The sequence below is a fragment of the Martelella radicis genome (assembly GCF_014196625.1).
In the GTDB taxonomy this organism is placed as follows: domain Bacteria; phylum Pseudomonadota; class Alphaproteobacteria; order Rhizobiales; family Rhizobiaceae; genus Martelella; species Martelella radicis.
The window spans coordinates 115,344-171,573 of sequence record NZ_JACIDZ010000010.1 but is presented as its reverse complement, the minus strand read 5'-3'; the positions used below and the strand labels follow the sequence as shown (position 1 = coordinate 171,573).

Annotated in this window: 53 protein-coding genes and 1 tRNA gene (2 of these 54 only partly in view); 24 read left to right on the top strand and 30 right to left on the bottom strand. The window is 62.2% G+C overall.

Annotated elements, in window-relative coordinates; translation table 11 throughout:
- Positions 1-38 carry the beginning of a FadR/GntR family transcriptional regulator gene (locus GGR30_RS15380; protein ID WP_183487841.1) on the bottom strand. Its footprint begins 676 nt before the window's first position, so only the first 38 of its 714 coding nucleotides appear in the window; it begins with the start codon at positions 36-38; the stop codon falls past the left edge of the window.
- A 457-nt stretch (positions 39-495) separates the two neighbouring features.
- Here GGR30_RS15380 and GGR30_RS15375 point away from each other — a divergent pair, with 457 nt between their 5' ends.
- From GGR30_RS15375 to GGR30_RS15365, 3 genes are all read left to right on the top strand, one after another.
- Positions 496-2,034 carry a winged helix-turn-helix domain-containing protein gene (locus GGR30_RS15375; protein WP_183487839.1) on the top strand — a complete coding sequence of 513 codons (1,539 nt, stop codon included), beginning with the start codon at positions 496-498 and terminating at the stop codon, positions 2,032-2,034.
- Between the two features lie 247 nt (positions 2,035-2,281).
- The gene (locus GGR30_RS15370; RefSeq protein WP_246413918.1) at positions 2,282-5,839 is read left to right on the top strand and encodes a S8 family serine peptidase; all 3,558 of its coding nucleotides are present in this window, start codon (positions 2,282-2,284) and stop codon (positions 5,837-5,839) included.
- A gap of 189 nt (positions 5,840-6,028) precedes the next feature.
- Positions 6,029-6,352 (top strand): hypothetical protein, encoded by a 324-nt coding sequence (locus GGR30_RS15365; RefSeq protein ID WP_183487837.1) that lies wholly within the window; start codon positions 6,029-6,031, stop codon positions 6,350-6,352.
- Between the two features lie 42 nt (positions 6,353-6,394).
- Here GGR30_RS15365 and GGR30_RS15360 read toward each other — a convergent pair whose 3' ends face one another.
- The 4 genes from GGR30_RS15360 to GGR30_RS15345 all read right to left on the bottom strand — a co-directional run bounded on the left by GGR30_RS15360 (position 6,395) and on the right by GGR30_RS15345 (position 10,362).
- Positions 6,395-8,290, bottom strand: coding sequence for a glycosyltransferase family 2 protein (locus GGR30_RS15360; RefSeq protein ID WP_183487835.1), 1,896 nt, complete (start codon positions 8,288-8,290; stop codon positions 6,395-6,397).
- A gap of 187 nt (positions 8,291-8,477) precedes the next feature.
- Positions 8,478-8,894, bottom strand: a complete 417-nt coding sequence (locus GGR30_RS15355) for a tellurite resistance TerB family protein (protein ID WP_183487833.1) — start codon at positions 8,892-8,894, stop codon at positions 8,478-8,480.
- A gap of 29 nt (positions 8,895-8,923) precedes the next feature.
- Positions 8,924-9,595, bottom strand: coding sequence for a LexA family transcriptional regulator (locus GGR30_RS15350; RefSeq protein WP_183487831.1), 672 nt, complete (start codon positions 9,593-9,595; stop codon positions 8,924-8,926).
- Between the two features lie 119 nt (positions 9,596-9,714).
- The gene (locus GGR30_RS15345; RefSeq protein WP_183487829.1) at positions 9,715-10,362 is read right to left on the bottom strand and encodes a response regulator; all 648 of its coding nucleotides are present in this window, start codon (positions 10,360-10,362) and stop codon (positions 9,715-9,717) included.
- A gap of 67 nt (positions 10,363-10,429) precedes the next feature.
- Here GGR30_RS15345 and GGR30_RS15340 point away from each other — a divergent pair, with 67 nt between their 5' ends.
- Genes GGR30_RS15340 through GGR30_RS15330 form a run of 3 tightly spaced genes read left to right on the top strand, consistent with a single transcriptional unit; the run spans position 10,430 to position 12,049 of the window.
- The gene (locus tag GGR30_RS15340) at positions 10,430-10,570 is read left to right on the top strand and encodes a hypothetical protein (RefSeq protein WP_183487827.1); all 141 of its coding nucleotides are present in this window, start codon (positions 10,430-10,432) and stop codon (positions 10,568-10,570) included.
- Positions 10,571-10,622: 52 nt separating this feature from the next.
- The gene (locus GGR30_RS15335; RefSeq protein WP_183487825.1) at positions 10,623-10,970 is read left to right on the top strand and encodes a DUF952 domain-containing protein; all 348 of its coding nucleotides are present in this window, start codon (positions 10,623-10,625) and stop codon (positions 10,968-10,970) included.
- Complete coding sequence (locus GGR30_RS15330) at positions 10,967-12,049, top strand: quinone-dependent dihydroorotate dehydrogenase (protein WP_183487823.1); 1,083 nt, start codon at positions 10,967-10,969, stop codon at positions 12,047-12,049. The genes GGR30_RS15335 and GGR30_RS15330 overlap by 4 nt, the downstream gene beginning before the upstream one ends.
- On the opposite strand, the gene GGR30_RS15325 is transcribed toward GGR30_RS15330, so the two are convergent.
- Positions 12,046-12,537, bottom strand: coding sequence for a CAP domain-containing protein (locus tag GGR30_RS15325; protein WP_183487821.1), 492 nt, complete (start codon positions 12,535-12,537; stop codon positions 12,046-12,048). The genes GGR30_RS15330 and GGR30_RS15325 overlap by 4 nt on opposite strands.
- Positions 12,534-12,800 (bottom strand): DUF6460 domain-containing protein, encoded by a 267-nt coding sequence (locus GGR30_RS15320; protein ID WP_183487819.1) that lies wholly within the window; start codon positions 12,798-12,800, stop codon positions 12,534-12,536. The genes GGR30_RS15325 and GGR30_RS15320 overlap by 4 nt, the downstream gene beginning before the upstream one ends.
- 160 nt (positions 12,801-12,960) lie before the next feature.
- On the opposite strand from GGR30_RS15320, the gene GGR30_RS15315 reads away from it, so the two are divergent.
- The 5 genes from GGR30_RS15315 (at position 12,961) to pdeM (ending at position 18,321) form a co-directional block, all read left to right on the top strand.
- Complete coding sequence (locus GGR30_RS15315; protein WP_246413915.1) at positions 12,961-13,914, top strand: class I SAM-dependent DNA methyltransferase; 954 nt, start codon at positions 12,961-12,963, stop codon at positions 13,912-13,914.
- Positions 13,915-13,962: 48 nt separating this feature from the next.
- The gene (locus GGR30_RS15310) at positions 13,963-14,268 is read left to right on the top strand and encodes an XRE family transcriptional regulator (RefSeq protein WP_246413912.1); all 306 of its coding nucleotides are present in this window, start codon (positions 13,963-13,965) and stop codon (positions 14,266-14,268) included.
- Between the two features lie 118 nt (positions 14,269-14,386).
- Complete coding sequence (locus GGR30_RS15305) at positions 14,387-15,022, top strand: YitT family protein (protein WP_183487817.1); 636 nt, start codon at positions 14,387-14,389, stop codon at positions 15,020-15,022.
- Between the two features lie 42 nt (positions 15,023-15,064).
- Entirely contained in the window at positions 15,065-17,611 is a 2,547-nt protein-coding gene (locus GGR30_RS15300; RefSeq protein ID WP_183487815.1) for a ligase-associated DNA damage response DEXH box helicase, read from the top strand.
- Positions 17,608-18,321, top strand: a complete 714-nt coding sequence (gene pdeM / locus GGR30_RS15295; RefSeq protein WP_183487813.1) for a ligase-associated DNA damage response endonuclease PdeM — start codon at positions 17,608-17,610, stop codon at positions 18,319-18,321. Before GGR30_RS15300 ends, pdeM begins: the two co-directional genes overlap by 4 nt.
- Positions 18,322-18,332: 11 nt before the next feature.
- Here the strand turns inward: pdeM and GGR30_RS15290 are convergent, their stop codons facing one another.
- From GGR30_RS15290 to acnA, 7 genes are all read right to left on the bottom strand, one after another.
- On the bottom strand, positions 18,333-19,124 hold the full coding sequence (locus GGR30_RS15290; RefSeq protein ID WP_183487811.1) for a TIGR02186 family protein: 792 nt from the start codon (positions 19,122-19,124) through the stop codon (positions 18,333-18,335).
- The gene (locus GGR30_RS15285) at positions 19,121-20,047 is read right to left on the bottom strand and encodes a TSUP family transporter (RefSeq protein ID WP_183487809.1); all 927 of its coding nucleotides are present in this window, start codon (positions 20,045-20,047) and stop codon (positions 19,121-19,123) included. Before GGR30_RS15285 ends, GGR30_RS15290 begins: the two co-directional genes overlap by 4 nt.
- Positions 20,048-20,168: 121 nt before the next feature.
- Positions 20,169-24,347 (bottom strand): peptidoglycan-binding protein, encoded by a 4,179-nt coding sequence (locus tag GGR30_RS15280; protein WP_183487806.1) that lies wholly within the window; start codon positions 24,345-24,347, stop codon positions 20,169-20,171.
- A gap of 195 nt (positions 24,348-24,542) precedes the next feature.
- Positions 24,543-25,277 carry a DUF1223 domain-containing protein gene (locus tag GGR30_RS15275; protein WP_210288069.1) on the bottom strand — a complete coding sequence of 245 codons (735 nt, stop codon included), beginning with the start codon at positions 25,275-25,277 and terminating at the stop codon, positions 24,543-24,545.
- 132 nt (positions 25,278-25,409) lie between these two features.
- Positions 25,410-26,003, bottom strand: a complete 594-nt coding sequence (locus GGR30_RS15270; protein ID WP_183487802.1) for an exopolysaccharide biosynthesis protein — start codon at positions 26,001-26,003, stop codon at positions 25,410-25,412.
- Positions 26,004-26,131: 128 nt separating this feature from the next.
- Positions 26,132-27,217, bottom strand: a complete 1,086-nt coding sequence (locus GGR30_RS15265) for a Gfo/Idh/MocA family protein (RefSeq protein ID WP_183487800.1) — start codon at positions 27,215-27,217, stop codon at positions 26,132-26,134.
- A 194-nt stretch (positions 27,218-27,411) separates the two neighbouring features.
- Positions 27,412-30,105 (bottom strand): aconitate hydratase AcnA, encoded by a 2,694-nt coding sequence (gene acnA, locus GGR30_RS15260; protein WP_183487798.1) that lies wholly within the window; start codon positions 30,103-30,105, stop codon positions 27,412-27,414.
- A 284-nt stretch (positions 30,106-30,389) separates the two neighbouring features.
- Between acnA and ccmA the strand changes: the two genes are divergently transcribed.
- From ccmA to GGR30_RS15235, 5 genes are read left to right on the top strand one after another with little or no spacing between them, the layout of a single operon-like run.
- Entirely contained in the window at positions 30,390-31,046 is a 657-nt protein-coding gene (ccmA, locus tag GGR30_RS15255; protein WP_183487920.1) for a heme ABC exporter ATP-binding protein CcmA, read from the top strand.
- Positions 31,047-31,049: 3 nt separating this feature from the next.
- The gene (ccmB, locus tag GGR30_RS15250; protein ID WP_183487796.1) at positions 31,050-31,709 is read left to right on the top strand and encodes a heme exporter protein CcmB; all 660 of its coding nucleotides are present in this window, start codon (positions 31,050-31,052) and stop codon (positions 31,707-31,709) included.
- Between the two features lie 40 nt (positions 31,710-31,749).
- Positions 31,750-32,520, top strand: coding sequence for a heme ABC transporter permease (locus GGR30_RS15245; RefSeq protein WP_183487918.1), 771 nt, complete (start codon positions 31,750-31,752; stop codon positions 32,518-32,520).
- Complete coding sequence (gene ccmD / locus GGR30_RS15240) at positions 32,520-32,681, top strand: heme exporter protein CcmD (RefSeq protein WP_183487794.1); 162 nt, start codon at positions 32,520-32,522, stop codon at positions 32,679-32,681. The genes GGR30_RS15245 and ccmD overlap by 1 nt, the downstream gene beginning before the upstream one ends.
- Positions 32,678-33,277, top strand: coding sequence for a DsbE family thiol:disulfide interchange protein (locus GGR30_RS15235; protein ID WP_183487792.1), 600 nt, complete (start codon positions 32,678-32,680; stop codon positions 33,275-33,277). The genes ccmD and GGR30_RS15235 overlap by 4 nt, the downstream gene beginning before the upstream one ends.
- A 95-nt stretch (positions 33,278-33,372) precedes the next feature.
- Here GGR30_RS15235 and GGR30_RS15230 read toward each other — a convergent pair whose 3' ends face one another.
- From GGR30_RS15230 to GGR30_RS15205, 6 genes are all read right to left on the bottom strand, one after another.
- Positions 33,373-33,609: a hypothetical protein gene (locus tag GGR30_RS15230; RefSeq protein ID WP_183487790.1), complete on the bottom strand. Its 237-nt coding sequence runs from the start codon at positions 33,607-33,609 to the stop codon at positions 33,373-33,375.
- 146 nt (positions 33,610-33,755) lie between these two features.
- Positions 33,756-33,986 (bottom strand): hypothetical protein, encoded by a 231-nt coding sequence (locus tag GGR30_RS15225; RefSeq protein WP_183487788.1) that lies wholly within the window; start codon positions 33,984-33,986, stop codon positions 33,756-33,758.
- A 152-nt stretch (positions 33,987-34,138) separates the two neighbouring features.
- The gene (locus GGR30_RS15220) at positions 34,139-34,369 is read right to left on the bottom strand and encodes a hypothetical protein (protein ID WP_183487786.1); all 231 of its coding nucleotides are present in this window, start codon (positions 34,367-34,369) and stop codon (positions 34,139-34,141) included.
- 308 nt (positions 34,370-34,677) lie between these two features.
- Positions 34,678-35,634, bottom strand: a complete 957-nt coding sequence (gene tal, locus GGR30_RS15215) for a transaldolase (protein WP_183487784.1) — start codon at positions 35,632-35,634, stop codon at positions 34,678-34,680.
- A gap of 319 nt (positions 35,635-35,953) precedes the next feature.
- Positions 35,954-36,838: a methylated-DNA--[protein]-cysteine S-methyltransferase gene (locus GGR30_RS15210; protein ID WP_183487782.1), complete on the bottom strand. Its 885-nt coding sequence runs from the start codon at positions 36,836-36,838 to the stop codon at positions 35,954-35,956.
- A gap of 75 nt (positions 36,839-36,913) precedes the next feature.
- Entirely contained in the window at positions 36,914-37,405 is a 492-nt protein-coding gene (locus GGR30_RS15205; protein WP_183487780.1) for a DUF2244 domain-containing protein, read from the bottom strand.
- A gap of 21 nt (positions 37,406-37,426) precedes the next feature.
- Between GGR30_RS15205 and nth the strand changes: the two genes are divergently transcribed.
- Entirely contained in the window at positions 37,427-38,179 is a 753-nt protein-coding gene (gene nth / locus GGR30_RS15200; RefSeq protein WP_183487778.1) for an endonuclease III, read from the top strand.
- Between the two features lie 48 nt (positions 38,180-38,227).
- Positions 38,228-39,019, top strand: coding sequence for an NYN domain-containing protein (locus tag GGR30_RS15195; RefSeq protein ID WP_183487776.1), 792 nt, complete (start codon positions 38,228-38,230; stop codon positions 39,017-39,019).
- A 34-nt stretch (positions 39,020-39,053) separates the two neighbouring features.
- On the opposite strand, the gene GGR30_RS15190 is transcribed toward GGR30_RS15195, so the two are convergent.
- From GGR30_RS15190 to GGR30_RS15165, 6 genes are all read right to left on the bottom strand, one after another.
- Entirely contained in the window at positions 39,054-39,911 is an 858-nt protein-coding gene (locus GGR30_RS15190) for a D-amino-acid transaminase (protein WP_183487773.1), read from the bottom strand.
- 111 nt (positions 39,912-40,022) lie between these two features.
- A complete protein-coding gene (locus tag GGR30_RS15185; protein WP_183487771.1) occupies positions 40,023-40,727 on the bottom strand; it encodes a sulfate transporter family protein in 705 nt (234 codons plus the stop codon).
- Between the two features lie 126 nt (positions 40,728-40,853).
- Positions 40,854-41,291, bottom strand: a complete 438-nt coding sequence (locus GGR30_RS15180; RefSeq protein WP_183487769.1) for a hypothetical protein — start codon at positions 41,289-41,291, stop codon at positions 40,854-40,856.
- 129 nt (positions 41,292-41,420) lie between these two features.
- Positions 41,421-41,963: a hypothetical protein gene (locus tag GGR30_RS15175; RefSeq protein ID WP_183487768.1), complete on the bottom strand. Its 543-nt coding sequence runs from the start codon at positions 41,961-41,963 to the stop codon at positions 41,421-41,423.
- A gap of 250 nt (positions 41,964-42,213) precedes the next feature.
- Positions 42,214-44,382: a malate synthase G gene (locus tag GGR30_RS15170; RefSeq protein WP_183487766.1), complete on the bottom strand. Its 2,169-nt coding sequence runs from the start codon at positions 44,380-44,382 to the stop codon at positions 42,214-42,216.
- 112 nt (positions 44,383-44,494) lie between these two features.
- Complete coding sequence (locus GGR30_RS15165) at positions 44,495-45,400, bottom strand: LysR family transcriptional regulator (RefSeq protein ID WP_183487764.1); 906 nt, start codon at positions 45,398-45,400, stop codon at positions 44,495-44,497.
- 134 nt (positions 45,401-45,534) lie between these two features.
- On the opposite strand from GGR30_RS15165, the gene GGR30_RS15160 reads away from it, so the two are divergent.
- Positions 45,535-46,161: a class I SAM-dependent methyltransferase gene (locus GGR30_RS15160; RefSeq protein WP_183487762.1), complete on the top strand. Its 627-nt coding sequence runs from the start codon at positions 45,535-45,537 to the stop codon at positions 46,159-46,161.
- 65 nt (positions 46,162-46,226) lie between these two features.
- Positions 46,227-46,988, top strand: coding sequence for a molybdopterin-synthase adenylyltransferase MoeB (locus GGR30_RS15155; RefSeq protein ID WP_183487760.1), 762 nt, complete (start codon positions 46,227-46,229; stop codon positions 46,986-46,988).
- Positions 46,989-46,993: 5 nt separating this feature from the next.
- Here GGR30_RS15155 and GGR30_RS15150 read toward each other — a convergent pair whose 3' ends face one another.
- From GGR30_RS15150 to GGR30_RS15140, 3 genes are all read right to left on the bottom strand, one after another.
- Positions 46,994-47,329 (bottom strand): protein tyrosine phosphatase family protein, encoded by a 336-nt coding sequence (locus GGR30_RS15150; protein WP_183487758.1) that lies wholly within the window; start codon positions 47,327-47,329, stop codon positions 46,994-46,996.
- Between the two features lie 37 nt (positions 47,330-47,366).
- On the bottom strand, positions 47,367-48,254 hold the full coding sequence (locus GGR30_RS15145) for an MBL fold metallo-hydrolase (RefSeq protein ID WP_183487756.1): 888 nt from the start codon (positions 48,252-48,254) through the stop codon (positions 47,367-47,369).
- A 234-nt stretch (positions 48,255-48,488) separates the two neighbouring features.
- Positions 48,489-50,258 (bottom strand): sugar phosphorylase, encoded by a 1,770-nt coding sequence (locus GGR30_RS15140; RefSeq protein WP_210288064.1) that lies wholly within the window; start codon positions 50,256-50,258, stop codon positions 48,489-48,491.
- A 565-nt stretch (positions 50,259-50,823) separates the two neighbouring features.
- On the opposite strand from GGR30_RS15140, the gene GGR30_RS15135 reads away from it, so the two are divergent.
- The 4 genes from GGR30_RS15135 (at position 50,824) to GGR30_RS15120 (ending at position 54,213) form a co-directional block, all read left to right on the top strand.
- Complete coding sequence (locus GGR30_RS15135) at positions 50,824-51,003, top strand: hypothetical protein (protein WP_183487754.1); 180 nt, start codon at positions 50,824-50,826, stop codon at positions 51,001-51,003.
- A 274-nt stretch (positions 51,004-51,277) separates the two neighbouring features.
- Positions 51,278-51,353, top strand: a tRNA-Phe gene (locus tag GGR30_RS15130).
- Between the two features lie 174 nt (positions 51,354-51,527).
- The gene (locus GGR30_RS15125) at positions 51,528-52,088 is read left to right on the top strand and encodes a type 1 glutamine amidotransferase domain-containing protein (RefSeq protein WP_183487752.1); all 561 of its coding nucleotides are present in this window, start codon (positions 51,528-51,530) and stop codon (positions 52,086-52,088) included.
- A gap of 331 nt (positions 52,089-52,419) precedes the next feature.
- Positions 52,420-54,213 carry a DUF4422 domain-containing protein gene (locus tag GGR30_RS15120; protein WP_183487750.1) on the top strand — a complete coding sequence of 598 codons (1,794 nt, stop codon included), beginning with the start codon at positions 52,420-52,422 and terminating at the stop codon, positions 54,211-54,213.
- 6 nt (positions 54,214-54,219) lie between these two features.
- On the opposite strand, the gene GGR30_RS15115 is transcribed toward GGR30_RS15120, so the two are convergent.
- On the bottom strand, positions 54,220-56,230 hold the 3' portion of the coding sequence (locus GGR30_RS15115; RefSeq protein ID WP_183487914.1) for a transglycosylase domain-containing protein. Its footprint extends 110 nt past the window's final position; only the last 2,011 of its 2,121 coding nucleotides appear in the window; its start codon lies off the right edge, out of view — the gene reads right to left on this strand; the stop codon is at positions 54,220-54,222.

Sequence of the window (56,230 nt, the reverse complement as noted above, 5' to 3'; positions counted from 1 at the left end):
GGCGCAAGCGGCATGATAGCGGGCTTTTCGTTGCTCATTCGTCAGCCATGTTTGCCGAGTAGGCATGAGAAACCGTTCCCGCAGCAGCAAGGCCGTGCGTGGCGTCAGACGGGATCAGCGCCCGCTTCAGACCGGTTTTCTCAAGAAGCCTTCCGGCGTTCCCCTGATTGTCGTTCTTATAAATTGGTCTGACATCATAGCAAAACAAACAGCGCCTTCTGTCAAGAGGCCATTGCGGCACGAAGACTTTTCCGCCTCACCGTCAGCCTCCGGTTGTCCGATATGAAAGCGCCTTGATCCGCAAGCCGATGGTGCGGTTTCGGACCCTTCCGGCCACGGAGCAGTGCGTCACTCCAGTTTCCTTACCGTGCGGACCGGCGGAAATGCGGACGCACATCGATCTTGCTCCCTTCAGGGCGCCCTGCGGAACGACAGGTTCGTGTTAGCGTTACCCATGCTTTACCATGCGCTGGCAAGGCCTTAAGAACATGATGCATGCGGTATCTAGATATTGAATTCTCAAGTGATTTCCTCTTCGCGCAACGCGATGGAGAGAGGGAGGAGCTCTCCTTCACCCGGCAGGAGCGGACCGTGTTGCGGCACTTCGTGGCCAACAACGGACGCCTCGTAAGCCGCAGCGATCTTCTGACTGCGCTTGAAGGCCAAAGCTGGAGCATCGGCGATCGTCATGTCGACTTTCTGATCAACCAGCTTCGGCGCAAGCTGAAAGACAGCCCGCGCGCGCCGCGATTCATCCGCACGCAATATGGCGAGGGTTATGTTTGGGTCGCCCCGCGGGCGGAGGGCGGCTCCGCGCCTTCGGGAGCCTTTCTTCGAATCGGGCCCGTTCGCGGGCTTGAACGTGGCGGCGCGGCGGCAAGAACCTATATCGCCGAGCTCCGTGAGGAGCTGCAGGCGGGCCTCGGCGCGGAGAAGTCGGTGACAATCGACGAGAACCCGCAAGGTGCAGCGCAGGACTTCGCGATCGAAGTGATTGTCCATCGCCATCAGGATGTTCTGCATGCGGCACTTCTCTTGCGGCATGCGGGCGAATTGATTGGGGTCAAGCGCATCGACCGGCATATGGACAGCGATGATGCCGGGGCGGCGACCGTCCTGCAGGCCATCTGGTCTTATCTGGCGATGCCGCCGCCGAGCGGCAGTCTGCCCACGGACCCGCCGCCGTGGATCAGGCAGCATGATGCGGCCCTGCTGCTGAGTGGAAACCGCGACAAGATAAGCTGGCGTGACAATGCCGCGATGCTCGAAAGCGCGATACGGGAAAACCCCGAGGATCAACGTCTGAGGATCATGTGGGCTCTCAATCTTTACGCTCGGTTGCTGCAGAGCATGAGCGAGCCGGATCAGTGGCTGATCCAGAAGGAGTGGCGGGAGATCGAAAACGAGATCGAGCGGATATGCCTCTCGGTTCTTCCCACTCTGGACAAGACGCCGGAACACGGCCTTGCCGTCGCGAAACTTCTGCTCTTCGTCGACAATCGCCATACAGCGCTTGCGGAACGGCTGGTGAGCGACGCCCTGCAAGACGGTTCCGCCTTCGCCACGGCCGCCGCCTTGCGCGGCGAAATCGCAGCCGTCGATGGCAGGATCGCGGAGGCCTGCCGCCTCTATGACGAGGCGATCGACCTCTCGGAAGCCGGCAGCGAATTCTACGTCTATCTGATGCTGATGAAGGCAGCCGCCCTGCGTGCCGGCGAAAGGCACACAGATCTGACGGAGCTCGCGGAAGGCCTCAGGGAGACCGTGCCGCTCGCCCACAACCGTCTCGCGCTCCTGCTTTACCCTGACATTCCGGCTGATCCGTCGCGATGGACTTTCACGCAATCCGAAATGACATCGAGCGTCGCGGCCCACATCCTGCAGCTTCTTTTCAATGTTTTCGGCCGTCGCTTCAAGAACCGCGCCCATCGCAAAAACATCATGGATGGGCCGATTGCGGCATTCACCTTGGCCTTCGGCGATGGCGTCGTAAGTCGGGAAATCAGGGATGGTCTCGCCGATCCACCTCGATGAGGTTCGGCTTTAATCGCGCTCAGGTAGTGTTCCTTCCGGTTTAAAACGACATGCATCAAATAAAGATGGCGTGAAGAATCAGGATTTTCAAATATTGAGCAAATAGTTTTGTGTCACGATGACCTGGTTCGGGATCGGTGAACCGGAAATGCATGCCACAGTCCACTTCGTGATGGTTGGACAGGCGCGATGACGGCTTTTTCGATGTCCGGAACCTGTTTGTATTCGGTCATGATTGGACGTTCTTATGCTCGCGCGCCCCACCTCTCGCCCTTCCATTCCGGGTTTGCTTTCCCCGCGCCTGGCGCTGCCGGTTCTGCTGGCTTCCACGCTGCTTGCTTCCGGTGCGCAGGCCCTGGCGGAGACGGCGGACGGGGCTGCATCCGAGACGGCGCAGGTCGGCCGAACGGTTTCTTCCCAGGCGCTCCGTGCGGCGCTGAGCCAGGCAGCGGCATACGGCAGGGGATCGCTCCTCGCCAGCATCGTCGAGAATACTCGCCTGACGCCGGGCCGGGCTGCAGTGATCGATTCCGAGGCGCGCGCGCTTCGCCCTGATCTCGCAGCGTCGATCGCGCGCGCAGTCGCCTCCGGCCGCCATCTCGCCGGTCTTTTTCCCGAAGCCTCGATTGCCGCGACGCCGGGCATTGCGAAGGCGGCGGCGCAACGCACCTCGCCTTATCCCGGCGGCAACCCCGATATCCCGAAAGACACGCTCAACGAATACCAGCGGAACTATTCGCTGGATGCGATGCATGCCGATGCTGCAATCAGGAAAGGCATTACCGGCAAGGGCGTTGTCGTCGGCGTCATCGACACGGGCATCGACCGGCGGCCCGACGGATCCGTGCATCCGGAATTCGAAGGCCGTGTCGACCCGCGATCGGTCAATTATCTCCACTGGTTCGACACGAACCTCGCTTACGAAGACCTGACCGTGGCCGAGTTTGAAGCCGGCTTCGAACAGGGGCCGACGGACACGTACGATATTGACGGTCACGGCACGCATGTTTCCGGCATTGTCGGAGCCGGCCGCAACGGCTTCGGTATGGAAGGGGTGGCGCCGGAGGCGACGCTCCTCTCGGTCGGCGTGATCCCCGGCGCAGCCGGAAAGGTGACCGTGGACCTGGGAAACGGGGGCGAGCCCGAAGAATTCGATATCGATGATCTGCAGATATGCGGTCCGGGCCTGCTTTACGATAAGTGCGAGCCCGTTGATCGCGATGCGCTCGGAGGCGCGTTCAGTTTCAACTACCTTTCCCAGTTTGAGGATGTGAAAGTCATCAACGGCAGTTTCGGCCCGGACATCGATCCCGGCGAGAAAACGTGGGAGCTCCCGGTCGGAGAGCAGGCGGGTATTCTCAACAGCGCCAAGGCCATGCGCGCAAGCTTGGATGCCGGCCAGATCATCGTCATGGCTGCCGGGAACGAATACGAGCTCGCTCCCATCGTGGCGGAAAATCCGAGCGGGAATGGGTTGTTCCCGTTCATCCGCCCCGAAAACGAGAACGCGACCAATTCATCCGGCAGCCTGATCTACAATGACGAGGGAACGGGCCTCGACCTCAGCTTCACTTCTGCGCAAGCTCTGAGCGCGGCGGAAAAACGGGATGGCGTCGCGCGCGGCAGGATCGTCGTCGTCGTCGCCCTCGACGCCTATAATGAAATCGCGCCCTATTCCAACCGATGCGGCGTTGCCAGGGAATGGTGCGTGGCGGCCCCCGGGGGAAACCAGAAACCGCCCTTCGGCGCAAACCCGAACATCGACTACGACAGCGGCATCTATTCGACCCTTCCGGAGGCGGGAAGCCTCGTAGGGTCCGGATACGGCGTGGAAAGCGGCACCTCCATGGCGGCGCCGAATGTCTCGGGCGCGGTCGCCGTGCTTACCGAGGCCTATCCGACATTCTCCCCGGCTGAGATCGTCAGGATCCTGTTCATGACGGCCGAGGATCTGGGCGCGGCAGGCGTTGACGCGATCTATGGCTGGGGGCTCGTCCGGCTCGACCGCGCGCTCTCGGTCGCGCCTGTCGGCATGATCGGGGACGGAGTCTTCACCGTCGGAGCGGACGGCTCCGATACGACATGGATCGTTTCGTTCGAAAGCGACGGCGTTCTGGAGAAGGTGGGGACGGGAACACTTTCGATCGTCAGCGACGCGACCTTCAAGGCCGGAACCGGTGTTGAGGGCGGGTTTATGGCGGTCGATGGATCATTGACGACACCAATGCTCGATATCGGACCGGATGGCACGCTTGGCGGAACCGGCCTCGTCGTCTCTGACGTCAATGTCGGGGGCACGCTTGCGCCCGGGCATTCGCCCGGCACGCTGACCATCGTCGGCAATGTCGCGCTCGCCGAGACGGCGACCACGCAGATCGATGTCGACGGAACGGGAACGCAGAACGGCGCGGGCAATTACGACCGGATCATCGTGACCGGACCGGGAAACGGCTTTGCCGCCAATGGCATGATTGCTCCGCGCCTGCGCGGCATTTCGGGGGCGGCCACAAACACCTTCACGCCGGCGCCGGGGGAGGTCTTCACCTTTGTGCAGACGCAGTCGGGCGTGGTGAGCGGAAGCTTCACCAGCCTTGAACAGCCCGATGCGGGCCTCGCGCCGGGCACGCGTCTCGATGTTCTCTATTGGCCGGATGCGCTTTCGCTTGCAACAACGCCGGAAAACTATGCCGACCTCTCCGAATGGGGCATCACGCTTTCCGGCAATGAAGGGGCGCTTGCGGCGGCGATCGATGCCGGACGGCCGGAAGCGGGCGTGCGGCCCGACCCTGTGTTCAACGACGGCTTCAACCAGCTTTACCAGGCCAATGCCGCGGCGCTTTCAGCCGGGCTGCCCTCGATGACCGGCCAGCTTCATGCTGAAATGGGATCCAGCGCTGTCCGCGCAATCGGCCGGTTTGCCGACCGCATCGGCGAGCGGCAGATGGGCCTTGCCGAAGGCCGGCTTTCGGAAACCGGGACGCCATACGGCGCGGGCGAAATCTGGATCAGCGGCAATCACGCCGCCACCGACGTCGGCTCCGCCAACGGCCTTGCCGGTTACGAGGCGAGAGCCAATAACGGCGCGTTCGGCATCGACTGGGATCTCGGCCGAAACGCGGCAGGCATCGCCGGTTCCTATGAATATGCGGACATTTCGGCAGGCGCCAACGGCGCCGGAAACATCGGCACCTATCAGGGTGCGGTTTACGCCACCTTCGTGACGGACGGGCCCACCCTTGCCGTTCGCGGCGGCCTTTCCTACGGCGACCTTTCGACCAGCCGGTCCACTGCGCTCGGTGCCTATGCGGCGACGGCCAGCGCCAGCGGCGAGGGTATCGGCGGCTTTGCGGAGGTCTCCGCGTTTGAGGATTTCGAGCTGTCGCCGCTGACCCTGACGCCCTCGGCCACGCTTGGCTACCGCGGTTTTCACCGCAACGCCATGAACGAGACCGGAAGCCTGTTCGGTCTTGCCGTGCCCGAGGACACCTTCTCGCAAACGCAGACCACGCTGGCGCTCGACTTGTCACGCCGTTTCGCGCGGGACAACGGCATGGTTTTCGAGCCCGTGGCCAGCCTCGGATGGCGCTATGACATCGGCGAGCTGGACCGGTCTTCGCAGCTCGGCATTCTGGGCGGAGGCTTCGAGGCCGACGGCGCCGATATCGGCCGCAATGCCTTCGTCGGACGCCTTTCGCTCAACGCGGTCGCATCCGACCGCTTCACGCTCGGCGCTTCTTATGAAGCCGAGTTTCGCGACAACCTCACCAGCCAGGTTTTCTCATTCAACGCCAGCTTCGAATTCTAAGGCGGCTCGCGCAATCAAGACAAGGAACACCGTCTCATGAAACCCGACCTTTCAAGAACAAGCTTTTCCGTTTTCGCCAGCGCTGGCCTCTTTCTCCTGGTGGGATTGGCCGGCTGTACGGTTTCGGATGGCGCGATCCCATCTGCTCCAGCCATGCCGACCCCCCAGAAGCCAGCCGGTGAAAAGGAAATGCCCGATTCGATCATCGGCAAATGGAAGATGTACCCCGCCATTGGCCCGACCAGCAGAAGCTGCTCGGTTGAATTCCACAAAAGCGCTCTCAATGCGCAAAAGGGGCGCGTCAGCACCTTTGCCTGCAACCAGGTCGAAGGCCTGGGTAGCATCAACGGCGTCGCCCGCATCAACCAATGGGAACGCAGGGGCCGCACCATCATCCTCTCCGGTATCGCAAGCCCTAATATCGGAACGATCGACCTGCCCGTCGATTCTTTCAGCGACCGGGTCTATGGCAGCACCAAGGATGATATCCGCTTCGTCATCGTAAGGAACTGAGCGCCAGGCGTCGTTCCCTATTTGCCCGCTTTCCCGCCCTCTTCATCCGGGTCGTTGCGCGTTGGGCCTGTGGGCGGTCTTCCGCCATAGGAACGGCGCGTGATAGAGTTCGGCGAATGCCTTCCAGGCGGCGGCCGAAAGCATCAGCCAGTAGAACGGCAGGTAAAGGGCATCGGCGCGCATCTGTCGCGCCTCGTCCGGTTCCATCCTCGACAGGCCGAGCCTCAGAAATACCCAGTAGCTTGCCAGGATATTGGCGAGATCGAGGCCCGACAGCATCTGGTGCAGTGGGCCGGGATTGTAGTCCGGGTGAATGATCGCGGCAATCGTCATGGCCAGCGCCACAAACAGGAGCGGATGCAACAGCGAGGACAGGATGACGCCCGCCCCGTTGGCCAGGAAAACCAGCGCACCGAGCGTGCCAAGTTCGGAAAACAGCCGCGAGGGCTCGCGCAGCGCCACCAGCAATGTCTGAAGCCAGCCCTTGATCCAGCGCGAGCGCTGGGAAATCCAGGCTCTGACGGTCTCCGGCGCGTCCTCCAGGGTCGGCCGGCCGATCACGCCGCAATGATAGCCGAGACGGTGAAGCCTGAGGCCGAGATCGGCGTCCTCTGCCACATTGTAGGGGTCCCAGGCGCGGCACCGCCGCAGAACCTCTGTTCTGAAATGGTTCGAGGTGCCGCCCAGCGGCAAGGGAAATCGATGGCGCGCCAGAAACGGCAATATGCCGCGGAACAGGCCTGCATATTCGCAGGCGAACAGCGCCGATATCCAGTTCTGTCCGATATTGCCCACGACGAGCGGCGCCTGCAGGCAACCGAGTGTGGCTGGGCCCCGGCTGAATGTCTGCCAGGCCTCGCGCAGTTGATCGGGGTGCGGACGGTCTTCGGCGTCATAGATGGTGAGGTATGTGCCCCGGGCGCCGGAAAGCGCATAGTTCAGCGCCTTCGGCTTGGTCCGCGGCAGGGCCGGAGGAACGCGGACCAGTTCGAAATGCGCAGGCAGGGTTTCGGCCTCAATTGCAGCCATGGTGGCGCTGTCATCCGCCTCGCAGACAAGCTTGATATCAAGCCTCGAGGCGGGCCAGTTCAGCTTCTTCATGTGCTCGACGAGTTGAGGGATCATGTTGGCCTCACGGTAGAGCGCGACCAATACCGTATAAACCGGCACCGGACCTTCAACCGCTGCTTCTGTCGCTTCCGGTTCCGGCCTCGCTCCGGCCCTCACGGCCGCAAGGCGGATGAGGAGGGAAAGGGCGTAGAGAGCCGAGAACAGGATATGCGCCAGAAGCAATGTCTCGGCTGTGAAAAGCGCGAGGCCGGCGAGAAAGCTGGCAACGCCGCCGCCGAGGAGAAAGCCCTGCTTTCCCCAGAACACGATCCGGGCCGAAAAGCGCGGCTCCCAGATCATCAGCCGGTGGATTGTACCGGCAAGCCGCCGGGCGGCCCCTACCTCCCAGACGGTTTTGCGGATTGTCGACGGCATGGTCACGACCACGGCCCGGCGAATGGCAGGCCGACCCGAGAGGCGGCGGTGCAGGTCTGCCAGGTCCCTGGCGCGCGGAATGATGGCATAGGTCGCTCCGCCTTCGCCGCCTTCGATGCGCAGGCCCGAGGGAACGGCAAGCAGGCGATCGATCTTGGGCCGGTCGGCAACCGCTTCGGCATCGATCGCAACGGTGAAAGGCAGCCCCAGATAGGATGCGAGCCTGCGATAATAAGTCTCCTGCACAACAGAGCCTTCGGCGAGAAGCTCGTCTTCGATGGTTGTGCCGTTGCGGCGCGCCGCCGCCTCGCAGCTTTCGATAAGCGCATCGTTGAAACCCAGGCGGCGCAGCATGCGACGCTCGCCTGCAAGCGGATCGGTTGCCGCCCAGCGCTGCCGGGCGGAGAACTTCGGGCTTGTGCGCGTGTCCGCGGACAAGGGCGAAGCCTTCATCGAAACCTCCTTTCAACCCGCTATGCGCGTATTTAGAAGGCTTCTAGTAAAGCTCCCTTTCCGAAAAATCACAACATGTAAGTGTTATTTTTGACAATGCACGCAAAGATTCTTTGCGCTCATCAGCACCCGCGGCGGCGGCGACGTAGCGCTGCTTCGAACTAATATTCTGAAAATAAAGTCATATTCAAAGCGCGCGGTAGCGCGCGATCGCACCGCGCTCGATTGCCGCGCAGGTCAGCTTGTCGAGGTTGAGTCGATCGCGCAAAAGCTGCAGCAGCCGGATTTCCTCCGGGCGAATGGCCTGGTCAACCGACATGATTTCGACTGCGAGCGCATAGGCGGTATCATAAAGGCGCGAAGGGAGGGTGTCGCGGATGATTTCAAGGGCAATATCCATGCCCTCGCTGCCGGACAGAACATCGGCGCAGGCATGGGCCACGTCGGTCAGGCGGTCCTCATCGAACCCGTCGAAAACCGGAAGCGAGCGGGTGATATGGCCGATCCGCGCGAGTTCTCCATCGCTCATGGCGCTGTCGACGGCGGAAGCCATGACCATCACATAGATCAGGGCATCATAATGGTTAAGCGGTGTCCGGGTCATGAGGCATGTCTTTCAGGTGGATGCGGCCGCTACTGGCTCGCCCAGATGATACGGGCGATCCATTCCACGGCGGAAAGGTCGAAGGTAAGGTTTTCATGGGCGGGATTGATCGACATGAGTTCGATCTGACGGCTGGTGCGACGCACCAGAACCTTGGCCATGACTTCGCCGTCATGGGTCTTGACCACCACGCGGTCGCCCTTGCGGGTCTCGGCATTGGCCTCGACGATCAGCACGTCGCCGTCGCGGTAAAGCGGCAGCATGCTGTCGCCCTGCACCTCGAGCGCATAGACGCTGTGGCTGGTGCGGGCCGGTGCGGGGAAATCGACTTCGTCCCAGCCCTGGCCGACAGGGAAGCCGCCATCGTCGAAAAAACCGCCCGTTCCGGCGCGGGCAAGGCCCAGAAGCGGGATGGTGGAGGGTTGCGGCGGAAAAGCGCCGGAAGGCGGCGCGCCCTTGCGCTGGTCGGCCTCCCCGCCAAGAAAGGCCGAGAGGTCGCTGCCGGTCGCATCAAGCACCTTGGCGATTGATTCCATCGATGGCCAGCGTTCTCGTCCGTCCTTGCCAAGGCGCTTGGATTTGTTGAAGGCCGTCGGATCAAGCCCGGCCCGGCGCGCCAGGCCTGAAGGGGTCAGCTTGTGGCGCGCGGCGAGATCGTCGATCGCATCCCAGATGGCGCTATGGCGAAGCCTGCTGGACATTATGGTTCACGAAATGGCCCCGTTGATGACCGGCGGATTATATCGCATGGCCTATTGCCGCGTAAAGCCATGAAAGGAATAAAATCCTTTCCAGAAACCGGATTTGGCTCCCGGGGGACCTAGGCGACCATTGCCATATTGACCTTGCCGAGCTGGATCACCGCCTGGGTGCGGCTGTCGACATTGAGCTTCAAGAGGATGGCCGAGACATGCGCCTTCACGGTCGCCTCGGACACGCCGAGCTCATAGGCGATCTGCTTGTTGAGCAGGCCCTCGCACAGCATGCGCAGCACGCGGGACTGCTGGGGCGTCAGGGTCTGCAGCCTTTCCAGCATGTCGGCAATGTCGGGGTCGGTCTCCTCGCCGCCCTCGAAATTCTCCGGCGTGTAGATCTCGCCGGAGAGCACCGTGCGGATGCCGTTGCGCAATTCGTCGATGCCGGCGGATTTGGAGATGAAGCCGGAGGCGCCGAGCGCCAGCGTGCGGCGGATCGTGTCCTCGTCGTCGCTTGCCGAGATCACCACGATGGGCAGGCTGGAAAACTCCGCCTTCAGCGTGATCAGCCCGGAAAGCCCGCTCACACCCGGCATGGCGAGGTCGAGCAGAAGCAGGTCGGCATTCGGGTTTTCGCGCGCGGCCTGCTGCACGCCGTCGAAATCGCCGGCCTCAACGACAGCGTAATAGGTCGCCATTCCGCTGATTGCCTGTTTCAGGGCGCTGCGAAACAGCGGGTGATCGTCGGCGATCAAAATTGTCTGTCCGGTCATTCCTGCCTCCTCCCAAAGGCAATGTCACAACCCCAGCCATTTGTCACGTGATAGAACGATCGCGTCAATGCTGCAACAAAACGGCGAAAATCTTCTCCATGATCGCGTGTTTGAGCCGGATATCAATAGAAAAAAAGGGATCGGCATGGAAAAGCCGGCTTTTGCTGTTGCTTTCGCGCGGCATGTTTCAATTGTCATGGACTTTTGACGCCCGCTGGTTCAAACCCGGGCCGCAATGATGTCACCGGGAGCCGATCCACATGTCGCAACCGATTTTCAAGATTGTCGAGCGCAAAGAATGGCAGGCCGCGCGGCCAAGCGGCGTCTATCACGGGGCGGCGGTCGATCTTTCCGACGGGTTCATTCACTTTTCAACGGCGGAACAGGTTGCAGAGACTGCCCGCCGCCATTTTGCCGGCCAGCGCGATCTTCTGCTGGTGGCAGTCGACCCCGACGCGCTTGGCCCGAAGCTCAGATACGAGCTGTCGCGCGGCGGCGCTCTCTTTCCCCATCTTTATGCGGTCCTCCCCTTTTCGGCGGTTCTCTGGGAGAAACCGCTCCCAGAGATGCCGGATGGCGGCCATGATTTCAGCGGGCTTCTCACATGATCAACCTGTTCAAATGCGGCGCGCGCAACGCCGTCTTCCTGCTTGACCCGGAAGTGGCCCACGGGCTGACCGTCAAGGGTATCGCTTCCGGCCTGATGCCGCGCGCGCGTCATGCGGCGAACCCGCGCCTTGCGGTTTCGGCCGCCGGCCTGTCCTTTGCCAATCCGCTCGGCGTCGCCGCCGGTCTCGACAAGAACGGCGAGGCGATCGACGGTCTGGTGAAGCTCGGATTCGGCCATGTGGAGGTGGGCACGGTCACGCCGCGTCCGCAGCCGGGCAATCCGAAGCCCCGACTTTTCCGGCTGGTGAAGGACGAGGCGGTGATCAACCGCATGGGCTTCAACAATGAAGGCCATGCCGCGCTTGCCGCTCGGCTTGAAGGCCGCAGCAAAGGCGGGATCGTCGGTGTCAATATCGGCGCGAACAAGACGTCCGAAGACCGGATTGCCGACTATGTCGCCGGCATCGACCGTTTCTCCCCGCTTGCCGATTATCTCACCGTCAACATTTCCTCGCCCAACACGCCGGGCCTCAGAGACCTGCAGGCGCGTGAGCAATTGGCGCGGCTGCTCGATGCCGTGGGCGAAGCGCGCGAGAAAGCCGAGCGGCGCGTGCCAGTCTTCCTCAAGATCGCGCCGGACCTCACCGAGGCAGGGCTTGACGATATCATTGCCGAGGTCGCGGCAAGCACGCTCGACGGCGTGATCGCTTCCAACACCACGCTTGCGCGTGACGGCCTGACGGACGCAAGACTGGCGGGCGAGAGCGGCGGGCTTTCCGGCGCGCCGCTGTTTGAACGCTCGACGGCGCTTCTGGCGCGCGTCAGAAAGCGCCTTGGGCCGGAAAAGGTGATCATCGGCGTTGGCGGTGTCTCGACCGGCGCCCGCGCGCTTGAAAAGATCCGCGCCGGCGCGGATCTGGTGCAGATCTATTCGGGCATGGTCTATGAGGGGCCGCAGCTGATCGCCGACAGTCTTGCCGCGATGCTGGATGCGCTTGAGGCGGACGGCGCGTCATCGCTTCGCGAGTTGCGCGACACGTCCGTCGATGAATGGGCCGCCAAGCCCTTTCAAGTCTAGCTGCTGAGGCACATGGACCAGAAGGGCGTGTTGCCGGACTTCGGGCTTGTCGCCTTGGCTACGCCAAGATGGGAATAATTTCCCAGCATATTCTCCAGATGCTTCGGCGACGCCACCCAGGCCTGGAAGGCGCGCTCGGGCGTTGCCTGATGCATGGCGATGTTTTCGGCTGCCGGCAGCGGCAGGTCGTTGCGCTTGAAGCGCGCGGCAACGCTTTCCGGACCGGTGATGTGGTTCATCCTGTCGGCAAGGGCCATGCGGCTCGCCTGGTCGGAAGCAACCGCGTTGCAGGTTCTGGACGCGCTGACCGGGGCAAGGCCGCGGCTTTCCCTCAGCTCATTGACCCAGGGCAGGAATGTGGAGGTCATCGCTGTGGCGCTGACATCCCCGCGCGGCAGGCCGCTGCCGGAGAAGAGACCGCAGGCCGAAAGCCCGATTGCGAGGATTGAAAGCGCGAAGGCCCGGCGGCTGGTCGTGGATAGGGTCAACGGCGATAGCTCAGAATGCGGATGATGATGAAGACGGGCACGACGATGATGGCGCCGAGCACGAAATAATGGCCGATCTCGCCGAGCGCAGCAAAGCCGCGCCGCCAGAGATTGCCGAAGAAATCGATGACGCCATACCAGATGTCGAGCGGGTGGATATTGAGCGCGGAGAAGATGAAGCCGACGATCAGCGAGACCACCAGCAGCCTGACGATCGTGCCGACGACGGTACCGCCCAAAAATCGATTGACTTCATTGCTCATAGCGCGCGTCCTCTTTCCAGCCCGTCCTTAAGGCGACATTGGGGCGCAATCAAGATGGAAACCGCTCGCGGAGAAGGCAAGGCCTTGCGCGCAATTCCGCTTGCTTTTCGCCGGAAAAAACGACATTGGCGATCAGCCCAATTGTCCGGTCCCGAACCATTTGAACATCTTATTCTTCTCCTCCGGCGATCTGATCGCCGACCGCCGCGCCGATTATGCGCGCATGCTGGATGAGGCCGGCGAATTCGCCGCCGCCGCCGATCTGATGGAACAGGCGCTTGACCTTGCGCCCGACTGGCCGGCGGGCCTTGCCATGCTTGCTGCCTATCTCGAACATGCGGGCGAGACCGATCGCGCGATCGAAACGCTCGAAATCCTCGAGAAACTGGATGATGACGACATTTTCGCCGCGCGGATGAAGCTGGCCGTGCTCGGCGCTGCGCGTGCGCCCGCCCATCCACCCGGTCGCTATGTCGAGGCGCTGTTTGATTCCTATGCCGAACACTTCGACGAGGCACTGACGGAACGGCTCGATTACAGCGCGCCTCAGCACCTTGCCGCGCTTCTTGCCGAAATGGAGGGCGCTGACCGGCAGTTTGCGCTGGCTGTCGATCTCGGCTGCGGCACGGGGCTTTCGGGCGAGGCGTTCTCAGAGCGCGTCACCCGGCTTGAGGGTTTCGATCTGTCGCAGAACATGCTGCAGAAAGCGGAGGAAAAGGGGCTCTATGCCGTGCTGGCGCAGGCCGACCTGCTGCTGACGCCGGAAGAAAGCGGCCTCTTCGCCGAAGGCATGCCATGGCAGCGCGCCGATCTGGTGATCGCGGCAGACGTGCTGATGTATCTCGGCGGTCTTGAAAGCCTGATGGAAAACGTCAGGGCGCTGATTGCACCAAACGGGCTCTTCCTGTTTTCGGTGGAGGCCGGGGAGCCGGGAAGCGATTTCACCCTGCTTGCCTCGCTGCGCTACGCGCATTCCGCGGCCTATGTCAGGAAACTTCTTGCGCAGGCCGGCCTGTCCTTGAAGGCGGAGCGCAGCACGGTATTGCGCAAGGACGCCGGCGAGCCGGTGCCGGGCATCCTGTTTCTGGCGGAACGGAACATCCGGCCCGCATGACGCGTTCCAGACGAGGTATTTCTTGAAACCTCACCAAGGAGGCCCGTCATGACCCTGACACCGGAACTCTGTCACGCTGCCCGTATCCTCGCCCATATCGACCGCGAGGCGCTTGCCCAGGAAAGTGGTCTTGCCGAAGACAAGATCGTCGCATTCGAAAACGGCACGGCGGAATTCGGCGAAGCCAGCCGCGACAAGCTGAAGGCCACGCTCGAGGCGCTCGGCGTCGTCTTCCTGCCGGAAGAGAAAGAGGGCGGCGTCGGCATCCGCCTGAAGTTCACCGAGAGCGAAACCCGCCGCATCCTCAACTGGGAAGGCGAGGGCGGCCGCGTCAACCAGGACGACGTCGTCTGAGGATTTGACGAGTGCCCCGTTTTGGTTGAAGAAGAGGCCGGGATGCGTGTCCGCGTCCCGGTCATGTCATGTCGGGAGCGCCCTGTCGGGGCTCCTGTTCCAGCCGGACGATCGTCACGTGTCAGAAAACAGGTTTCTCAGAAGCATCCTCAATTCCACCTCCGAAAGCCATTCGGTGCTTGAGGATGTCCAGGGCATCGTCACCGGCGCGATGCTCGCCTCGCTCGGCGTTCTGGTGCTGAAGGCCGGCGGGCTTCTGACCGGCGGCACGGCGGGCCTTGCCTTTCTGCTGGTCTATTCGACCGGCATCGGCTTCGGGCTCGCCTTCTTTGCGGTCAACCTGCCGTTCTATTATTTCGCCTTCAAGCGGCTGGGCCTCGCTTTTACGCTGAAGACCTTCATTGCTGTCGGCCTTACCTCTGTGCTGACCGGCATCATCCCGCGCTTCCTGACGATCGGCGAGACCCATCCGCTGGCCGCCGGCCTCTTCGGCGGCGCGCTGGTCGGGACAGCGCTTCTGATCTTCTTTCGCCACAGCGCCAGTCTCGGCGGCTTCGGCATATTGGCGCTGTTCCTGCAAGACCGGTTCGGCTTCAAGGCCGGCTATGTCCAGCTTGGCCTCGACGGCATGGTGCTGGTGCTCTCCTTCTTCGTGGCAACGCCTTTCATCATCGCCTGCTCGATTGCCGGCGCGCTGGTCATCAACCTCATCCTCGCCTTCAACCATCGCCGCGACCGCTATATCGCGATGTAGAAAAGCCTTTCCCTTGGCACTGTTTCCTGTAATCGTGGCCTCATGAACGAAACGGAAACATTGCCGGAGCGCTTTCGCCGCTGGTTCGCCGCGAAGGGCTGGCAGCCCCGCGCGCACCAGCTGGACCTGCTCAGGCGCGCAGGCGGCGGCGAGGACATGCTGCTGATCGCGCCCACCGGCGCAGGCAAGACGCTGGCTGGCTTCCTGCCCGCGCTTGCCGATCTTGACGCCCGAGGCCCGGTGAAGCCCGGAACGCGGCCGCGCGGGGTCCATACGCTCTATATCTCGCCGCTGAAGGCGCTGGCCGTCGATATCGCCCGCAATCTGGAACAGCCGGTCACCGAAAGCGGACTTCCCATCACCATGGAGACCCGCACCGGCGACACGCCGCAGGCCAAGCGCCAGCGCCAGCGCCTGAAACCGCCGGATATCCTGCTGACGACGCCGGAACAGCTCGCGCTCTTGCTGGCCGGCAAGGACGCCGACCGCTTCTTCGAGGATCTGCGCTTCGTGATCTTCGACGAACTGCATTCGTTGGTCACCTCCAAGCGCGGCCATCTCCTGTCGCTCGGCCTTGCGCGGTTGAGGCGGCTGCGCCCGGAACTGACGGCGATCGGCCTCTCGGCCACGGTCTCCGATCCGAAGGAGTTGCAGCGCTGGCTGGTGGCCCAGACCGGCGAGGTGGACCCGCCCCATGCCGGGCTGATCACCGTTGCCGGCGGCGCGCGGCCCGAGATCACCATCCTGAAGGCATCGCAGCGCATCCCCTGGTCCGGTCACTCGGCGCGCTATGCCGCGCCAGACATCTACGCGGAACTGAAACGGCGCAAGATGACGCTGATCTTCGTCAACACCCGCTCGCAGGCGGAGATCGTGTTCCAGGAACTCTGGTCCATCAATGACGACAATCTGCCAATCGCCCTGCATCACGGCTCGCTCGATGTCGGCCAGCGCCGCAAGGTGGAGGCGGCGATGGCGGCCGGCAGGCTCTGCGCCGTTGTCGCCACATCGACGCTCGACCTCGGCATCGACTGGGGCGATATCGACCTTGTGATGCATATCGGCGCGCCGAAGGGCGCAAGCCGGCTGGCCCAGCGTATCGGTCGCGCCAATCACCGCATGGACGAGCCGAGCCGCGCCATTCTGGTGCCGGCCAACCGGTTCGAGGTGATGGAATGTCAGGCGGCGCTCGATGCCAATTATGTCGGCGCGCAGGATAGCCCGCCGATTGGCGACGGCGCGCTCGATGTTCTGGCCCAGCACGTGCTCGGCATGGCCTGCGCCGGCCCCTTCAATCCGGGCCTGCTGTTTGACGAGGTGCGCTCGGCGCTGCCCTATCACGGGCTCGCCCGTGAGACTTTTTTCCGCGTGGTCGATTTTGTCGCCACCGGTGGCTATGCGCTTCGCACCTATGAGCGCTATGCCAAGATCAGAAAGACCGCCGACGGGCTCTATCGTCTGACCCACCCGGATTTCGCCCGCCAGTACCGGCTGAACCTCGGCACCATCGTCGAGATGCCGATGCTGAAGATCAGGCTTGTGCGCCCGGGCAAACGCGGCGGTCCCTTGCGCGGCGGCGCGGTGCTGGGCGAGGTCGAGGAATATTTCGTCGAGATGCTCAGGCCCGGCGACACCTTCCTGTTCGCCGGCAAGGTGCTGCGCTTCGAAGGCTTGAGGGAAAACGAATGCATGGCATCCGCCGCCTTCGACAGCGATCCGAAGATTCCGGCCTATGCCGGCGGCAAGTTTCCGCTGTCGACCTTTCTGGCGGACGGCGTGCGCGCCATGCTGGATGACGAGGAGCGGCGCAAGGTGCTGCCCGCCTCCGTGCGCGAATGGCTTTCGCTGCAGGAAAAGCATTCGCATCTGCCGAAACGCGGCGAGCTGCTGGTCGAGACCTTTCCGCTGGAAAACCGCTTCTACATGGTCGCCTATCCCTTCGAGGGCAGGCTTGCACACCAGACGCTTGGCATGCTCCTGACCCGCCGGCTGGAGCGGGCGGGCGCACAGCCGACGGGGTTCGTGTCGACGGATTATTCGCTCGCCGTATGGGGGCTGAAGGATATCGGCGCGATGCTCGCCTCGGGCGCGCTCGACCTGAAGACGCTGTTCGACGAGGACATGCTGGGCGATGATCTCGAGGCCTGGCTCGATGAAAGCTACATGCTCAAACGCACCTTCCGGGCCTGCGCCACGATCGCCGGGCTGATCGAGCGGCGCTATCCCGGCAAGGAGAAGACCGGCCGGCAGATGACGGTGTCGGCCGACCTGATCTATGACGTCTTGAGAAGCCACGAGCCGGATCACATCCTGTTGCAGGCGACCCGCGCGGACGCGGCTTCCGGCTTGCTGGATATCGCCCGCCTTGGCACAATGCTTCAACGAATCAAGGGCCATCTGACGCATTATCGGCTCACGCGCGTCTCGCCGCTCGCCGTGCCGGTGCTTCTGGAAATCGGTCGCGAAAGCGTCAATGGCGGGGCCGGCGAGGCGGTGCTGCGCGAGGCTGTCGACGAACTGGCGGCAGCCCTCGAGGCGGCGGAGAACGAAGATGCCCGCCACGAAAGACAGGACGAAACCGGCGCATGAGCTTGAGCACAGCATCTCTGGAGAACGAGCGTTTCGACGACACCGGGCCGCGTTTTGCCGGCCATCCGGTCGTGTTCGATTGCTCCGGTGCGCTGTTTTTCCAGGCGCTCTCGCTGCTGGTCGTCTCCGATCTTCACCTCGAGCGCGGTGCGGCGCATGCCCGGCGCGGCTTTTTCGTGCCGCCCTATGATACCGCGCGTCAGCTTGCCAGCCTTTCAGCCGTTATCGCGCGCTACCGTCCGGCGCGCGTCGTCTCGCTCGGCGACAATTTTCACGACCGCGTCGGCGCGCGGGAGATGGCGGATGATCACCGCGCGGCGCTTTCGGCGCTTGCCGCAGGCCGTGATTGGGTGTGGATCAACGGCAATCACGATCCCGACGGCGTTTCCGGCCTGCCGGGCCGCGTCTTCGACGAATGGACATGCGATGGGCTGATCTTCCGCCACGAACCGTCGCGACGGGGAAAAGCGGAAATCTGCGGCCATCTTCACCCCTCGGCCACGCTCAGCCGGCCGGGAAAGTCCGTTCGGCGGCCCTGTTTCGCGGCGGACGAAAACCGGCTGATCCTGCCGGCCTTTGCCACCACGCGCGGCGGTCTCGATCTCCGTCACAGGGCCTTTGCCGGCCTGTTCGACCGCGCGGCGCTCACCGTCCACATGCTGGGGCCGGACAGGGTCTATGCCCTGCCTTTTGCGGCGCTCGCCGGGTAGAAACCGGAACCTCAGTTCTTCCTGAAGACGACGCTTGCGAACCAGCCGGAGAACAGCGCGATGAACACGGCGCCGAGGCCGTAGAACAGCGGGTATTCGTGGGCGGCGGTGGTCAGCTGGGCCTCAAGCCCGGTCTTGACCACATTCAGCGGCAGGTTCTGGGTCGAGATCTGCCGCCCTTCCTTGAACAGATAGGCCTGCACCGTGTGGGTGCCTTCGGGAATGTTCACCGGCAGTCTGAGGCTTGCGCGAAACAGGCTGTTGGAGACGAATTTCACGCCGTCATCTTCCGTATCGTAAAGCCCGTCGGCCGCGTTCAGCCGGAGCATCGCCTGGCGGAAAGTGGCGACATCGCTGGCATCGCCGAAATAGCCGACCGGCGAAATGCGCAGGTGCGATACGCCGATGCCGCCGGAATTCAGCGCTTGCGGCGAGGTAACGTCGTCAAGCGGGCGCGTGCTGGAGATCGAATAGGAGCGCGGCACATGCTCGAAGGAAATGGTCTGTCGGTTGATCCAGATGCCGAAGACCCGCTCCTTGCGGCGCACATCGGCCTCAGCCTTCGGGCCCTCAAGGATCACCACGATGTCATAACCGCCCTTCGACAGGAGGATCGGATCGGCGTCGTTGATCGCGCCGAAGACGGTCAGGTCGGCGCCGGAGAAATCCGAGGTAATGGCGATCTCGTTGGTCGAGGTGCCGATCTCCAGCGTTTCCTGCTGGATGGCCGGCGCCTGTTCCTGCGCCAGCGAAAGAGCGGGGACAACGAGGAGCGCGAGGAGCGACAGCAGCGTTCTCATCATTCCGGCGCTCCTTCGAAGACGACGGAGAACAGGTCGGTCGGGGTTGCGACAAGGCCGATGGCGAGGCGCACGCCGACGGCCAGGATGAGCAGAGCCAGGAGCGCGCGCAACTGTTCGCCCTTCAGCTTCTGGCCGACGCGCACGCCATATTGGGCGCCGATGACGCTCGACAGCATCAGGATCGTGGCGAGCACGATATCGACCGCATAGTTCGTCACCGCCTGTACCACGGTGGTGTAGGCGGAGACGAAGATGATCTGGAACAGCGACGTGCCGACGACGATATTGGTCGGTATGCGCAGAAGATAGATCATCGCCGGCACCATGATGAAGCCGCCGCCGATACCGAGCGAGGAGGTCAGCACGCCGATCGAACCGCCGAGCAGGAACACCGGAATGACGCTCAGATAAAGCTTCGACTTCTTGAAGCGCATCTTGAAGGGCAGGCGGTGGATCCAGTTGTGCTGGCCGGGCTTGCGGAAGGAGACCGGTTTCTGGCTGGCGCTGCGGCGGATCGCGCGGATGCTTTCCACCAGCATCAGACTGCCGATCGAGCTCAACAGCACCACATAGAGGATCGAGATCACCAGGTCGAGCTGGCCGAGTTCGCGCAACAGCGAAAACAGCCACACGCCGATCGTCGCCCCCACCAGACCGCCGGTCAGAAGCACGGTTCCGAGCTTCATGTCGAGCGTGCCGCGGCGGAAATGGGTAAGCGTTCCGGATACCGATGAGGCGACAACCTGGCTGGCGCCGGTCGCAACGGCGACGACCGGGGGAATATGATAGAAGATCAGGAGCGGCGTGATCAGAAAGCCGCCGCCGACGCCGAACATGCCAGAGAGAAAGCCGACCGCCGCGCCCATGCCGAGAATAACGAAGATATTAACCGAAAGTTCGGCAATCGGCAGGTAGATCGACACGCGTTTCCCCAATAGCGGCAGGGCCGGATGGGTCTCATCCAGCCTGTTGAAAATGCTCTTTACTTTCTGCGGCTTGCGGTCGCCCCTGTCAATTCAAACGGTTGCAATCCGCCGATTCTTCTCAAACGCTGTTGCCATTGAGCAATGTCTCCACCAGCGCGGGTGTGATCGCCCCGTCGGCCACGAGGCCGTTTTTTGCCTGGAAGGCCTTGATCGCGGCATCGGTTCGCGCGCCAAGAAGCCCGTCCTCGGGCCCTGCATCATAGCCGCGCTCGTTCAGGATCGACTGGATGTCGCGGATGATCGCCTCCTTGTCGGAGGCGCTGGCGACCTGCGCCTGCGGCAGCCATTCGGCCGGCGTTTCCACCCGGTTTGCGGCCGGCAACGGCTCGCGGGCCTGCCAGTCTGCAGCGAGCTTGCGGCCACGGTTGAGGTCTGCCTCGGAAAGCGCCTCGGCCACCTCGTTGCGTCGCTTGGCGGCTTCCGTGTCGCCATTGACCGCGGCAATCGCGAACCATTTGTAGGACTGGGCGAGGTCGGCATCAACGCCGGCGCCGCGCGCATGGAGGATGGCGAGGTTGAACTGGCTGTCGGCAACGCCGTGTTCGGCGGCTTCGCCGAACCATTTCGCCGCCTCGGCGAAATCGGGTTTGCCGCTGCCGGCGCCATTGGCGAGCATGACGGCGAGATTGTGCATGGCGCTGACATTGCCGGCTCTGGCTGCCGTGCGGTAAAGCGTGATTGCCCTTGCCGGGTCGCGGTCGACGCCGATGCCCTTCTCGTAAAGGCTGCCGAGCTGGAAGGCGGCCGGCGCGGAGCCGCGTTCGGCGGCCTCATCGAACCAGACGGCGGCCTCGGCCGGGTCGCGCGTGAGGCCCAGGCCTTCCTGGAAACGCATGCCGATCTCGTAGAGCGCGCCCGCATTGCCGCCGCGTGCCGCATCGGCAAGAGCCTCAGGCTTGATGGTCTTGGGAACGGCGATGTCGAGCGGTGCGGGCTCCTTCGGTCGCTGCGCGGTCAGCGCCTCGCTGTTTCCGCTTGCCTCGGGCGGCGGCGCGGCGGAGAGGCTTGCCGCCGGCGACTGGGGCGGTTCGGCCGCAGCCGGCTTTTCGGCGGCTACGGGCGGGGCCGAGGCCTCGCGCGCGGCAGTCGGCGCGGCCAGCATGTCGAGCACGTCCTTGGTGGTGACCGAAGCGGTTTCGACCGGCGCTTTCAGCTCGCGTGTCTTTGCTGCAGGCGGCGCGGTGGCGACGGGCGTTTCCACCGGCATTTCGCCCGGCGCGGGCCTGCTTTCGCTCACTGCGGCGACGGGCGCATCCGGATTGATGCTGCCGGTCACAAGCGTGTTGTCGGCCTCGATCATGCGGAAAGCGCGCGCGGCCGGCGCGGCGGCGATCTCGGGCGCCTCGGCGGCGAAATTGGTCTTGACCGCCTCGCGTTCCGGTGCCCGCAGCGAGGGCGCCGAGGCAACATTCTGCTGCGCCGCCGAGCGCGCTGCCGTTCCGTTTGCCGTCGGGCGCGAAGGCGCTGCAAAGGAAGGCGGCGTATCCTCGAAGGTCTTGACGGCCTCCATGATGGTCTCGCGGTCACGGCCGAGATCGGTGAGGAAGGGGTAGGCCATGATCGCCAGCAGGATGGCCCCGGCAGCGAGGTAGACGGGCCTGCGTGAAAAGCCGTCGCCGGAAGGTTTGTCCCCGTCCCCGTCCTTCTTGCCCTTGGGCGAGACGGAAGGCGTCATGTCCTCGGCATTGGCAAGCGCTGAGCGGGCGGCGCGGCGGGCCGCCGCGATCAGGTCGCCCTGCGGGCCGGAGGCGGAAAAGCGCTGGTTGCGCACGCCGGCGGGTTTGCCGGGATCGCGTTTCTTGTATTCCGTCTTGGCAACCGGACGGTCGTGGATCGGCAGGACAGGGCCTTCCGGCTTCTGTCCGGCGCGCACGCGCGAAAGGATGTCGAGCACATCGTCGCTTGCCTTGTCCTCGGGCTTTTTCCCGGCGGCCGGGGCCTGGGCGGGCCTTGCGGTGGGCGCAGGGAACCGGGTCTCGAAGCGCGGCGGCTGTCTTTCCTCGATTTCTGCCTTCTCAACCGGCCTGCCGGCCTGCTGTGGCATGGTTGGCGCTTTTGCGACGAAAGGGCCGGTCTCCGCGCGCCTCCCTTCGCCAGCCGGGAATTCGCCGCCGTCGCCGGCATTCAGCGTGTCGAGCCTGCCGGCGATTGTCTTCAGCGTGTCATGCAGGGAGGCGGCACCGGCGCTGTCGCGACCTGCCTGCTGGAGGTTCTTCATGTCGGCGGCAAGCGCCTTGATGACGGCGATATGCTCGTCGGCCTCGCCCTTGCGGCGCTGCTCGAAATTCTTCAGCGCTTCTTCGGCGGCGTGCTGGGCCGCCTCGATGAGATAGTCGTCATTGCTGGCCGTCAGGCTGTCGATGCGCGCGCCGATGCGTTCCTCAAGCTCGGCCAGCGGCAGTTTCGGATCCGGGCGGCTGACAAGCGTGGTCAATTCTGCGATCTGGCGCTCAAGCTTGGCAAGCGCCGGGGCGCTGGTGTCGCGACGGCTTTCCTCGAAACGGTTGGCAAGGGCGGAAAGCTGGGCGCTGAGGCGGTCTTCAGAGCCATCCTTCTCCAGCGCGGCGATCCGGCGGGCAAGCCGTTCCTCCGTCCCGGAAAGATCGAGGGCATCGATGCGCGCCGCAAGACGTCTTTCGAAGGCTTCCGTATCGAGCGCGGGGGCTTTGCCGCCGGTTTCACCGCCGCGGGCCGGCATGGTCGCGATCTGCGAGGAAAGCCTGCGCTCGGCGCCGGCAAGGTCGATCCGGGAAATGCTGTCGTTGATGCGGGAGACGGCCGCGTCGAGGGCCGCGGGTTCGATTCCGCGCCGGCCGTTCTCGATGAGGCCGGAAAGCCGCCGGATCTCGTCGCGTAACGCTTCGCGGTCGCTCTCGCCGGAAGAAGAAAGGCTGAGCGAATCGAGCTTGGCGGCAAGGCGGCGTTCGCTGCCTTGGACATCAATGCGGGAGATCCTGTCATTGATCCGGCTGACGACATCGTCAAGCGCGCGCGGCTCCAAGCCGTGATTGGCGACGAGCCCCGCAAGCCGGTCGAGCTGGGCCTTGAGGTCGCGCCGATCATCCTCGCTGAAGTTGCCGACCGCGCTGGCTTCGATCTTCTCGGAAATCCGACGCTCGGCGCCGTCCACATCAATACGGCCGATCTTTTCTGAAAGCTCGGACACGGCTTTGCCGAGGGCCTGGCGATCGACGCCGGGGCCGATCCGCTCTACGGCGGCGGCGAGTTTTTCGATGCGGGCTTCTAGTTTCAGATGACCCTCATCGCCGCGGTGACCCTCGATGCGCCGAGCCATGCCATCGAGATTTTCCAGAAGTGTCTGCTGTTTGGCGCCCTGGTCGCGCATCTGCCAGTCGACTGCGGTAACGGCGCTGGCCAGCTCGGAAAGCCGGCCTTCGAGCCGCTCTATGGCGGCATCGCGCACCGGCTCGCCCTGACGGCGTCCGAGGCTTTCGAGATTGCGGTTGATATCATCGATGCGCCGTTCGATCGAGCCGATCTGACCGTCGAGCTTCTTGCCGACGGAAGGGAAGCGGGTGCACAGGACTTCCATCGCCTGGGCGAGCGAGGAAAGGCGGTTCTCGATATCCTCCAGGCTGCGCGCGCTGTCATTGTCATCAGCCTGGCGGCGCAACTCGTCGATGCCGCGCGCAAGCGCGGTCAGCTCCGCGTCGAGCCGCGATGCATCGAATGGGGCAAGCTGGCGCTCGATGTTTTCGAAACGGCTTTCCAGACGGTTGATGCTCTTGGCATCGGCAAGGCCGCGCAAAAGCGATTGCAGGTGGTCGAATTCCGCCATCAGACGGCTGTCGTCATCGGCTGCCGCATTGGCGACCAGCCAGTCCATGGCTTCGGAAATCCGGATCAATTCGCCGCGAGTCTCCTCGTCGAGATCGCGCGTATCGGTCTGCCGGTCGAGATGGCTTAGCATTGTGTGTAGGCCGGAAAGCTCGTCGCGCAGGCTTGCGGAGAAATCCTCGCGCACGCTGGCGCGCAGATCCTTCAGCGTGCGGCCGATCTCGCGCAATTCTGCGTCGACGCGGGCCGAACCGGGATTCGGCATGGGCGCGCGTTCACGCGGGAAGCGGTCCTGCTGAGGTTCTGGAAAGCGGCGCGGGGCCGGGCGCTGCGCTGAAGGGCGTGCTTCCATGAGGTCGCTGAGGCGCGATTCCAGCCCCTCGATCGTGCGGTTGAGCGCATCGAGGGAGGGCCTGCCGCCCGTTGCGTCCTGTGTCATCCGCGTTTGCGCCATGGTGTTTGCCCGCTCCGGTTGGCGGTTCCTGCGGCGCATCAAGCAAGCTGTCCCCTTCACGCACGCAAGACCGCATCAAAGGTCCTGGCCCATAGCTTTCGCCGAACATGGTAAAGAAGTTGTTAATTCTTCGGGCAAACCGGGCGCGAGAGCGCTGAAAATCCGGGCCGGTCTGGTTTCTCAGTGCGTCGTGATCAGGGTCGCGCCGAGGATCGGTCCGGGGTTGCCGGCCTTGTCGGTCGTCTGGAGCAGAATGGCGCAGCCGTCACTATCGCGCGGATCGAGAACGCGGGCGGGAAGGGTGATGCGGGTCGGCTCACCGTGCCACATGCCCACCGTCTGCACATCGGTGACAATATTGCGGTATGCGATCGTCTTGCCCTTGTTCTCGCCTTCCTTGATGGCAACCTTCTCCTCGCCCTTGAAATAGACCACGAGGACATCCGCCTTGCCGGCGCCGGAGCCGATATCAATCAGCACTTCGTCGCCCTGCATCCTGGTAGAAAGCGGCACGTTGAGGCCTTCGCCCTTTCCGGCAAGCGTGTCGAAATTCTCGTTGAGATCGGCGCTGCTGGTGCCGATCATCTGCTCGCGTCCGTTCAGGATGGCCTGCGGCGTGTAGACGCCGCTGCGGCCCATGGCCTCCCCATAGGCATATTGGCGTTCGGTGTTCTCGCGGCTACTCATCGTGTCGGTCCAGCCGAGATAGTTCCAGTAGTCGACATGGTAGCTCAGCACGATGATGTCGCCCTGGTCGGCAATCTCGGCCGCGGCCTGGTCTGCCGGCGGGCAGGACGAGCAACCCTGTGAGGTGAAAAGCTCAAGCACGCCGAGCGGATGTTCGATCCTGCCCGCCTCTGCCGGGGAGAAGGCAAGGGCCGCAAGAAAGGCGGCCGATATGATCGTCTGCTTCAGCACGGCAGGAACCTTCACCGGTTTAAAGGGATCACGCGGCCATCATAAGCCGGTGCTTATCAAGTATGGCGTCAATCTAGCCTCATCCCCCTTCAATCGAAAGTCACGATGGGGTGAAAAATGCGTGTGTCATCACAAGATAACGGTTTGCCCGACCCACAGGGCTGCAGCGACCGGCGCCAGAGCCAGAAGCGCATACAGCCCGTCGCGGCTCAACATCGAATAGGCAATCAGCGTGACGGCGAGCCCCAGAAAAGCCGAAGCGAAGGGCACGAGCTCCAGAACCGGCATGAGGGCGCCGGCCGCCACGCAGGCAAGCGGAAGAATGAGGGTGACTGGATCGCGAAACAGGAAGGCGAGGCGCCGGCGCGAATGGCGGTCGATGAAACGGGTCGCAGGCAGCATCTTCTTCATCGCCCCGGCCGCCTTGTCGCTCTCAATGGAACGGTTGCGGACGAAGCCCGGGAGCCAGATGCTCTTCTGCCCGATCAGCCGCTGACCGGCGATCAGCACGATCATGATTCCGAACAGCGAGGACAATCCCGGCACGCCGCCAAGGGGCGACATGACCAGAAGCGACGGCAGGATCAGCAGCGGCACGAAGGAGGCCGAACCGAATGTCGAAAGCATGTCGTTGACCGAAACCCGTTCTCCGTCGGAATGGTCAAGCGCTTCCCGCGTGATCCCGGTCAGCGAATTCGGTTGCTCCTCTTTGTCGTTGCTCACATCGTGCTCCGGTGTTCATGTCCCTTGGCGGCGAAACGCGGCGGCGCGAACATCGTTCCGGTTTCAATTATGAAGGTTCCGCAACTGACGCGCCGCCTTTCGCAACAGAGGAGGAGGTCCGAGAGGCGCTACGAACCAGAGCGCTGCCAGGGCTTGGTTTCGGTTGCCATCGGGCGCCCGCGTGTGGCGGCCTTTTCCATCGCTGCGGCCAGAGCGCAGTCCTGCGCAGCCTCTGCGAAGCTGTAAGAGGACAGGCCGTCCTCGACAAAGGCGCGCATATTGGCAAGGCAGGTCGCGACCGCGATCTCGTCATCGGTCAGATGCGGACCGGGAAAGGGATTTTCGTAAATATAGCGCCCGCCGGCCATGATGGCGTGATGGTGATAACCCTCGAAATTGGTGAAATGGCCCTTGTCCATGCGGGCGAGCTCAACCGTCACCGGCGTGCTCTCATCGATCAGATAGGTCGTGCGTTCGGGCGTGATCTCGCCGCGTTCGCCGCGCACGGTAAGACGTGGCGAACGGATACGGCTGCGGTGCTGGGCGTCGGCAAAGTCATAGACGCCCACTTTGCCGTCGAAATCGAAGGTGGCGATGGTCTGGCTGGCCTCGATGATTTCGAGGCGTTCCGGCTGATCAAACCGGCCCGGACCCTTGACCACCGGCAGGGAAAAACTGTTGGCGGTGACGGTCGCGTTTTCGAAGCCGATGCCCAGAAGCTTCCGCATCACGGAGATGCCGTGATAGGTCTGCATGAGCGAAACATGGGCGTAGTTCGGCGTACCGATCAGTCCTTCATCGATCAGGCGCCGCATCGCCGCAATGATCGGGTGCAGGAAATACTGCTCGGCCACTTCGATCCTCGCGCCCGCTTCCACCAGCGCGTTGATTGCGAGCAGGCCACCGTGGTCGGGGGCGACCGGGGTTTCGGCGAGCACTGGAAGATTGCACGTTGCTAGCTCCGAGATGCGCGCCACGATTTCGTCCTTGCGAACTGAAACCACGGCAAATTCTGGCTTCGTAGCTTCCAGAAGCGTTTCGACAGAGGAGAAGGCCGGGACGCTCCAACGCTCCGCCAGCGCCGTTCGCTCGGCCTCCGGTCGACCGGTGACAATGCCGACGGCGCGAAAATGCCCGGGAAGCAGGCTGGCGATCTTGAGGAAGAAAGCCGCCCGCCAGCCGGAACCGATGACTGCGAAGGGTATGGATGACATGACGCAATGCTCCCTGAAAACGCGCTTGAAAGATGGGTTACAAGGTGCGTGGCCACAACACAACCAGACCATGCTGTCTGGATCCTCGTGTCAAGCACGAGGAGGACGTGGACGGTATGTCGGCTTGGCGTCCAAAAGAAACCGGGCAGCTTGCGCCGCCCGGTCTTCGTTTCACATCAATGGCTGTGGCCTTATCAGGCGGCCAGATCGCGCAGCACCGTCTGCAGGATGCCGCCATTGTTGACGTAGGTGAGCTCGTCGAGCGTGTCGATGCGGCAGAGGATCGGAACGTCCTTCACCGTGCCGTCGGCAAAGGTCACCTTGGCGACCTTCTTCTCGCGCGGCTTGATGTCGGCGAGGCCTTCGATGGAGACTGTCTCGTCGCCCTTCAGGCCGAGGCTTTCCCAGCTTGCGCCGTCTTCCAGCGTGAACGGAATGACGCCCATGCCGACGAGGTTCGAGCGGTGGATACGCTCGTAGCTTTCGGCAATCACGGCGCGCACGCCCAGAAGGTTGGTGCCCTTGGCCGCCCAGTCACGCGAGGAGCCGTTGCCATATTCGCCGCCGGCGAAGATGACGAGCGGAACGCCTTCCTTCTTGTATTCCATGGCTGCGTCGAAGATCGACATCTCTTCCTTGGACGGATAGTGGATCGTGTAGCCACCTTCCTTGCCGTTCGGGCCGAGCATGTGATTGCGGATGCGGATATTGGCGAAGGTGCCGCGCATCATCACTTCGTGATTGCCGCGACGCGTGCCGTACTGGTTGAAGTCGGCAACCGAAACGCCATGGCCGATCAGATATTCGCCTGCGGGCGACTGCGCCTTGATGGAGCCCGCCGGAGAAATGTGGTCGGTGGTGATCTTGTCGCCGAAGAGGCCGAGAATGCGCGCGCCCTTGATGTCGGAAACCGCGCCCGGCGTCTGCGTCATGCCGACGAAATAGGGCGGGTTCTGCACATAGGTCGAGTTGTCGTCCCAGGCGTAGGTCTGGCCGTCGGGGATCTGAACCGCCTGCCAGTTTTCGTCGCCCTTGAAGACGTCCGCATACTTGCTCTCGTAGAGCTCGCGGGTGACGTATTTCTCGATCGTCTCCTGGACTTCCTTGGCCGACGGCCAGATGTCCTTGAGGTAGACCGGATTGCCGTCCTTGTCCTCGCCGAGCGGCTCGGTGGTCAGGTCCTTGGTCACCGTGCCGGCCAGCGCATGGGCGACGACCAGCGGCGGGGAGGCCAGGTAGTTCGCCTGAACGTCCGGCGAGATGCGGCCTTCGAAGTTGCGGTTGCCGGAGAGAACACCGGCGGCAATCAGGCCCTTGTCGTTGATGGTCTTGGAGACCGGAGCCGGCAGCGGACCGGAATTGCCGATGCAGGTGGTGCAGCCGAAACCGACGAGGTTGAAGCCGAGCGCATCGAGATCGTCCTGCAGGCCGGCCTTTTCCAGATATTCGGCAACGACCTGGGATCCGGGTGCGAGCGAAGTCTTGACCCACGGCTTGGTCTTCAAGCCCTTGGCAACGGCGTTGCGGGCAAGAAGGCCGGCCGCGATCAGCACGGACGGGTTGGAGGTGTTGGTGCACGAAGTGATGGCGGCAATGGCGACATCGCCGTGGCCGAGGTCATAATCCGTGCCTTCCACCGGATAGCGCTTTTCGATCGCGCCTTCTTCCTTGTTGTACATGTTGACCATCGCGTCGGCGAAGCCGGAGGCGATGTTTTCCAGCGCGATGCGGCCTTCCGGGCGCTTCGGGCCGGCCATGGACGGCACAACGTCGCCGAGGTCGAGTTCCAGCGTGTCGGTGAAGACCGGATCCTCGCCGCCCGATTCGCGGTACATGCCCTGTGCCTTGGAATAGGCATCGACCAGGGCGATACGCTCCTTGGTGCGGCCCGACATGTCGAGGTAACGCAGCGTTTCGAAGTCGACGGGGAAGAAGCCGCAGGTCGCGCCGTATTCCGGACCCATATTGCCGATCGTGGCGCGGTCGGCGAGCGACATGGAATCAAGGCCTGCGCCGTAGAATTCGACGAATTTGGAAACGACGCCCTTCTTGCGCAGCATCTGCACGACGGTCAGCACGAGGTCGGTCGCGGTCACGCCTTCCTTCAGCTCGCCCGTCAGCTTGAAGCCGATGACTTCCGGCAGCAGCATGGAAACCGGCTGGCCGAGCATGGCAGCCTCAGCCTCGATGCCGCCGACGCCCCAGCCGAGAACGCCGAGACCGTTGATCATGGTGGTGTGGCTGTCGGTGCCGACGCAGGTGTCGGGATAGGCGATTTCGGCGCCGTCCTCTTCCTTGGTCCAGACGGTCTGGCCGAGATATTCGAGGTTCACCTGGTGACAGATGCCGGTGCCGGGGGGCACGACGCGGAAGTTCTTGAACGCCTGCTGGCCCCATTTCAGGAAGCGGTAGCGTTCGCCGTTGCGCTTGTATTCATATTCGACATTGTGGGCGAAGGCCTGCGGCGTGCCGAATTCGTCGACGATGACCGAGTGGTCGATGACGAGGTCGACGGGAACGAGCGGATTGATCTTTTCCGGATCGCCGCCGAGATTGACGATGCCGTCGCGCATGGCGGCAAGGTCAACGACGGCGGGAACGCCGGTGAAGTCCTGCATCAGTACGCGAGCCGGGCGGTAGGCGATCTCGGCGCCGGCCGTGCCCTTGTCGTTAAGCCACTTGGCGACAGCGATGATGTCGTCTTTGGTAACCGAACGGCCGTCTTCGTTGCGAAGAAGGTTTTCAAGAAGCACCTTCATGGAGAAGGGAAGCTTCGAAACGCCTTCGAGCCCGTTCGCTTCAGCCTTCGGCAGGCTGTAGTAAACATACTCTTTGCCGTCCACATCGAGTGTGGAGCGACATTCAAAACTGTCGAGTGATTTAGCCACGGATAAAACCCCGCTCATTCTGATTGGCCAAGACTAGCCGTGCGAACGCCTATGTACTTACGACATCAGGATGCGGGTGCGACCATTTCCGCTGTCCGCACGTGGGACGCAATGCCCCAAGTTCGGCACAAGGATGTGTTTCACGCCGGCCGCTGGCGTGGTTGCGCATTGTATAGATAATTTCTAAGAAAGGTGCCAGATAAACAATGGTTGAAATTTAAAATTTTTTTATCAACCGGCAAGTTATGCGGGCTGTCGTGTCCGGCGAAGGGGAGCAAATGGCTTTGCGCATAGAGGCTGCAGGCCTTTCGGTCAGCCGGGGCGACATGCTGATTTTCAGCAATTTGTCGCTTACGCTTGTCGCCGGTCAGAGCATGGTCTTCACCGGCCCGAACGGCGCGGGCAAATCGACGGCGTTGCGCGCGCTTCTGGGTCTGGTCGGGAAGACCGGCGGCCATGCCCATTTCATCGGCGACGACGAAAACGCGCTGCCGCTCGCCTTTGCCGCCCATTACCTCGCGCACCAGAACGCGATGAAGCAGGAGCTGACCGCGCGTGAAAATCTGGCCCTCTGGAAACGGATACTGGGAGATTTTCAAGAGAGCGCGGGCTTGGACCCGGAAGAGGCTGTCGAGGCTGTCGGGCTTGAAGGCGTGCTCGATCTTCCCTTTGCATACCTTTCGGCAGGCCAGAAGCGCCGCATCGCCTTCGCCCGACTTCTGGTTGCCCATCGCCCGGTCTGGCTGCTGGACGAGCCGACGGCCGCTCTCGACAAGGCTGCCCGGGAGACTGTCGCCGCGCTGATGAACAGCCACCTTGGCGACGGCGGCATCATCATTGCCGCGACTCATGAGCCGCTCGGTCTTGAGGCCGCTGAGGCGATGGCGTTCACCGGCCCTACGCGTCTTGTCGCAGATCCCTTCATGGCGGAGGCGTTCTAGACCATGGGCGCGCTTTACCGCCGTGATGTCATCCTTGCCTTGCGCGCCGGCGGCGGAGCGCTGGTCGGGCTGTTGTTCTTCCTCTGCGTGGTTGCCACCGTGCCCTTCGGCGTTGGCCCCGATCTGGCCTTGCTTGCGCGCATCGGCCCGGCAATCGTCTGGATCGCGGTGCTGCTTTCAACGCTGATCGGGCTCGACCGGCTGTTTCGCGCCGAGCGGGACGACGGCTCGCTCGACCTTCTGAAGATGCAGGACGAGCCGCTGGTGCTGATCGTTCTGGTCAAATGCCTGGCCCACTGGACGGCCTATGTCCTGCCGCTGGTCATCCTCTCGCCGGTCATGGGGCTTTTGATGAATGTCGGCCCGGCGGGCCTTGGCGCGGCCTTCATCACGCTGCTCGTCGGCTCGCCCGCCATCACCTTCATCGGCGCGGCGGGCGCGGCAATTGCGGTGTCGCTGCCGCGCGGCGGGCTTCTGGTGCCGATCCTGATCCTGCCGCTTGCAATCCCCGTGCTGATCTTCGGGGTCGGGGCAAGCTATGCGGCGACGTCCGAGATCGAGGCATTCCTGCCGCCCTTCCTGATCCTCGTCGCGCTTACGCTTTTTTTTGCGGTTGTCGGGCCTCTTGCCGCAAGCCTGGCCTTGCGTCAGGGCGACGATTGAGCGAAACCCGATAGAAGCCTGGAGGACGGTCTTGAACGAGATGAAGCCAAAGACGGGGATGATTGCGGGGCTTGCGAACCCGACGCGTTTTCTCACGCTCGTCGGCCGTGTCCTGCCGTTCATGATCGCGATCACGCTCGTCCTTTTTGCCGTCGGGCTTTATCTTTCCCTGACGTCGGAAGGGGATTACCAGCAGGGCAATACGGTGCGCATCATGTATATCCATGTGCCCGCCGCCTGGCTTTCGATGATGTGCTACATGGTGATGGCGGCGGCAGCGCTCGGTACGCTGGTCTGGCGTCATCCGCTCGCCGATGTCGCCCACAAGGCGGCTGCCCCCATCGGCGCGGCATTCACCTTTCTCGCGCTTCTGACCGGCTCGCTCTGGGGCAAGCCCATGTGGGGCGCATGGTGGGTGTGGGACGCGCGGCTCACCTCGGTCTTCATCCTGTTCCTCATGTATCTCGGCATCATCGCGCTCAACCGGGCCGTCGACGAGCCGCAGCGCGCGGCCCGGCTTTCGGCGATCCTGATCCTGGTCGGCGTGATCAATATTCCGATCATCAAGTTCTCGGTCGATTGGTGGAACACGCTGCACCAGCCGGCAAGCGTGATTCGCCTTGACGGGCCGACGATTGATCCCGTCTTTCTGTGGCCGCTCGCTTTCATGGCGCTCGCCTATACTTTCGCCTTCTTCACCATGCATCTTGTCGCCATGCGCAACGAGATCTATCGCCGCCGGGTGGCGGCCATGCGCCGGATCGCGGCAAGCAGGGCGGAGGCCGCCCGTCCCCAGCGAAAGGAGCGATGATGAGCCACACCTTCTTCATATCAGCGGCCTATGGCGCAACGGCGCTGGTTTTTGCCGGGCTGGTTGCCTGGCTGTTCCTGGATGGTCGTGCACGCAAGCGCGAACTTGCAGCCCTTGAAAAGGCCGGTGCCAGAAGGCGCAGCGCAGGCAAGGACGCATGAGCGAAGAAGGCGAAGAAGAAAACACGTCGGGCAGGCGGCGCTCACTGATGGCGGCTGTGCCGCTGCTCGTGGTCGCCGTGCTCTTTGCCGTTTTCGGCTGGCAGATTCTCGCCGGCCGGGACCCTCAGGAAATTCCCTCGGTCCTGATCGGCAAGAAGGCGCCCGCGCTTGACCTGCCGCCGCTTCAGGGCAGCGGTCTGCCGGCGCTCACCGATGCCGAGATCGAAGGCAAGTTCACCCTCGTCAACGTCTTCGCGTCATGGTGCGTGCCCTGCAGGCAGGAGCATCCGTTTCTGATGGAGCTCGCGGAGGATCCCGAGATCAATGTCGTCGGCATCAACTACAAGGACAATCCCGACAATGCGCTGCGCTTCCTTGGCGAGCTCGGCAACCCCTATGCCGCGATCGGCGTCGACCGGCGGGGTGCCGCGGCGATCGACTGGGGTGTATACGGCATTCCCGAGACCTTTGTCGTCGGGCCGGATGGCACGATCATCTTCAAGAAGGTCGGCCCGATCGATTCTACCTCCTATGCGCGGGAGATCTTGCCGGTTATCGATCGCACGATCGGCCCTGCATCTCGGTTGATGAACTGAGGCGAGGCCGCATTTGTGCCGCCGGATGAAGAAAGGGCGGCCGCATGATGCGGTCGCCCTTCTGCTTCGCCCAGGAAAGAGAAACGACGAGGAGATCAGTCGTTGCTCTCGCGAACCTGATCAACGAACTGCAGCTGGTGGTCTTCGCCGACGCGGAAATAGTTCTGGTAGCGATCGCCGAACTTGCCGGTCGATTCGATCGTCACCGTGCTGCCGACCGGGGCCTTGTTGAACGTACCGGTTTCCGGGATGGCCGACGGCTGCAGCGCAAAGGCGGCCGGAGCGGCGGCGAGAACGGAAACGAGGGCGGCGGATGCAAAGAGCTTCTTCATGACAGTCTCCTGACTGGTTTGATGTATTGTATCGGTTGCGTGTCGCCGGTGAGCGAAAACGGAGGCCTCATTGGTCTCGACGCGCTCAGCTTCGGCAGTTGGCGAAGGGAGTTGAACACCCCTTCTGGCCCCTTTCGAGGCGGAAATCAGTTGGTGCGGTACTGATCGACGAATTCGAGCTCGCCGTCTTCACCGACGCGGAAATAGTTCTGGTAACGATTGCCGAACTTGCCGGTCGTTTCGATCGTGACCGTGCTGCCGACGGGAGCCTTGGTGACCTTGCCGGTATCCGGGATGGCAGACGGCTGGATCGCGAAGGCGGCTGGCGCTGCTGCGAGTGCGGAAACGAGGGCGACGGATGCAAAAATCTTGTTCATGACAGTCTCCTGACTGAATTTCTCTGATGGGTCAGATGTAGGTTTAATCATTTGATTAACAAGAGGCCGAAAGACGGGGGAGGTGGTTTTTTTGCATCTCCGGCGCATTGCCGCTGAAGCTCAGGGCCGCCGGCCTCTTGTCTGCTGCGAAATCAGTTGCCCGAGTCCTGGAAGACGAATTCGAGTTCGCCGTCTTCAGCGACGCGGAAATAGTTCTGGTAGCGATTGCCGAACTTGCCGGTCGATTCGATCGTGACCGTGCTGCCGACGGGCGCCTTGGTAACCTTGCCGGTTTCCGGAATGGCGGAAGGCTGCAGCGCGAAGGCGGCCGGAGCCGAAGCGAGGACGGAAACGAGTGCTGCGGATGCGATAAACTTGGACATTGTGATGAACTCCTGTGTCATCGTTGTTTCGTTCGATGACCGGGAATTAGGGTTTAATCATTCGATCAACAAGTCGCCGAATGCGAACCGCAGCGTTGCCTAAATATTGACGCTTCTGATCTTGAAACCAGGCGGACGGAAACCAGTACGGTCTCGGGCAGGGCTGGAGAGAGTTTGCATTATCAATTAAAAATCAAATGGATAGAGGGTGGGGGTGGGACCGTTCTTGGACGATGAAAGAAGAGCCGAAACAGAAAACCCGGCCACAAGGGCCGGGTTGATTTTTAGGCAAATTGACGTTTTCGTGATCAGGCGTCGAGTTCTTTTGCCACGCGGGTGCGCAGTTTTCCGAGGTCTGCAGCGAAGTTGCGAATGCCCTCTGCAAGCTTTTCGGTCGCCATGGCGTCTTCGTTCATCATCCAGCGGAAGGTCTGCTCGTCCATCTCCACCTTGGGCTCCGGCTCGAAGGCGTCCGGCGAGAGCTTGCGCTCCAGCTTGCCCTGATCGGCTTCGAGCTCTTCCAGCAGGTTCGGCGAAATCGTCAGGCGGTCGCAGCCGGCCAGACCCTCGATTTCCCCGGTGTTGCGGAAGGAGGCGCCCATGACCACGGTCTTGATGCCGTTGGACTTGTAGTAATTGTAGATCGACCGCACTGACAGCACGCCCGGATCGGTCTCGGCGGTGTAGTCCTCGCCGGTGGCCTTCTTGTACCAGTCAAGGATACGGCCGACGAAGGGCGAGATCAGGAAGGCGCCGGCATCGGCGCAGGCGATCGCCTGGCACTTGGAGAACAGAAGCGTCAGGTTGCAGTCGATGCCTTCCTTCTGCAGCACTTCGCAGGCGCGGATGCCTTCCCAGGTGGACGCCAGCTTGATCAGGATGCGCTCGCGGCCGATGCCGCGTTCCTCGTAAGCCGCGATGATTTCATGCGCCTTCTTGATCGAGCCTTCGGTGTTGAACGACAGGTCGGCGTCCACTTCGGTGGACACACGGCCCGGGACGAGATCGACGAGCGCCGCGCCGACATCGATCGCCAGGCGGCTGGCAACGGCGGCGACCACATCCTCGCGATCGCCCGACTGGGACTTGCCCCATTTGATCGCCGCGGCGAACTGCTCGTCGAACATGTCCGTCGACAGTGCCTTGAGCACAATGCTGGGGTTGGTCGTGCAGTCGACCGGCTTGATCTTGGCGACGGCCTTGATGTCGCCGGTATCGGCGACGACCGTTGTCATCTCGCGCAATTGGTCAAGTTTGGAAGCCATGATCCTCATCCTTCGTTTTCCGGGTTCGCGGCAAAATGGCCGGCGAACCGCTCTCAATTTCTTAGCCGGACAGCATTCGCGCTTTTTCGGCGCCGTCTGCTGCAAAGGCTAACGCGCCGCGGTGATCTTTCAATGACTGTTGGCAAACATCGGCGCCGGACGCAAGCGCCGACATCCGCTGATATTCGCCCGCGACTATCGCAAGGCGCTGCTTCGCAAGTCAAGGCAAGATATCAATCGATTTAGACAAGGATTTGACCGGTCGCAAACAGTCAGAGAAAAATCGAGGCCGCCACGAGCAGGGTCGGCCGGTCGCGGATCAGGCGCGTCCCGCTTCCCAGCCCAGCATGGCGCGCTTGCGCGTCAGGCCCCAGTGATAGCCGGTGAGCGCGCCGGACTTGCCGAGCGCGCGGTGGCAGGGCACGACGAAGGAGACCGGATTGCGGCCGATTGCGGCGCCCACGGCGCGCGAGGCCTTCGGGCGACCGATCTCGCAGGCGATCTCGGAATAGGTCTTGGCCTTGCCGAAGGGGATCTTCAGAAGGCTTTCCCAGACCTGGACCTGGAAGTCCGTGCCGATGAGCACGACCTTGAGCGGCCGGTCCTCGGCCCATTCGGCGGGATCGAAGATGCGGCGGGCAAAGGCCGCCGTCATCGGCACATCCTCGACATAGGCGGCCTCGGGCCAGCGCGCGGTCATGTCCGCAAGCGCCGCCTCCTCCTCGCCCGGATCGGCAAAGGCGACTCCTGCAAGCCCGCGTTCCGTCGCCATCACCAGCGCGGTGCCGAAGGGGGAGGCATGAAACCCGTAGCGGATGACGAGCCCGCCGCCGCCCGCCTTCCATTCGCCGGGCGACATGCTTTCATGGGTCACGAACAGGTCGTGCAGGCGGCCCGGGCCGGAAAGTCCGAGTTCGTAGGAGGTGTCCAGCAGCGGCAGCTTCTCCTCGCCGAGCAGGCGCTTGGCGTGGTCGAGGGTGATCGCCTGGAGGAAGGCCTTGGGCGAAAGCCCCGCCCAGCGGGTAAAGGTCTTCTGCAGACTGGTCGGCGACATGTCGAGCCGCCGGGCGATGGTCTCGAGCCCCGGCTGTTCGCGGTACTCTTCGCTGATCATCGCGATGACCTTGCGCACGACGTCATAATCCGCGCCTGAGGGGGTTATCTCGATCGGCTCTTCGGTCATGGTTTCAAGAATGGCATTCATCGTCCTGGCCTCCTTCGCAACAGGAAGGAAACACGCTTCGGCGTCACGCCGCCACCCGAAACTTGCGCGGGGCGCTCAAATGCGCTGTTTGACCGTGGCGAGAGCCTGCTTGAGGGCGGCGGCGAAACTCTCCCGGTCGTCCGGATTGAGAAAGGCGCCGATCTCGAGCCGTTCGTCGCGGCTCAGGAGCCGCATGCCGGTAATGCCGAATTCGTCGTGACGGTCGACGGCAAACCGCGTCCAGAACGGGTTGAAATGGGTTTCGCTCATCCGACCCGAGGGCGTGATCTTGCGCACGGAGACGGAAAGCCTGGAGACGGAGACATGTTCGCGCACCCTTGCCGACCGGTAGGAAAGCCGGAATGCGATGTAGAGCGCGACAAAGGCAAGGCCGCAGTAAAGCGCAATCGGCCAGGCCCCATGGGCGGCGAACCACAGCGCATTGGGGAAGAAGCCAAGCGCGGCCAAGGCGAGCAGCACGCGAAAACCCTTGCGCCCCAAAGAGCGATGGGGGAAAAGTTCAGCCGAAAACACCGGCCGGTCCTCAAACGCATTCACATCGGTCATAGCGTCAGCGATCAAAAGAAAATGACAAAAGCCAAGCCACAAGTGAGCACCCAAAGGGCGAAAAAGTCAAATCCGGCGGCCGCCGGCAAGCGCGCGCCCGCCCGCTCGGCCTATTCGAAGGACGAGATCCGCGAGATCTTCCGGCGGTTTTCGGTGCAGCGGCCTGAACCAAAGGGCGAGCTCGAGCACACCAATCCCTTCACCCTTCTGGTCGCCGTGGTGCTGTCGGCCCAAGCGACGGATGTGGGCGTCAACAAGGCGACGAGAGCGCTCTTTGCCGTGGCCGACACGCCGGAAAAGATGGCGGCGCTCGGCGAGGAGAAGCTTGCCTCCTATATCCGCACCATCGGGCTTTACCGCAACAAGGCGAAAAACGTGATTGCGCTCAGCGAGCGTCTGATCGCCGATTCCGGCAGCGCGGTGCCGAAGACCCGCGAGGAACTGGTGAGCCTTCCCGGCGTCGGCCGCAAGACCGCCAATGTGGTGATGTCGATGGCGTTCGGGCAGGCGACGATTGCGGTCGATACCCATATCTTCCGCATCGCCAACCGCATCGGCCTTGCGCCGGGCAAGACGCCGGACCAGGTGGAGGCGAAGCTCGAAAAGATCATTCCGCCCGACTACCTCTTCCACGCCCACCACTGGCTGATCCTGCACGGACGCTATGTCTGCAAGGCCCGCAAGCCCGATTGCCCCGCCTGCGTCATCGCCGACATCTGCAAGGCGGCGGAAAAGACCTCAGAGATGCCTGCGCCGCTGGCGCCGATCGGGTGATAAGTCTAGTCCTCGCCGGTTACAAAGCATTGTAAAAGATATGGCAATATGCCATATAAGCAGCAAGACAACCCGCAGCTATGCTGTTGGGTCCGAAAGCCGTATAAGGAGAAATCCTTTGCGGCTTTTGGTTTTTTTGGCATGCGCGCGATCTTCTACGTGGATGGCTTCAATCTTTATAACTCGCGGCTGAAAAAACTTCGGCAGTTTCGCTGGCTCGACATTTTCGCACTTGGCAAGGCTCTGGCAAGCGAAGGTCATGTCCTCAGCCATGTCAATTTCTACACGGCATATGTCTCCGGCAAGATCGATCCGCTGGCTGTCGGCAAACAGCAAGCCTATCTGGCAGCTCTGAAGACCAATCCCGATATCAATATTCACGCCGGAAACTTTTCAATCAACAACAAATGGGTGAAGCTTCTCCATCCTCCGGATGCCAGGCCACAAGGGTATCAATGGCACGAGCCCTATCCGGAGTTCGTGATGGCAAGCATACCTCAGGAAAAAGGCAGTGACGTAAAGCTGGCGGCCCACCTCGTGCGCGATGGCTATCGAGGCGACTATGATGTCGCCTATGTGCTTACCAATGACACAGATCTGATTGAACCGATCCGTATCGTCACGCAGGAATTGGGCCTCGAGGTTGTGCTTGTTCCCCGGATTTTGCCGCGCAGTCCCAAGAATCCTGTTCCGCCAAAGGCGCTTAAGGCCGTGTCGAGTGGTTTCAAGCTCATCGAAGACGAAATGCTTGCGGCATGTCTTCTTCCTCAACAGGTCATCAAACCAAACGGATCCGTCCTGACATGCCCGCAGGATTGGTCGGAAAGCCCGGAGTCATAAGTGGTCATCCGAAAGACAGAGCCGGAGAGGCCAATCAGATCGCATTCGCACGGCGGTCTTCGATATAGAGCTCCCGCAGCTTCAGGCTGAGCTCGCCCGGCTTGCCATCTCCGATCTTCTCGCCGTCAATGGCGACGACGGGCGTCACGAAATTGCTGGCGGAGGTGTAGAAGGCTTCCTTGGCGGCCTTGACCTCATCGACGGAAAACGGGCGCTCTTCCACCTTGAAGCCGTTGCGGGCGGCGATCTCCAGCGCCGAGGCGCGGGTGATGCCGGGAAGGACCTCGCGCGACAGAGGGCGGGTGACGATCACATCGTCGGCGGTGACGATATAGGCGGTGGCGGAGGTCTGCTCGGTGACGAAACCGTCCTTCACCAGCCAGGCATCGTCCGCGCCCTTGTCATGGGCTTCCATCTTGGCCAGGCTCGGGTAAAGAAGCTGGACCGTCTTGATGTCGCAGCGCCCCCAGCGCAGGTCCTCGAGCGTCACCACGGTGATGCCCTTTCTTGCCGAGGCCGACTCGATCACGTTCTTCTTCTGGGTAAACATGGAGAAGGTCGGCTCCATATCCTTTTCGAACATGAAGTCGCGATCGCCGGGATTGCCGCGCGAGACCTGGAGATAGATCAGGCCTTCGCGCATGTCGTTGCGTTCGGCGATCTCCCGGTGAAGCGCCAGCAGGCCGTCGTCATCGACGGGCAGTTTGATGCCGATCGCATCGGTGGAGCGTTTCAGGCGGGCGGCGTGGCCGGGGTAATCCAGTAGCTTGCCGTCGAGCACGCAAGTGACCTCATAGATCGCATCGGCGAAGACATAGCCGCGATCGAAGATTGAGACCTTTGCTTCTGTCTCCGGCAGCCATTCCCCGTTCAGATAAACGATACGCCCCATGTTCAAGCTCCTGTTCGCCCTTTTCACCATGAAATGGTCATAACCTTGCCGGGTCTTCGATTCAAGACCGTATTCTTCGTCGTTCGTTGCGGTAATATTGAATTCGGCGCATCAAACCACGGCGTTCTCCCGCATCCGCTTGAACAGATGCACCATGAAGGCCGTGGCAAACAGCGGGGTCGCCAGATTGACGATCGGGATTGCAACGAAACCGGCAACGATGAGGCCGGCAAGAAACACGGTGAGGCCTCTTTCGCGCCGGAATGCGCGCGCGGCCTCGGGACCCATGAAACGCATTGCCGCGAATTCGAAGAACTCCCGGCCGAGAAGATAGCCGTTGACCAGGAAGAAGGCGACCAGATTGACGCCGGGGACGAGCAACAGCAGCAGCGCTAGTATATTGCCGAGGATGACGATGCCGAGGAATTTGAGCGCTTCCCTCATCGCCGTGAACACCGGCAGGGCGGTGCCGGGCGGGTCATCCGGGTAGTGAAGGCGCTCGATATGCTCGGCCGCGTCATCGAGGAAGATGCCGGCGACAAAGGCGGAGACCGGCGCCATCAGAAGCGCAATCCCGAGTGCCAGGCCGACGGCGGCGAAGATCAGCAGCACGAAGGTGATCCAGCCCGTCCATTCCGGCATCGTCGGAAACAGGTTGGCGAGGAAGGGGAAGGCCAGCCACAGGAACAGCGAGCGGATGGCAAACCACAACGCGACGAGGCAGAGGAGGGAAAGGCCCAGCACCTTCCACAGGATGCCGCGCATCTTGGGGTCGATCAGGTCCAGAAGCGCTTGACGCGCCGCACTCAAAAGCATCGGCAACTCCCCGGCCTCGCGCCCGTCGCGAGACGTCTTTCCTCTCGATTTAGGTCACCGGCCGCCGCCCTGCAAGCGTCCGCTTGGAGCGCGGTGCGTCCATTCGGATGCCAAAGGTACGATGCGCTAGTCGAGCTTCAGGCGGTCGACGGCACTGTCGGGCAGGAAATGATGCGAGGTGTTGAGCCAGAGGACGAATTTGAGTTCGCCGTCGGGCATGCGTTCGACGATCCAGTCCTCGCCAACCGTCGCGCGCAGCGGCGGTCTGCCGTCCTCCTCGGGAAAATGCGCCTCCCAGTAGAGCGAGCCGATGGCGCGGGCGCGCTCCGGTTCGGCCGACAACTGGGCGATGACGAAATCGCCGAGCTCCAGCCGCTGGAAAGCGAACTGTTCGTGATAGGCGTGATGTTCCTCAAGCGTCATCGACGCGCCGCTCTCCTGCACATAGATGCGGGCGGGATGGTAAAGAAAGAACGCCTCGCGCGTGGCAATCTCCCCGCCCTCGCGCAGCGTGTCGCACCATCGCTCGCCGAGAGCGAGAACCTCTTCAACCGTGATTGCCATTTTGACCCCAACATTATTCTTGTCTGACACAGTCCTAGCATGGTGCGGAGCGAAGAGTATAGGCGGGAGACAAAGCCGGCGCCTGTATCGCGAAAACCGGAGTCTCGCGATACAGGAACTGGCCGTTTGTCAGGAGCCGGAACCCGGCTGCTGCTGTTGGGACAGCCAGTCAAGGCTGGCGTGGAGCCCGGTCAGGTCCGCGGTTGCCACCTCCTGGGTTTCGGGGCCCAGATAACTGACCATGATCTCGTCCCTGCCGACGCGGGCGGCTGCCAGCACCGGCAGGACGATCGCCTGATCACTGGTCACGTAACCGCCTTCGGCGTCGTCCTTCTTCAGGTCCTTGACCATAATCGAGACGATGTCATGCCCATCGACGGCGATCGTGAACACGCCGTCGCGATTGAGCGTCTCCATCCCGGTGATCGTCGGCAGAACCATCATCACTGGCGCATGGGGCTTGTCGGCCTTGACGAAGGAGGGGATCGCGAGCCCGCCGTCATCGGCCGGCATCTGGCTGGTGGTCAGACGGCAGGTCATCTCACTGTCGCAGGCCGCGTTCCACGTGCCCCCGGAATCAAACATTTCCGCGGCCGAGGCAGCGGTCTGAAGAGAGACAACACCAATGACTGTCGCGGCCAGACCCGCATAGACGATTTTACGCATCCTCATGAACGTCTTCCTTTCTGCATGTTGACAGCGAGGGGAGGAAGCCAATGATTCCCGTCAAAATTGTGGCATGAATTTACGCAAAATTTCACGGGAATTTAAGGACTTGGCGAAAGCCCCGACATCTCAGGAGGTTGGTCGTGACAGAACTCGCCGAGATCGGGAAAACAAAATGCCCGGCCGAAGCCGGGCACAATCAAGCCATTGAAAAGACGCCATTTTATGCAGGCGAAATGCCGCTGGTCTTGCCCGATCAGGCGGCGTCCTTGGCCTTGCGCTCCAGCCTGCGGGCATGCAGCACCGGTTCCGTATAGCCGTTCGGTTGCCGCCTGCCCTTCAGCACCAGGTCAAGCGCGGCCTGAAAGGCGACCGATCCGTCGAAATCCGCTGCCATCGGCCGGTAGGCGGGGTCGCCCTCGTTCTGGCGATCGACCACGGCGGCCATCTTCTTCATGGTCGCAACGATCTGTTCCTCGGTGCAGACGCCGTGGTAAAGCCAGTTGGCCATGTGCTGGGAGGAGATGCGAAGCGTCGCGCGATCCTCCATCAGGCCGATATCATTGATATCCGGCACCTTGGAGCAGCCGACGCCCTGGTCGATCCAGCGCACGACGTAACCCAGAATGCCCTGGGCATTGTTGTCGAGCTCGGCCTGGATCTCCTCTTCCGACCAGTTCGGACGCACCGCGACGGGAACGGAGAGAATGCTGGTGAGGCTGGCGCGCGGCCGGTCCTTCAGCGTCTCCTGCACCTTGGCCACGTCGACGGCGTGGTAATGCGTGGCGTGCAGCGTGGCCGCCGTCGGAGAGGGCACCCAGGCGGTATTGGCGCCGGCCTTCGGCTGGCCGATCTTGGCTTCCAGCATTGCCGCCATCAGGTCCGGCATGGCCCACATGCCCTTGCCGATCTGCGCATGGCCGGCAAGGCCGCATTCCAGCCCGATATCGACATTCCAGTCCTCGTAGGCGGCAATCCAGGGGGCCGATTTCATGTCGCCCTTGCGGATCATCGGCCCGGCCTCCATCGAGGTATGGATCTCGTCGCCGGTGCGGTCGAGGAAACCGGTGTTGATGAAGACGACGCGGTCTTTCGCCGCGCGGATGCATTCCTTGAGGTTGACCGTGGTGCGGCGCTCCTCGTCCATGATGCCCATTTTCATCGTGTTCGGCTTCATGCCGACAATCTTCTCGACCCGGCCGAAAAGCTCGTTGGCAAACGCCACTTCCTCCGGTCCGTGCATCTTCGGCTTGACCACATACATGGAGCCGGAGTGCGAATTCATGTGCCGGCCGTTCGTGCCGATGTCGTAGAGTGCGATCAGCGCGGTGATCGCCGCATCCATGATGCCTTCCGGCACTTCGCGGCCGTCGCGATCGAGGATCGCCGGGTTGGTCATCAGGTGGCCGACATTGCGGACCAGCATCAGCGAACGGCCCTTCAGGCTTGCGGACGTGCCGTCCGGCGCACTGAAGGTGACGTCGGGGTTCAGCTTGCGGGTAAAGGTCTTGCCGCCCTTGGTGACCTCTTCGGTGAGATCGCCCTTCATCAGGCCGAGCCAGTTGGAATAGGCGAGCACCTTGTCCTCGGCGTCGACGGCGGCAACGGAATCCTCGCAGTCCATGATCGCGGTGATCGCCGATTCCAGCACGACGTCATTGATATGGCCGGGATCGGTCTTGCCGATCATGCCGTTCGGGTCGACGTCGACGATGACATGCAGATTGTGGTTGGCAAAGATCAGACGGAATTCATCGCCGTCCCTGTCATCGAAGCCGGCATACTGGCCGGGATCTGCAAGGCCGGTCTCGCCGGCAGCGGTCTTGATGATCAGCATGCCGTCGCTGTAGCCGAAGCCGGTAACATCGGCCCATTTGCCGGCGGCAAGCGGGATGTTCTCATCGAGAAAGGCCTTGGCCCAGGCGATCACCTTTTCGCCGCGCTTCGGATTGAACGCCGCACCCTTTTCCGCGCCATCGTCTTCGGCAATTGCATCCGTGCCGTAAAGCGCGTCATAGAGCGAGCCCCAGCGGGCGTTCGCCGCGTTCAGCGCATAGCGCGCGTTCATCACCGGGACGACGAGCTGGGGGCCGGCGATCGTGGCGATCTCCGGATCGACATTGTCGGTCTCAACGGAGAAATCATCGCCCTCGGGAAGGATGTAGCCGATCTCGCGCAGGAAGGCCTCATAGGCCGCCATGTCGGACGGCGCGCCGTTTTCCTTGTACCAGGCGTCCAGCCGCTCCTGCATCGCGTCGCGCGTCTTCAAAAGCGCCCGGTTCTTCGGCGCTAGCTCGTGCACGATCTCCGAAAAACCGGCGAAGAAGGCCTCAGGCTCGACCCCGGTTTCCGGAAGCACCTTCTCGGTGAGGAAATCATGGAGCGCCTTGTCGAATTGAAGGCCGTGTTTGTCGATGCGAGCCATGGGAAACGCCTTTTCGGATGGATTGTCTGCCGTCAATGTAGCGACGCGAGCGACGAGGTCAATTCGGCGCGAATTTGAAATATTGTTTCCGAAATGGAGATAATGGAGATATTCACTGCCTGTCGGACGAAAGTCGCGCCAGGTGGTCGGCGAGAATGTCATAGACCACGCGGATGCGGCGGCTGGAATGAAGCTCGCGATGGGTCACCAGCCAGATCGGCACGGTGATCGGCCTGAAGGCCGGAAACACCGTCTCCAGGTCGGGAAACAGCGCGACATCCTCCTTCAGCAGAAGCCCGATGCCGAGGCCGGCGCGCATCATTTCCATCACCAGCGTGCCGCTTTCGGTGATCACCGGGAAATTGTTGACGGTCAGCGTGATGCCCTCCTCGGCAAACAGGGGAAGGAGTTGCTCGCGAAACTCGAAGCCGAAGAAATCCGCCGACTTCAGCTTCTCGATCGTCACCGGTCGTCCGAGACGGTCGAGGTAGCTCTTTGATGCATACATCGTCGCCGAGGTGACGCCGACCTGTTTGGCGATCAGTTCCGGCTCGGTCGGGCGCGCATGGCGGATGGCGATATCGGCCTCGCGGCGGATCAGGTCGGACAGGGCGTTGGAGGTCTTGATGTCGAGCACGATGCCAGGCGCGGCCTTGCGGATCTTCGCGACCACGGCCGGCAGGTGGTAGGTGGCCATTGCGTTCGTTGCCGCCAGACAAACCTCGCCTTCGACGGCCTGGGAATGGCCGGAGGCGGCGAGGGAGATATTGTTGGCGGCATTGTTCATGTCGCGCGCGAGGCTGAGAAGCTGGCGTCCGGCCGCCGTCAGCGTCATCGACCGGGTGCCGCGCTCGAACAGCGTTACCCCGAGGCTCTCCTCAAGTCCCGCCACCTGGCGGCTCAGCGTCGGCTGAGTGACCTTGAGCGCGCGCGCGGCTGCCGACAAAGAGCCTTCCTCGGCCGTCGCCAGAAAGGCGCGAACCTGGTTCCAGTCATATCTGACAGCGTCCCATATCATTCATCTGCGTATAACAGCTCAAGGAATTTAGGCAATTCCCGCATAGCCTGAAAATCTCTATCACTGCGCACAACATCACGGCGGTTCAGCCACAAATTGAACCGCGCCGCAACACGCTATGCAGGAGCCCGACAATGGCAGCCGACAAGAAAAAGTTCTGGGACAAGATCGCCGAGAAATATTCCCGCGACCCCATCGCCGATCCGCAGTCCTACCAGATCAAGCTCGATATCACGCGCGAGTATTTTCATCCCGACATGCGGGTGCTGGAAATCGGTTGCGGGACGGGTTCGACCGCGCTTTATCACGCGCCCGCCGTCGCCCGGATCGATGCCTTTGACCTTTCCGACACCATGATCGAGATTGCAAAACGGAAGGCTGAGGACGCCGCAGTCACCAATGTTCACTTCCACCAGGGCGACGTGACCGCGATGTCCGGCTCGGACGAGCTTTATGACGCGGTGATGGCCCATTCGCTGCTGCATCTGCTGGAAGATCGCGAGAGGGTTCTGAAAAAAGCTCACGCGATGCTGAAGCCGGGCGGCGTGTTCATTTCCTCCACCGCCTGCCTTCGCGACTTCTCCTGCTATATCCGCGCCGCGCTCCCGGTGATGCAGCTGATCGGCAAGGCACCCTATGTGGGCAGTTTCACCCAGGAAGAGCTGATCAACGAGATGGCCCGTGCCGGGTTTTCCGTTGTCCATCAGTGGTGCCCCGGCAAGAACAAGGCGACCTTCCTGGTCGCGACCAAGGCGCTTTGAGAGAGACTGGACGGCGGCATTGATTTTTGAAGGATGCCGCCGGTTTTCCGTGTTACAAGGCGGCCATGACTGACAGCCAAGCCTTCTCATCCGAGGAAATCGAACGCTACGCCCGCCATATCGTGCTGCCGGAGATCGGCGGCGCGGGCCAGCAGGCGTTGAAGCGCGCCCGGGTGCTGGTCATCGGCGCCGGCGGGCTCGGCAGTCCGGTCCTGTCCTATCTGGCCGCCGCCGGCATCGGAACGCTCGGTATCGCCGATGATGACGGCGTCAGCCTCTCCAACCTGCAGCGCCAGATCATTCACGACACCGGCTCTGTCGGCGAGGCGAAGACCGAAAGCGCCGCCCGGGCGATCGCGCGTATCAACCCGCATGTGGTGTGCCGTCGGTTTCACGAACGGCTGGACGCCGGCACGATCGGCGATATTCTCTCAGGCTTCGACATTCTGGTCGATGGCTCGGACAATTTCGACACGCGCTACATGGCCGCCGATGCTGCCGAACGGGCCGAAGTGCCGTTGGTAACGGGCGCCGTCGGACGTTTCGACGGATCGCTGACCGTATTGGCGCCCTTTACAAGCGTAGCGGACGGAAAGGCCAACCCGCGCTACCGCGATCTTTATCCCAAGCGTCCGCCCCAGGGGCTCGTGCCCTCCTGCGCGGAGGCCGGCATCGTCGGGCCCGTCACCGGCGTCATCGGAACGCTGATGGCGATGGAGGTGATCAAGCTCGTCACCGGCGCCGGCGAACCGCTCATCGGCAGGCTTCTTCTCTATGACGGGCTTTCCGCCCGTTTCGAGACCATCGCCTATGCCAGACGGGGCTGAGGCAATCAGCCGGCCTGCAGGGCAAGCTGATAGAGACTGGCGCAGCGCCCGCCGGAGGCACAGAACGCCAGCACCGGCCCATTGCTCTCCTTCAGGATCTGCTTCAGCTTCGTGGCCTGGGTAATCGGCTGGTGGCCGCCGCCGACCGGAAGATAGTAGCAGGCAATGCCGGCGTCCTTCGCGGCGGCTTCAAGCTCGGCATATTTCGGCTGGAAGAAGCCTTCGCCGTCCGGCCGCATGCAGATGACGGCGGCAAAGCCCGCCTTCGCCGCTTCCGGCATGTCTTTGGCCTTCAACTGGCCGGTCACGTGGTAGTTGTTGTTGATTGCACGGGTATGCATGCGTGTCTTCCTGGTTTCGGATGGGGAGGTCGGCGCGTCAAAGCGCGTTGACCGGCACTTTCAGCATCAGCCGGCCGTCCTTGTCCTTCGGCACGGCGCCGGCGCGCATATTGACCTGCAGCGAGGGCAGGATCAGCCGCGGCATGGAGAGCGTAGCGTCGCGCTTTTCGCGCATCTCCACGAATTCATCTTCACTGATGCCATCATGCAGATGGATGTTGTGGCGGCGCTCCTCGCCGACTGTGGTTTCCCATTTGATGTCCCGGCCGTTCGGACCGTAGTCATGGCACATGAACAGGCGCGTTTCTTCCGGCAGTTCGAGCACGCGCTTGGTCGAACGGTAAAGCGTGCGGGCGTCGCCGCCGGGGAAATCAGCCCGCGCGGAGCCGCCATCGGGCATGAAAAGCGTATCGCCGACAAAGGCTGCGTCACCGATCACATGGGTCATGCAGGCCGGTGTGTGGCCGGGCGTGTGCATCACACGGGCTGTCATGCCGCCGATTTGGTAAGTGTCGCCCTCGGTAAACAACCGGTCGAATTGCGAGCCATCACGCTCGAATTCCGTGCCCTCGTTGAACACCTTGCCGAACGTGTCCTGGACGATGACGATATTCTCGCCAATGCCGATGCGTCCGCCGAGCTTCTCCTGGATGTAGGGCGCAGCCGACAGGTGGTCGGCATGGACATGGGTCTCGATCAGCCATTCCAGCCGCCAGCCCTTCTCGCGGATCATCGCGATCATCCGGTCGGCGCTTTCATGGGTGAGGCGCCCGGCGGCGTAGTCGATATCCATGACGCTGTCGATCACGGCGCAAGCCTCAGAACCCGGATCGCGGACGATATAGGAAATCGTGTTGGTCGCCGGGTCGAAGAAGCCGTGGACCTCCGGCTTGAGGCCGGGCTCGGGCGTAAAGGGCAGGGTCATCTCGGGTCCTCCTCGGGTTGGGGCTGGAAGATTTTTTAGCGTATAATACGTATCTACGCAAATATGAAATAACTATGGCGAATTCAACCGCAGCCGCCCGATAATCGGCGGAATTCCTGCGACAGAAGTGAGCGCAGCATGGCGCAGAGGCCTGCGGGAAGGCCTATGGCAGAACGAAGCAGGTGTCAGGCCTGTTCCGCAAGACGGCGGCAACACCGCCGTCGCCGCGGCCCGTCAGGTGCGGTTGGTGATCCACCGGCACTGATAGGGCGCAAAACTGATCTTGGCATCACCGACGGTCTCGCCTGTGACAAGATCAACCCAGCGTTCGCCGCCGATGAGATTGAGCGCCATGGCCGGGATCTCAAGCGTTTCGTCCGTCACATTGTTGATCGCGAAGATGCTCTGGGTGCGATCGACGCTCTGGCGCCAGAAGCCGAACAGTTTCTCGCCGAGATGAAGCGTGAACTGCGTCGCATTCGGGTGGAAAGCCGGCTGCTGGGTACGGATGCCGATCAATTCGCGCATGGCGTTGAACACCTTGGCGTGCTGCGTGGTTTCGTCCGCCAAGGCTTCCTGCAGCGCGTCATAATTCCAGCGGTGGCGATTGATCGCCCGGTTATGGCCGGACTTCTCCACGCCCTCATAGTCGTTGCTCGTTGCCAGCAGCGAGTGGATGTAGAAGGCCGGAATGCCTTCCAGCGCCATGGCGATCGTCTGGCTGCAGAGGAAGCGGGCGATGTTGTGTTCATCCTCGCCCTTCACAGTGCCCTTCAGGGCATCGAACAGCGAGACATTCATCTCGTAAGGCCGCATCGAGCCGTCGGAGAGCTGGCGCATGGAAACCCGGCCGCCAAAGCTCTTCACCGTCTCGACCATCTCGCCGATCGCCTCGTCGGACAGCAGGCTTTCGGCGGGCCTGAGGCCGATGCCGTCATGGGAGGCAGTGAAGTTGAAATAGGCGCAGCCCATCTGGGCCGGCGGCATGGCCATTTGCCAGGCATTGAGGAATTGAGATGTCCCCGTCATCAGCGCATGCACGATCAGCGGCGGCAGCGAGAAATTGTAGATCATGTGCGCTTCGTTGCGATTGCCGAAATAGCTGAGGTTTTCGACATTCGGCACATTCGTCTCGGTAATGAGGACGATGCTCTCCTCGCTATGATCGGCCAGCACGCGCATCAGCCGGATGATCTCATGGGTCTCGGGCAGATGAATGCAGGAGGTGCCCACCTCTTTCCAGATGAAGGCGCAGGCATCAAGCCTGATGGTGCGCACGCCGCGATTGATGTGGAAACGCATGATGCGCAGGAATTCGAGCAGCACCTCCGGATTGGAGAAGTCGAAATCGACCTGGTCGTGACTGAAGGTGCACCAGACATGCTTGTCTCCCTCCGCCGTTTCCACCTTGCGAAGCAGCGGATGGGCGCGCGGGCGGACAACGGATGTCAGGTCATCATCCGGCGAGGCGGTGAAAAAGAAATTCTTGTAGGGCTCGTGGCCCATGCGAAATTCATTGAACCAGCTGCTCTGGCTGGAACAGTGGTTGAGCACCAGATCCGACATCAGCCGGAACTCGCGGCCGATCCGTTCGATATCTTCCCACCCGCCGAGGCCGGAATCGACCGCGCGATAGTCGGTAATCGCGAAGCCATCATCGGAGGTATAGGGGAAATAGGGCAGGATGTGCACGCCCTTGATCACGCCTTTAAGGTTCTCCGTCACGAAATCCTGCAGCAGCGAAAGCGGCTTGTGCTCGCCGTCAATGATCGAATTTCCGTAGGTGATCACATAGGTGTTGTCGGCGCTCCACATGTTGTTTCCGGCCACCCGGCCGCGCTTGCGCGGGACGGCGCCATCGCCCCAATAGGCCTCGAGCACTTGCCGCGTCAGCGCGCGGGAATCTTTTTCCGGATAGATGCTTTCCAGATGAAGCCGGATGCTCTCCCGCAGCCGCCTGGAAATGACCATGGTTTTTTGCGGCGTCTCAGAAACTGTCGTCATTCTTGTCCTTCTTTCCCCACACGCCAAGGTTAGCATGTCGGTTTCGATTGGCAATTGCCTATCGGGGTCAAAACCGCGCTTTCCCGGCCGGTTTTTGTTGCATTGCCGCATAGGAGCAAGCCGGACCGATCGCTGACAGGATTTCGAACCGGCACTTCGCCTGCGATGCGGCGTCATCTGCCGCGCAGGCTCTCATGCCTAGTCTCGCACGTCGCCGGGGCCTGAGCCGGCGGGACTGCGAGTACAGGCCGTCGACAGCAACCCGTAGAAACAATCGCCGAAAAGGAATGCTTTTAAGCCTCGGTCGACTGTGATAGCAGGTTGTTTGACGATTATTATATTTGCCAGACTTAATGTAATCTGTCGCATAATTTAGTAAGTCATAATGAATTGGCGCGTCATGAACGGTTCCGGTGACAATGTATTTTGCCTTTTTCAGCGCAGGGAGCCTGATGCGCGTCACGTTACCCTTGCCGGCGCGCTCGCTGCACTCGCCAGGACGGAGTGCATTCAGATCGCAAAGGCACTGGCATCGGGGCGGCGCAGCAGTCTCGAGCTTTGCAGAATGACAGGTCTCTCCGTCTTTGAGGTCGCGGCCGCCATGGCGGCACTTGCCGCCCAGGGGCTGGTCCTTGTCCTGCGGTACAACAGCGAAACCCTTTACGAACTCACCCATCCGCGCCTTGGCGATGTGATCAGTCTCGCCGAGGAACTCGGCGACCCGCATGCGCTTCATGCGGGCTGACCGGGCTGCCGGCCGCCTTTTTCCGACTGCCATCCGCTCCGGTCCGAAATGCGTGAGATGACACTTGCGGTCCGTTTAGCGGCAGGCCCGGTGGCAATGGCGGCCGGTGCTTTTTGCGCGCCGGATCACGGTCGCGGATGGTTGAAACCGTCCAGGAAATTTTCTTGAAAAAACGGAAAATTGCCGCTGGACTTGAAAAAACAAAATGCTATAAACGCGCTCATTCGCGGGCCGGCGAGCCCGCAAAGGCTGCCCTTCTCATGGCGGGGCGCCTGCCCAGATAGCTCAGTTGGTAGAGCAGCGGATTGAAAATCCGCGTGTCCGTGGTTCGAATCCGCGTCTGGGCACCACTTTTCCTTGATCTTTCCCTCATGAACATTCGCGTGATCGCCTCGTGTGCGCTCCAAGGCTTCGGTGATCTTTTTTGCTCAGCGGAACGCTGACCGTGCCCATGCGTTCTTGCGGTGAAGGCGACGGCGACAGGCTTTCGCCAAGGAACTCAAGAACATCTGAAGGAGGAACCCATGCCTGCTATCAATCAGTCGAATATCCTGATCATGGCGACCCACGGTTATGAGCGTTCTGAACTGCGTGTTCCGCTCGACGAACTGAGAAAGCGCGGCGCCTCGGTGACCATTGCCTCCCTCGAAAAAGGCCCGGTAAAGAGCTGGGACGAGAAGGACTGGGGCGACACCGTGGAGGCCGAGCTGGCGCTTGAGGATGTAAGAACATCGGATTACGACGCTATCGTCCTTCCCGGCGGCCAGATCAACCCGGACGTGCTGCGCACCTCGGATAAGGCCGTTGCGATCGTCAAGGCGTTCGTCGACACCGGCCGCATCGTCGCCGCCATCTGCCACGGACCGTGGCTCTTGGTCGAGGCCGGCGTGCTCAGAGATCGCGACGCCACGTCCTACCATTCGATCAGGACCGACATGCGCAATGCCGGGGCCAACTGGGTCGACAGCGAGGTAGTGACTGACAACGGCATCATCACCTCGCGTTCACCTCAGGACCTCAACGCCTTCGTTGCCAAGATCGCCGAGGAGGTCGAAGAAGGCCGGCACGAACGCGACGCAGCCTGACGCGCGGCAATCTGCAATCCACCATGATAGGGCCGCCCGGGCTTCGAGATAAAGTCCGGGCGGCGTTTGTATGTCTGGATCGCCCGCCGCGCGGAATTCCGGCCGCCCGGCCCATATCTGGCCGGCATCCTGCCGCAGCGCGTTCCGGTATGCATCGGTGCTGGGCATAAAGAAAGCCGAGCCGAGAATTGGGGTTCTCAGGCTCAAGGTCGCAGGCTATCTTCCGGCAACCTGATTTGTGTTTGCCAGAACATGAGACTTTCTCGCGGATTGACGGGACCTGATCGTGGCCAGGCGAACGGATCCGCTGAAACCATGGCGAAGCACCCGCATGATATCCAGTAAAATCTTTATCTCGGTCGTCTATTTCAAACCGGCCCCTCTGGTGAAGACAGAGTATCTGGTGCCGATCCAGGCTGGCCGGGCGCTCGGCCGGTTCATGGTCGAGGGGGCGATCGGCGACGATACCGGCGACAATATCTCCGAAAAGAACATAAGCTGGAATGAGCTCACCGCGCTTTACTGGATGCGTCACAATGTCGAGGCGGAGTATTACGGCCTGATGCACTATCGGCGGCTGATGGCGTTTGCCGATAAAGAGCCGAAATCGCTGGGCTTTTCCGAGGTTGGCGAACGGGAATATGAGCGCTATGGCTGGAGTGACGCGCTGATCGAAAAGGCCTGCGAAAGTGCCGATATACTGACGCCGCCGGTGCGCGACCTCTATCTGCCCGGCCTGCCGGAAGTGTTGATGACGGTAAGCGAGTTCTATGCCCATCAGCACCATGGTCGCGACATGGATATTCTGGAAGCGGTGGTGAAGGAACGCTCGCCGGAGATCTACCCCTATTTTGTCGACATGCTGGTCGGGCGGAAGATATTCTTCAACAGCATTTCGGTGATGCGCAAGCCGTTCTTTGATGAATATGCGGACTGGCTGATCGAGATCCTCGAAGAGGCCGAGCGGCGCGCGGACACGTCGGGCTATGACAGCCATCAGCGGAGGCTTTGCGGGTTCTTTTCGGAATATCTGACCTATGCCTATGTGGCCTATGCGAAGGCAGCCAAGGGCGCTAAGGTGAGGGAAATGCCCGTCACCTGGGGCATTCGCGCGCGTCCTGCCGTCTCCACGGACAATGTTCTGGCCGAGGCGCGTCGCCGACGCCAGGCTTCGCCGGCGCAAGGTGCGCCGCCTTGTGTTACCGGAGACGACATCAATGTCGTGATTGCCTGCGACGGCAATTATGCACCGCATGCAGCCGTTGCCATGCTCTCTGCACTCGCCAACACATCTCATCCGTCGCGGGTTCGCTTCCTGGTTCTTTCCGGAGGCGGGCTCTCCGAACAAAACAGACAGAAGCTTCGCGCGGCGGTCTCAAAACGTCACGGCCGGATCGAATTCGTCGATGTCGATGAGAAGCGCGTCCGATGGTTGCCGCTCAGAAACAGCCGGCTGTCAATTGCCGCCTATTACCGCATCATCATGCATGACTATCTGCCGGCGGATGTCGCCAAGGTCATCTATGTGGATGCTGACACGATCGTGACGGACGATCTGGCCAAGCTCTGGGATGTCGATCTGGAAGGCCACCCGATTGCTGCGGCACCCGATGATGCGGGTTTCAACCAGGGACGCCGGCTGAAACTGCCGCGCGAGCATCGCTATTTCAACTCCGGCGTCATGGTGTTCGATATCGAGAGGATGCGTGCGATCGACATGTCCAGCACGGTGCTTGAGGTTTTCCGCCGCCACGGTCCCTGGATCATTTCGGAGGATCAGGACATCCTCAACATCCTGTTCTCAGAGGATGTGAAGATGCTGCATCTGAGATGGAACGCCGGAACGCGCATCTACCGCGACAATCCTCTGGAGCCGTCCTATGACGAGACGGAGGCGCTTGAGGCTGCGGGCAACCCTGCCATCGTGCACTTCACGGATAATCGGAAGCCCTGGCATCTGAAGTGCATGCATCCCTTCGCCGAGCTCTATTGGGACTACCGCAACGAAACGCCTTGGGCGGAAACGGCTGTCGAGGGCGCAACGCGCAGGCTGGTGTTCCGGCTGCGCAGCAAGCTGCGCTCGCGCGATCGTCGTTTCGATAGGAAGGTCCTGCAAGCGAAGTAACAGGACTTACCCGCCGCCGAGAATCTGCATAATGGTGCGGCGCTTGCGTTCTGCCGGCTGCGACTGGGCTTCGCCGACATCGGCGGGCGGGGCGGCACTGTTTCCGCCCTCGCCGAGGCGGCCAAGCAGTTCCACCAGTGTTTTCGGCCCGCCATCACCATTCGCCGGCGCTGTCTTCGGCTTGGGTTCGATCAGTCGCCCGCCGCCATAAAGCGGTTCGGGTGTGAGGCCCTTGTGGGCTTCGGCCATGAAATCGTGCCAGATCCTGGCCGGAAGCTTGCCGCCGGTAACATTGCGCATCGGCGAATTGTCGTCATTGCCGACCCAGACGCCGGTGGTGAGATTGGCGGTGAAACCGACGAAGAGCGCATCGCGGGAGGATTGCGTCGTGCCGGTCTTGCCTGCAACCTGCCAGCCGGGGATCTGAGCGGCGCTGCCCGTGCCTTCGGTCACGACCCGCATCAGCATGCCATTCATATTGGCGGCGATCTGTGGCGAGAGCACGCGCGGCTGGCCCGCATGGTCGGCCTGGTAGAGCAGCTTGCCGCCGGTCGTCTCCACCTTCTCGATCACATAGGGCGTTGCCCTGAAGCCGCCATTCATGAAGGCCGTGTAGGCGCCCGTCAGCTCGATCAGCGAGACTTCCGATGTGCCGAGCGCGATCGAGGCATTGGCGGTGATGTCTGACGTGATGCCAAGCCGCTGGGCCATCTCGACAACGCCGCCGGGGCTTGCCTCCATCACCAGTTGCGCGGCAATCGTGTTGACCGAGTGGGCCAGCGCGGTTGTCAGCGTCATCGGGCCGGAATAGGTCTTTTCATAGTTCTCCGGTGTCCAGTTGTCGATGGTGATCGGAGCATCATTGCGGACCGAGCTCGGCCGATCACCGATTTCGAGCGCCGCGGCGTAGACGAAGGGTTTGAAGGCGGAACCCGGCTGGCGTTTTGCGGTCACGGCGCGGTTGAACTGGCTTTTCGAATAATCACGACCGCCGACCAGCGCCCTGACGGCGCCCGTCGCGTCGACGGCGACAAGCGCACCCTGCTCGACCCGATCCTTATCTCCCGAAGCTTGAAGGGCGCCCTGCAGACTTTTCTCCGCATCGTGCTCAAGCCCGGGGTCAATTGTTGTGTGGACGACCACGTCGGCCGTGACCTCGCCGATCAGCGGTTCGAGGCGTCCCATCACCATGTCGGCGACATAGTGTTCCGCGCCCGACCAGTAGCTTGGCGCACGCGTCGGCTCACGCGCCATGGCGGTTGCCATGTCGGCGTCGTCGATCATGTCCTGGTCGTGCATGGCGGCAAGCACGACCTGTGCGCGCGCTTCGGCTGCTTCCGGGTCGCGGGCAGGCGAAAGCCTCGAAGGCGCTTTCAGGAGGCCTGCGAGTAGGGCGGCCTCGCCAAGCGTCACATCGCGCGCGGACTTGTTGAAATAGCGTTGGGAGGCGGCTTCAACGCCATAGGCGCCGGAGCCGAAATAGACCCGGTTCAGATACATGGCCAGGATCTGATCCTTGGAGTATTTGTGCTCCAGCCACAGCGCCATCAGGGCTTCCTGCACCTTGCGCTCCAATGTCTGTGCATGAGAAAGCAGCACGTTCTTGGCGAGCTGCTGCGTCAGCGTCGAGCCGCCCTGCACGACATCGGCATGCTGGATATTGGTCACCATCGCGCGCGCGAGGCCGATCGGATCAACGCCGAAATGGGAATAATAGCGCCGGTCCTCGATGGCGACCACCGCCATTGGAATGAAAGGCGACATTTCGTCGATCGAAAGCGCCTCGCCGCCGGTTGCGCCGCGATTGGCGATCAGCGATCCATCATTGGCGACGATCTTGACGTTTGGCGCACGGTTTGGAACCGCCCATTCGTCGACAGGCGGCAGTTTCGCGCCATAATAGATGACGATGCCTAGAATAACGACGCCGCCCCAGACCGCAGCAACCATGCCCCAATAGAGAATGAAGCGCAGCATGCGCGCGACGAGACCGCGCTCGGGCTTTCGGGCCCGGGCG

What these genes read in the sequence shown, in the direction of transcription:
- GGR30_RS15335 (WP_183487825.1), top strand. Translation starts at nt 10,623, where the DNA reads ATGTCGCAACCGATTTTCAAGATTGTCGAGCGCAAAGAATGGCAGGCC.
- GGR30_RS15125 (WP_183487752.1), top strand. Translation starts at nt 51,528, where the DNA reads ATGCCTGCTATCAATCAGTCGAATATCCTGATCATGGCGACCCACGGT.
- GGR30_RS15220 (WP_183487786.1), bottom strand. Translation starts at nt 34,369, where the DNA reads ATGTCCAAGTTTATCGCATCCGCAGCACTCGTTTCCGTCCTCGCTTCG.
- GGR30_RS15170 (WP_183487766.1), bottom strand. Translation starts at nt 44,382, where the DNA reads ATGGCTCGCATCGACAAACACGGCCTTCAATTCGACAAGGCGCTCCAT.
- GGR30_RS15350 (WP_183487831.1), bottom strand. Translation starts at nt 9,595, where the DNA reads ATGTCCAGCAGGCTTCGCCATAGCGCCATCTGGGATGCGATCGACGAT.
- GGR30_RS15370 (WP_246413918.1), top strand. Translation starts at nt 2,282, where the DNA reads ATGCTCGCGCGCCCCACCTCTCGCCCTTCCATTCCGGGTTTGCTTTCC.
- GGR30_RS15155 (WP_183487760.1), top strand. Translation starts at nt 46,227, where the DNA reads ATGACTGACAGCCAAGCCTTCTCATCCGAGGAAATCGAACGCTACGCC.
- GGR30_RS15355 (WP_183487833.1), bottom strand. Translation starts at nt 8,894, where the DNA reads ATGACCCGGACACCGCTTAACCATTATGATGCCCTGATCTATGTGATG.
- GGR30_RS15180 (WP_183487769.1), bottom strand. Translation starts at nt 41,291, where the DNA reads ATGGCAATCACGGTTGAAGAGGTTCTCGCTCTCGGCGAGCGATGGTGC.
- GGR30_RS15165 (WP_183487764.1), bottom strand. Translation starts at nt 45,400, where the DNA reads ATGATATGGGACGCTGTCAGATATGACTGGAACCAGGTTCGCGCCTTT.
- GGR30_RS15160 (WP_183487762.1), top strand. Translation starts at nt 45,535, where the DNA reads ATGGCAGCCGACAAGAAAAAGTTCTGGGACAAGATCGCCGAGAAATAT.
- pdeM (WP_183487813.1), top strand. Translation starts at nt 17,608, where the DNA reads ATGAGCTTGAGCACAGCATCTCTGGAGAACGAGCGTTTCGACGACACC.
- GGR30_RS15265 (WP_183487800.1), bottom strand. Translation starts at nt 27,217, where the DNA reads ATGTCATCCATACCCTTCGCAGTCATCGGTTCCGGCTGGCGGGCGGCT.
- GGR30_RS15365 (WP_183487837.1), top strand. Translation starts at nt 6,029, where the DNA reads ATGCCCGATTCGATCATCGGCAAATGGAAGATGTACCCCGCCATTGGC.
- GGR30_RS15210 (WP_183487782.1), bottom strand. Translation starts at nt 36,838, where the DNA reads ATGAATGCCATTCTTGAAACCATGACCGAAGAGCCGATCGAGATAACC.
- GGR30_RS15140 (WP_210288064.1), bottom strand. Translation starts at nt 50,258, where the DNA reads ATGACGACAGTTTCTGAGACGCCGCAAAAAACCATGGTCATTTCCAGG.
- GGR30_RS15145 (WP_183487756.1), bottom strand. Translation starts at nt 48,254, where the DNA reads ATGACCCTGCCCTTTACGCCCGAGCCCGGCCTCAAGCCGGAGGTCCAC.
- GGR30_RS15225 (WP_183487788.1), bottom strand. Translation starts at nt 33,986, where the DNA reads ATGAACAAGATTTTTGCATCCGTCGCCCTCGTTTCCGCACTCGCAGCA.
- GGR30_RS15320 (WP_183487819.1), bottom strand. Translation starts at nt 12,800, where the DNA reads ATGAGCAATGAAGTCAATCGATTTTTGGGCGGTACCGTCGTCGGCACG.
- GGR30_RS15290 (WP_183487811.1), bottom strand. Translation starts at nt 19,124, where the DNA reads ATGATGAGAACGCTGCTGTCGCTCCTCGCGCTCCTCGTTGTCCCCGCT.
- GGR30_RS15150 (WP_183487758.1), bottom strand. Translation starts at nt 47,329, where the DNA reads ATGCATACCCGTGCAATCAACAACAACTACCACGTGACCGGCCAGTTG.
- GGR30_RS15280 (WP_183487806.1), bottom strand. Translation starts at nt 24,347, where the DNA reads ATGACACAGGACGCAACGGGCGGCAGGCCCTCCCTCGATGCGCTCAAC.
- GGR30_RS15345 (WP_183487829.1), bottom strand. Translation starts at nt 10,362, where the DNA reads ATGACCGGACAGACAATTTTGATCGCCGACGATCACCCGCTGTTTCGC.
- GGR30_RS15360 (WP_183487835.1), bottom strand. Translation starts at nt 8,290, where the DNA reads ATGAAGGCTTCGCCCTTGTCCGCGGACACGCGCACAAGCCCGAAGTTC.
- GGR30_RS15120 (WP_183487750.1), top strand. Translation starts at nt 52,420, where the DNA reads ATGATATCCAGTAAAATCTTTATCTCGGTCGTCTATTTCAAACCGGCC.
- GGR30_RS15195 (WP_183487776.1), top strand. Translation starts at nt 38,228, where the DNA reads ATGCCATATAAGCAGCAAGACAACCCGCAGCTATGCTGTTGGGTCCGA.
- GGR30_RS15135 (WP_183487754.1), top strand. Translation starts at nt 50,824, where the DNA reads ATGACAGGTCTCTCCGTCTTTGAGGTCGCGGCCGCCATGGCGGCACTT.
- GGR30_RS15310 (WP_246413912.1), top strand. Translation starts at nt 13,963, where the DNA reads ATGACCCTGACACCGGAACTCTGTCACGCTGCCCGTATCCTCGCCCAT.
- ccmB (WP_183487796.1), top strand. Translation starts at nt 31,050, where the DNA reads ATGGGCGCGCTTTACCGCCGTGATGTCATCCTTGCCTTGCGCGCCGGC.
- nth (WP_183487778.1), top strand. Translation starts at nt 37,427, where the DNA reads ATGACAAAAGCCAAGCCACAAGTGAGCACCCAAAGGGCGAAAAAGTCA.
- GGR30_RS15230 (WP_183487790.1), bottom strand. Translation starts at nt 33,609, where the DNA reads ATGAAGAAGCTCTTTGCATCCGCCGCCCTCGTTTCCGTTCTCGCCGCC.
- GGR30_RS15245 (WP_183487918.1), top strand. Translation starts at nt 31,750, where the DNA reads ATGAAGCCAAAGACGGGGATGATTGCGGGGCTTGCGAACCCGACGCGT.
- GGR30_RS15340 (WP_183487827.1), top strand. Translation starts at nt 10,430, where the DNA reads ATGCTGCAACAAAACGGCGAAAATCTTCTCCATGATCGCGTGTTTGAG.
- GGR30_RS15190 (WP_183487773.1), bottom strand. Translation starts at nt 39,911, where the DNA reads ATGGGGCGTATCGTTTATCTGAACGGGGAATGGCTGCCGGAGACAGAA.
- ccmD (WP_183487794.1), top strand. Translation starts at nt 32,520, where the DNA reads ATGAGCCACACCTTCTTCATATCAGCGGCCTATGGCGCAACGGCGCTG.
- GGR30_RS15235 (WP_183487792.1), top strand. Translation starts at nt 32,678, where the DNA reads ATGAGCGAAGAAGGCGAAGAAGAAAACACGTCGGGCAGGCGGCGCTCA.
- GGR30_RS15330 (WP_183487823.1), top strand. Translation starts at nt 10,967, where the DNA reads ATGATCAACCTGTTCAAATGCGGCGCGCGCAACGCCGTCTTCCTGCTT.
- GGR30_RS15185 (WP_183487771.1), bottom strand. Translation starts at nt 40,727, where the DNA reads ATGCTTTTGAGTGCGGCGCGTCAAGCGCTTCTGGACCTGATCGACCCC.
- GGR30_RS15375 (WP_183487839.1), top strand. Translation starts at nt 496, where the DNA reads ATGCGGTATCTAGATATTGAATTCTCAAGTGATTTCCTCTTCGCGCAA.
- GGR30_RS15205 (WP_183487780.1), bottom strand. Translation starts at nt 37,405, where the DNA reads ATGACCGATGTGAATGCGTTTGAGGACCGGCCGGTGTTTTCGGCTGAA.
- GGR30_RS15300 (WP_183487815.1), top strand. Translation starts at nt 15,065, where the DNA reads ATGAACGAAACGGAAACATTGCCGGAGCGCTTTCGCCGCTGGTTCGCC.
- GGR30_RS15175 (WP_183487768.1), bottom strand. Translation starts at nt 41,963, where the DNA reads ATGAGGATGCGTAAAATCGTCTATGCGGGTCTGGCCGCGACAGTCATT.
- tal (WP_183487784.1), bottom strand. Translation starts at nt 35,634, where the DNA reads ATGGCTTCCAAACTTGACCAATTGCGCGAGATGACAACGGTCGTCGCC.